Origin of the sequence: Parenemella sanctibonifatiensis (genome assembly GCF_002250565.1) — a bacterium.
GTDB lineage: Bacteria > Actinomycetota > Actinomycetes > Propionibacteriales > Propionibacteriaceae > Parenemella > Parenemella sanctibonifatiensis.
Genome location: NZ_NMVJ01000001.1, coordinates 570,362 through 626,373 on the forward strand (window position 1 = coordinate 570,362; position 56,012 = coordinate 626,373).

At 69.4% G+C, this 56,012-nt stretch carries 52 protein-coding genes, 1 tRNA gene, 2 pseudogenes and 1 riboswitch (2 of these 56 running past the window's edge); of the genes and pseudogenes, 22 read left to right on the forward strand and 33 right to left on the reverse strand.

Annotation, left to right across the window (positions count from 1 at the left end; translation table 11 throughout):
• A protein-coding gene (locus CGZ91_RS02690) for a type 1 glutamine amidotransferase domain-containing protein (RefSeq protein WP_094452387.1) crosses the window boundary here: on the reverse strand, positions 1-349 show its 5' portion. The gene continues 323 nt to the left of window position 1, outside the view; the window shows 349 of its 672 coding nt (coding positions 1-349); its start codon is at positions 347-349; its stop codon lies beyond the left edge, outside the window.
• Positions 350-493: 144 nt separating this feature from the next.
• Between CGZ91_RS02690 and CGZ91_RS02695 the strand changes: the two genes are divergently transcribed.
• From CGZ91_RS02695 to CGZ91_RS02725, 7 genes are all read left to right on the forward strand, one after another.
• Positions 494-1,477: a hypothetical protein gene (locus CGZ91_RS02695; protein WP_094452388.1), complete on the forward strand. Its 984-nt coding sequence runs from the start codon at positions 494-496 to the stop codon at positions 1,475-1,477.
• 12 nt (positions 1,478-1,489) lie between these two features.
• The gene (locus CGZ91_RS02700) at positions 1,490-2,041 is read left to right on the forward strand and encodes a putative immunity protein (protein ID WP_094452389.1); all 552 of its coding nucleotides are present in this window, start codon (positions 1,490-1,492) and stop codon (positions 2,039-2,041) included.
• A 55-nt stretch (positions 2,042-2,096) separates the two neighbouring features.
• A riboswitch (TPP riboswitch) is annotated at positions 2,097-2,208 on the forward strand.
• Positions 2,202-2,834, forward strand: a complete 633-nt coding sequence (locus CGZ91_RS02705) for a YkoF family thiamine/hydroxymethylpyrimidine-binding protein (RefSeq protein WP_094452390.1) — start codon at positions 2,202-2,204, stop codon at positions 2,832-2,834. Its footprint overlaps the riboswitch before it by 7 nt.
• Positions 2,831-3,433 carry an ECF transporter S component gene (locus CGZ91_RS02710; RefSeq protein WP_094452391.1) on the forward strand — a complete coding sequence of 201 codons (603 nt, stop codon included), beginning with the start codon at positions 2,831-2,833 and terminating at the stop codon, positions 3,431-3,433. Before CGZ91_RS02705 ends, CGZ91_RS02710 begins: the two co-directional genes overlap by 4 nt.
• Positions 3,430-5,106, forward strand: coding sequence for an ABC transporter ATP-binding protein (locus CGZ91_RS02715; protein WP_094452392.1), 1,677 nt, complete (start codon positions 3,430-3,432; stop codon positions 5,104-5,106). Before CGZ91_RS02710 ends, CGZ91_RS02715 begins: the two co-directional genes overlap by 4 nt.
• Positions 5,103-5,903 carry an energy-coupling factor transporter transmembrane component T family protein gene (locus CGZ91_RS02720; protein WP_094452393.1) on the forward strand — a complete coding sequence of 267 codons (801 nt, stop codon included), beginning with the start codon at positions 5,103-5,105 and terminating at the stop codon, positions 5,901-5,903. The genes CGZ91_RS02715 and CGZ91_RS02720 overlap by 4 nt, the downstream gene beginning before the upstream one ends.
• Positions 5,903-7,231: an NtaA/DmoA family FMN-dependent monooxygenase gene (locus CGZ91_RS02725; protein WP_094452394.1), complete on the forward strand. Its 1,329-nt coding sequence runs from the start codon at positions 5,903-5,905 to the stop codon at positions 7,229-7,231. The genes CGZ91_RS02720 and CGZ91_RS02725 overlap by 1 nt, the downstream gene beginning before the upstream one ends.
• A gap of 191 nt (positions 7,232-7,422) precedes the next feature.
• On the opposite strand, the gene CGZ91_RS02730 is transcribed toward CGZ91_RS02725, so the two are convergent.
• Both CGZ91_RS02730 and CGZ91_RS02735 read right to left on the reverse strand, forming a co-directional pair.
• A complete protein-coding gene (locus CGZ91_RS02730; protein ID WP_229116374.1) occupies positions 7,423-7,671 on the reverse strand; it encodes a glutaredoxin family protein in 249 nt (82 codons plus the stop codon).
• Between the two features lie 28 nt (positions 7,672-7,699).
• Positions 7,700-8,659 (reverse strand): aldo/keto reductase, encoded by a 960-nt coding sequence (locus CGZ91_RS02735; protein WP_094452395.1) that lies wholly within the window; start codon positions 8,657-8,659, stop codon positions 7,700-7,702.
• A gap of 185 nt (positions 8,660-8,844) precedes the next feature.
• Between CGZ91_RS02735 and CGZ91_RS02740 the strand changes: the two genes are divergently transcribed.
• Entirely contained in the window at positions 8,845-9,288 is a 444-nt protein-coding gene (locus tag CGZ91_RS02740; RefSeq protein WP_094452396.1) for a hypothetical protein, read from the forward strand.
• Between the two features lie 24 nt (positions 9,289-9,312).
• Here the strand turns inward: CGZ91_RS02740 and CGZ91_RS02745 are convergent, their stop codons facing one another.
• From CGZ91_RS02745 to CGZ91_RS02775, 7 genes are all read right to left on the reverse strand, one after another.
• Positions 9,313-10,560, reverse strand: coding sequence for an arginine deiminase (locus tag CGZ91_RS02745; protein WP_407670829.1), 1,248 nt, complete (start codon positions 10,558-10,560; stop codon positions 9,313-9,315).
• A gap of 25 nt (positions 10,561-10,585) precedes the next feature.
• Positions 10,586-11,530, reverse strand: coding sequence for a carbohydrate ABC transporter permease (locus CGZ91_RS02750; protein ID WP_094452398.1), 945 nt, complete (start codon positions 11,528-11,530; stop codon positions 10,586-10,588).
• A complete protein-coding gene (locus CGZ91_RS02755) occupies positions 11,527-12,504 on the reverse strand; it encodes a carbohydrate ABC transporter permease (RefSeq protein WP_229116375.1) in 978 nt (325 codons plus the stop codon). The genes CGZ91_RS02750 and CGZ91_RS02755 overlap by 4 nt, the downstream gene beginning before the upstream one ends.
• Positions 12,494-13,786: an ABC transporter substrate-binding protein gene (locus CGZ91_RS02760; protein ID WP_179229186.1), complete on the reverse strand. Its 1,293-nt coding sequence runs from the start codon at positions 13,784-13,786 to the stop codon at positions 12,494-12,496. Before CGZ91_RS02760 ends, CGZ91_RS02755 begins: the two co-directional genes overlap by 11 nt.
• Positions 13,787-13,996: 210 nt before the next feature.
• Positions 13,997-14,806 (reverse strand): hypothetical protein, encoded by an 810-nt coding sequence (locus tag CGZ91_RS02765; RefSeq protein ID WP_094452400.1) that lies wholly within the window; start codon positions 14,804-14,806, stop codon positions 13,997-13,999.
• An 85-nt stretch (positions 14,807-14,891) separates the two neighbouring features.
• A complete protein-coding gene (locus CGZ91_RS02770; RefSeq protein WP_094452401.1) occupies positions 14,892-15,623 on the reverse strand; it encodes a GNAT family N-acetyltransferase in 732 nt (243 codons plus the stop codon).
• 12 nt (positions 15,624-15,635) lie between these two features.
• Positions 15,636-16,961, reverse strand: coding sequence for a molybdopterin molybdotransferase MoeA (locus CGZ91_RS02775; protein WP_094452402.1), 1,326 nt, complete (start codon positions 16,959-16,961; stop codon positions 15,636-15,638).
• A gap of 182 nt (positions 16,962-17,143) precedes the next feature.
• Between CGZ91_RS02775 and CGZ91_RS02780 the strand changes: the two genes are divergently transcribed.
• Both CGZ91_RS02780 and CGZ91_RS02785 read left to right on the forward strand, forming a co-directional pair.
• Complete coding sequence (locus CGZ91_RS02780) at positions 17,144-17,797, forward strand: 5-formyltetrahydrofolate cyclo-ligase (protein ID WP_094452403.1); 654 nt, start codon at positions 17,144-17,146, stop codon at positions 17,795-17,797.
• Positions 17,794-19,284: a glycosyltransferase family 39 protein gene (locus CGZ91_RS02785; protein WP_094452404.1), complete on the forward strand. Its 1,491-nt coding sequence runs from the start codon at positions 17,794-17,796 to the stop codon at positions 19,282-19,284. The genes CGZ91_RS02780 and CGZ91_RS02785 overlap by 4 nt, the downstream gene beginning before the upstream one ends.
• A gap of 39 nt (positions 19,285-19,323) precedes the next feature.
• Here CGZ91_RS02785 and CGZ91_RS02790 read toward each other — a convergent pair whose 3' ends face one another.
• Entirely contained in the window at positions 19,324-21,039 is a 1,716-nt protein-coding gene (locus CGZ91_RS02790; RefSeq protein ID WP_179229187.1) for a PQQ-binding-like beta-propeller repeat protein, read from the reverse strand.
• Positions 21,040-21,239: 200 nt separating this feature from the next.
• On the opposite strand from CGZ91_RS02790, the pseudogene CGZ91_RS14895 reads away from it, so the two are divergent.
• Positions 21,240-21,332, forward strand: a pseudogene (locus CGZ91_RS14895) (FmdB family zinc ribbon protein); the annotation flags it as partial.
• 62 nt (positions 21,333-21,394) lie between these two features.
• Here CGZ91_RS14895 and CGZ91_RS14900 read toward each other — a convergent pair.
• Complete coding sequence (locus CGZ91_RS14900) at positions 21,395-21,667, reverse strand: hypothetical protein (RefSeq protein WP_229116433.1); 273 nt, start codon at positions 21,665-21,667, stop codon at positions 21,395-21,397.
• Positions 21,668-21,710: 43 nt separating this feature from the next.
• Here CGZ91_RS14900 and CGZ91_RS02800 point away from each other — a divergent pair, with 43 nt between their 5' ends.
• Both CGZ91_RS02800 and mscL read left to right on the forward strand, forming a co-directional pair.
• On the forward strand, positions 21,711-22,421 hold the full coding sequence (locus CGZ91_RS02800) for an SAF domain-containing protein (protein ID WP_094452407.1): 711 nt from the start codon (positions 21,711-21,713) through the stop codon (positions 22,419-22,421).
• 106 nt (positions 22,422-22,527) lie between these two features.
• Entirely contained in the window at positions 22,528-22,956 is a 429-nt protein-coding gene (gene mscL / locus CGZ91_RS02805; protein WP_094452408.1) for a large conductance mechanosensitive channel protein MscL, read from the forward strand.
• 38 nt (positions 22,957-22,994) lie between these two features.
• Here the strand turns inward: mscL and CGZ91_RS02810 are convergent, their stop codons facing one another.
• From CGZ91_RS02810 to CGZ91_RS14905, 4 genes and pseudogenes are all read right to left on the reverse strand, one after another.
• Positions 22,995-23,336 carry a hypothetical protein gene (locus CGZ91_RS02810; RefSeq protein WP_094452409.1) on the reverse strand — a complete coding sequence of 114 codons (342 nt, stop codon included), beginning with the start codon at positions 23,334-23,336 and terminating at the stop codon, positions 22,995-22,997.
• Positions 23,333-24,766, reverse strand: a complete 1,434-nt coding sequence (locus tag CGZ91_RS02815) for a UTP--glucose-1-phosphate uridylyltransferase (protein ID WP_094452410.1) — start codon at positions 24,764-24,766, stop codon at positions 23,333-23,335. Before CGZ91_RS02815 ends, CGZ91_RS02810 begins: the two co-directional genes overlap by 4 nt.
• A 239-nt stretch (positions 24,767-25,005) precedes the next feature.
• Positions 25,006-26,016 (reverse strand): adenosine deaminase, encoded by a 1,011-nt coding sequence (locus CGZ91_RS02820; protein ID WP_407670830.1) that lies wholly within the window; start codon positions 26,014-26,016, stop codon positions 25,006-25,008.
• Positions 26,017-26,088: 72 nt separating this feature from the next.
• Positions 26,089-26,448 (reverse strand): annotated as a pseudogene (locus tag CGZ91_RS14905) (cytidine deaminase); the annotation flags it as partial.
• Between the two features lie 141 nt (positions 26,449-26,589).
• On the opposite strand from CGZ91_RS14905, the gene CGZ91_RS02825 reads away from it, so the two are divergent.
• On the forward strand, positions 26,590-27,546 hold the full coding sequence (locus CGZ91_RS02825; protein WP_094452412.1) for a peptidoglycan-binding domain-containing protein: 957 nt from the start codon (positions 26,590-26,592) through the stop codon (positions 27,544-27,546).
• 170 nt (positions 27,547-27,716) lie between these two features.
• Here the strand turns inward: CGZ91_RS02825 and CGZ91_RS02830 are convergent, their stop codons facing one another.
• From CGZ91_RS02830 to CGZ91_RS02870, 9 genes are all read right to left on the reverse strand, one after another.
• Positions 27,717-28,892, reverse strand: a complete 1,176-nt coding sequence (locus CGZ91_RS02830) for an acyl-CoA dehydrogenase family protein (protein ID WP_094452413.1) — start codon at positions 28,890-28,892, stop codon at positions 27,717-27,719.
• 235 nt (positions 28,893-29,127) lie between these two features.
• Positions 29,128-29,200: transfer RNA gene (locus CGZ91_RS02835), tRNA-Arg, on the reverse strand.
• A gap of 68 nt (positions 29,201-29,268) precedes the next feature.
• Positions 29,269-29,655, reverse strand: coding sequence for a thioredoxin (gene trxA / locus CGZ91_RS02840; RefSeq protein ID WP_094450136.1), 387 nt, complete (start codon positions 29,653-29,655; stop codon positions 29,269-29,271).
• Between the two features lie 165 nt (positions 29,656-29,820).
• Positions 29,821-30,606, reverse strand: a complete 786-nt coding sequence (locus tag CGZ91_RS02845; protein WP_094452414.1) for a class I SAM-dependent methyltransferase — start codon at positions 30,604-30,606, stop codon at positions 29,821-29,823.
• Positions 30,603-31,634, reverse strand: coding sequence for a hypothetical protein (locus CGZ91_RS02850; RefSeq protein ID WP_094452415.1), 1,032 nt, complete (start codon positions 31,632-31,634; stop codon positions 30,603-30,605). The genes CGZ91_RS02845 and CGZ91_RS02850 overlap by 4 nt, the downstream gene beginning before the upstream one ends.
• Complete coding sequence (locus tag CGZ91_RS02855) at positions 31,631-32,317, reverse strand: metal-dependent transcriptional regulator (RefSeq protein WP_094450133.1); 687 nt, start codon at positions 32,315-32,317, stop codon at positions 31,631-31,633. Before CGZ91_RS02855 ends, CGZ91_RS02850 begins: the two co-directional genes overlap by 4 nt.
• A 78-nt stretch (positions 32,318-32,395) precedes the next feature.
• On the reverse strand, positions 32,396-33,502 hold the full coding sequence (locus tag CGZ91_RS02860; protein ID WP_094452416.1) for an N-acetylglucosamine-6-phosphate deacetylase: 1,107 nt from the start codon (positions 33,500-33,502) through the stop codon (positions 32,396-32,398).
• Entirely contained in the window at positions 33,499-34,455 is a 957-nt protein-coding gene (locus tag CGZ91_RS02865) for an ROK family protein (RefSeq protein WP_094452417.1), read from the reverse strand. The genes CGZ91_RS02860 and CGZ91_RS02865 overlap by 4 nt, the downstream gene beginning before the upstream one ends.
• On the reverse strand, positions 34,455-35,351 hold the full coding sequence (locus CGZ91_RS02870) for an SIS domain-containing protein (protein ID WP_094450169.1): 897 nt from the start codon (positions 35,349-35,351) through the stop codon (positions 34,455-34,457). The genes CGZ91_RS02865 and CGZ91_RS02870 overlap by 1 nt, the downstream gene beginning before the upstream one ends.
• A 188-nt stretch (positions 35,352-35,539) precedes the next feature.
• On the opposite strand from CGZ91_RS02870, the gene serC reads away from it, so the two are divergent.
• Positions 35,540-36,640, forward strand: coding sequence for a phosphoserine transaminase (gene serC / locus CGZ91_RS02875; RefSeq protein ID WP_179229188.1), 1,101 nt, complete (start codon positions 35,540-35,542; stop codon positions 36,638-36,640).
• On the opposite strand, the gene CGZ91_RS02880 is transcribed toward serC, so the two are convergent.
• A complete protein-coding gene (locus CGZ91_RS02880; protein WP_144276755.1) occupies positions 36,551-38,233 on the reverse strand; it encodes a hypothetical protein in 1,683 nt (560 codons plus the stop codon). The genes serC and CGZ91_RS02880 overlap by 90 nt on opposite strands.
• 210 nt (positions 38,234-38,443) lie before the next feature.
• Here CGZ91_RS02880 and CGZ91_RS02885 point away from each other — a divergent pair, with 210 nt between their 5' ends.
• Positions 38,444-39,067, forward strand: coding sequence for a DUF7691 family protein (locus CGZ91_RS02885; protein ID WP_094452420.1), 624 nt, complete (start codon positions 38,444-38,446; stop codon positions 39,065-39,067).
• Positions 39,068-39,141: 74 nt separating this feature from the next.
• Here the strand turns inward: CGZ91_RS02885 and CGZ91_RS02890 are convergent, their stop codons facing one another.
• The 6 genes from CGZ91_RS02890 to nagB all read right to left on the reverse strand — a co-directional run bounded on the left by CGZ91_RS02890 (position 39,142) and on the right by nagB (position 46,994).
• Positions 39,142-42,543, reverse strand: coding sequence for a pyruvate carboxylase (locus CGZ91_RS02890; RefSeq protein WP_094452969.1), 3,402 nt, complete (start codon positions 42,541-42,543; stop codon positions 39,142-39,144).
• Between the two features lie 129 nt (positions 42,544-42,672).
• Entirely contained in the window at positions 42,673-44,145 is a 1,473-nt protein-coding gene (locus CGZ91_RS02895; RefSeq protein ID WP_094452421.1) for an NCS2 family permease, read from the reverse strand.
• Positions 44,146-44,388: 243 nt separating this feature from the next.
• Positions 44,389-44,712: a DUF2530 domain-containing protein gene (locus CGZ91_RS02900; protein WP_144276756.1), complete on the reverse strand. Its 324-nt coding sequence runs from the start codon at positions 44,710-44,712 to the stop codon at positions 44,389-44,391.
• 211 nt (positions 44,713-44,923) lie between these two features.
• Positions 44,924-45,694, reverse strand: a complete 771-nt coding sequence (locus CGZ91_RS02905) for a DUF3027 domain-containing protein (protein WP_094452423.1) — start codon at positions 45,692-45,694, stop codon at positions 44,924-44,926.
• Positions 45,694-46,077, reverse strand: coding sequence for a cold-shock protein (locus CGZ91_RS02910; RefSeq protein ID WP_094450123.1), 384 nt, complete (start codon positions 46,075-46,077; stop codon positions 45,694-45,696). The genes CGZ91_RS02905 and CGZ91_RS02910 overlap by 1 nt, the downstream gene beginning before the upstream one ends.
• A gap of 131 nt (positions 46,078-46,208) precedes the next feature.
• Positions 46,209-46,994, reverse strand: coding sequence for a glucosamine-6-phosphate deaminase (nagB, locus tag CGZ91_RS02915; RefSeq protein WP_094452424.1), 786 nt, complete (start codon positions 46,992-46,994; stop codon positions 46,209-46,211).
• Positions 46,995-47,343: 349 nt separating this feature from the next.
• On the opposite strand from nagB, the gene CGZ91_RS02920 reads away from it, so the two are divergent.
• Together CGZ91_RS02920 and CGZ91_RS02925 are read left to right on the forward strand one after the other, a co-directional pair.
• Positions 47,344-48,804, forward strand: a complete 1,461-nt coding sequence (locus tag CGZ91_RS02920; RefSeq protein WP_229116376.1) for a DEAD/DEAH box helicase — start codon at positions 47,344-47,346, stop codon at positions 48,802-48,804.
• A 558-nt stretch (positions 48,805-49,362) separates the two neighbouring features.
• Positions 49,363-49,653: a hypothetical protein gene (locus CGZ91_RS02925; RefSeq protein WP_144276757.1), complete on the forward strand. Its 291-nt coding sequence runs from the start codon at positions 49,363-49,365 to the stop codon at positions 49,651-49,653.
• Between the two features lie 3 nt (positions 49,654-49,656).
• On the opposite strand, the gene CGZ91_RS02930 is transcribed toward CGZ91_RS02925, so the two are convergent.
• The gene (locus CGZ91_RS02930; protein WP_229116377.1) at positions 49,657-50,457 is read right to left on the reverse strand and encodes an ATP-dependent sacrificial sulfur transferase LarE; all 801 of its coding nucleotides are present in this window, start codon (positions 50,455-50,457) and stop codon (positions 49,657-49,659) included.
• Between the two features lie 86 nt (positions 50,458-50,543).
• On the opposite strand from CGZ91_RS02930, the gene CGZ91_RS02935 reads away from it, so the two are divergent.
• The 4 genes in view from CGZ91_RS02935 to CGZ91_RS02950 are tightly spaced (at most 41 nt apart) and all read left to right on the forward strand, a layout consistent with a single transcriptional unit that may run on beyond the window.
• Entirely contained in the window at positions 50,544-51,413 is an 870-nt protein-coding gene (locus CGZ91_RS02935; RefSeq protein ID WP_094452426.1) for a hypothetical protein, read from the forward strand.
• A 16-nt stretch (positions 51,414-51,429) separates the two neighbouring features.
• Positions 51,430-53,610 (forward strand): helicase-associated domain-containing protein, encoded by a 2,181-nt coding sequence (locus CGZ91_RS02940; protein ID WP_094452427.1) that lies wholly within the window; start codon positions 51,430-51,432, stop codon positions 53,608-53,610.
• A gap of 41 nt (positions 53,611-53,651) precedes the next feature.
• Complete coding sequence (locus CGZ91_RS14190; RefSeq protein ID WP_179229189.1) at positions 53,652-54,560, forward strand: hypothetical protein; 909 nt, start codon at positions 53,652-53,654, stop codon at positions 54,558-54,560.
• Positions 54,557-56,012, forward strand: partial view of a DNA repair helicase XPB gene (locus CGZ91_RS02950; RefSeq protein ID WP_094452429.1) — the 5' portion only. The gene runs 194 nt beyond the window's last position; the window shows 1,456 of its 1,650 coding nt (coding positions 1-1,456); the start codon lies at positions 54,557-54,559; its stop codon lies off the right edge, out of view. The genes CGZ91_RS14190 and CGZ91_RS02950 overlap by 4 nt, the downstream gene beginning before the upstream one ends.

Sequence of the window (56,012 nt, forward strand, 5' to 3'; positions counted from 1 at the left end):
CCCGCGCCACATCGGGCGACTCAGGGAAGTCCCACATGGCCCCGTGCCCGCCCACGAAGTACACCGCGTCATAGCCGGCCGGATCGACCTCGGCCACGCTCCGGGTGTCCGCCAACTGCTGCGCCACCCGCTCATCAGCCAGGAACGCCTGCTGGGCCGGATCATCCTCGTCGCGACCATCCTCAGGCGGCACTCCGCCGGCCACCGACGCGATGTCGACGATCCAGCCGGCCTCGGTGAACACCTGCCACGGCTCGGCCGCCTCGCCGACGTAGTAACCCGTGCCACGCACCCCACCCAGGTCGTCATGGCTGGTCAGGACAAGAAGTACACGTGCTGCATCACTCATCGGATCCACTTCCTTCTCGAGACGTACCGGACAATCACCACCTTAGGAACTCGGCCCGAACGCCGGCAGGGTGGGGCCACCGTTACGCCGCCACGGCACGGAAACCAGAGGCGCGAACCAGCCCCCATCTGACAGGGTCGAGTCATGCGCACCCCCGCAGACACCCCTGCCGCTGCCCCGACGTCGACGCTGCGGCTCATCATCGGCTACCTCGCGATCGTGGCCGTCCTGCCCTATCTGATCCTCAAACTGATGTGGATCTCCGGCTCCACGGTCGGCATCCTCGAACCCTCCCCACTCGACCCGGCCGTGGTCCGCAACGGCAACATCGTCACCGCGGTCATGGAACTCATCGCGATCGCGGTCATCCTCGCCTTCACCCACCGCTGGGGCCTGCGACTGCCCGCCTGGCTGGTGCTGGTCCCCGCCTACGTCGGCATCGGGCTGCTGGCACCGTTCCTCATCACCGGCCCCGCCGTCGCCGGGTCGGTAGCCGCCGGTGATGCTGCCGGCGACGGTTCGCTCGCCCCGTGGGTCGGCCCGCTGGTCTATCTCGGCTTCTGCGCCCAGGCGATCGGCATCGCTGCCTCCTTCGCCCTGTACGTACGCCACCGCTGGGGCCATGTGCTTGCCGCCCGCACCACAGACCGGCCCGCCGGACCCACCCAACCAGTGCTGGTCTTCATGGGATGGGGCCTCGCCGCGCTGCTGGCCCTGGTCGTCTTGACCCGGACGATGTGGGGGTTCGGCGCCACCTGGGGACTGTCCGCGCAACAGATCACCGATCGCGGTCTGGCCGAACACCTCAACGACATCGCCGCCGCCCTGTTTGCCGCAGCTGCCGTGGTCGGACTCCTGATGCTGACGCTCCAGCGACCGCGGACCTGGCGCGCCGGCGTACCGATCGTGCTCGCCTGGGTCGGCAGCGGCGCCACCCTCACCAGCGCCCTGTACGCGATGACGCTGCTCTTCATCGGGCTCGCCGGCGCCAACGCCGAGGCACCACAGCCGGGGATCACGCCCGTCGCGGACCTCGTCCAGGTCGTCGCCGGAACCGCGACGTCCGTAGTGGGGGCGGTCGTGCTGGCCGAGCTCGACGCCGCCACCTCCCCGCGTCGTCTCCCATGAGAGGCTCAGCCCATGCCCTCACCCCAGACCCTCAGTGACACCGACCGGCGCCTTGTCGCGTTATGGGCTGCGGACTGCGTCGACCGGGTGCTGCCGCTGCTCGAGGCCGAGGCTCCCGACGATGACAGGGCGCGCGACGGGGTCGCCAGGACCCGGGCGTACGGTCGCGGCGACCTCGATGCCGCCGGCGAGATCAAGCGTCGCTTCGAGGCCGGACGAGCCGCCAAGTCGGCAACATCCCCCGCCGCGGTGGCGACCGCCCGCGCCGCCGGCCAGGCCTCCGGCATCGCCCACATGGGCGCCCACGCCCTTGGCGCCGCGGCGTACGCGGCGAAGGCCGCCTCGCTTGCCGCCCCCGATCCCGAAGCGGCCAGGCAGTCCGAGGTCCGCTGGCAACTGGACCACATGAGCGCCGAGGTCCGGGCCGCGCTGGCCACCCTGCCGCCGCTCGGGCAGGACTCGTCCGGCCCGCTCGGCACGGGCCTGCTGACCTCGGGCGTGCTCGCCACCACCATCGACGAGATCCAAGCCGCGCTCGCCCAAGACGCCCCACCCGACGCGTGACCCCACCCAGTCGTGGACGCGTTTGAACGCCCCGCGACCGCTCGGCTACAGTGTGGCCCACGCACGCGGGAGCTCGGAAACGGCCGGGCTGAGAGGAAGCGAACCGCGCTTCGACCGCCAAACCTGAACTGGGTAATGCCAGCGCAGGGAGGGGTACTTCATGAACGCACAATCCAGCGTCGACTATGGCGTCGGGGCACGCTTCAGCGTGGCCGTGATGGCCGATGACTACGCCGACATCATCCTGACCGCGCTTGCCGAGGCCGACTCGAGCGGCCTCGAGGTCACCACCGACGACGTCAGCACCCATGTGAGCGGCACCGAGGACCGCATCCTCGCCTACATCGGCGCCGTGATCGCCGGCTGCGCCCGCTCCGGGCATCACGTCAGCGTCCACCTGCTGCTGTCCCGCGGCTGCCCCGGCGAGCTGGCATGCGAGCTGCCGCCCGACACGCTCGCCCAGGGCGCCGAACCACCGCAGCTCCCGGTTGCCGGCATCACCGCCGCCGCCCACTGGTCGCTGTATCCGTTGCAGGACGGCGCCGAGGGCGACCACATGCGCCACATCTACGCCGCCATCGAGCATGCCCGCGAGCTCGGTGTCGAGGTGCGCGCCGAGCACTACGCCACCCGTCTGGACGGCGACCTCAACGCGGTCCTGCAAACCCTGGCGGCCGCCTGGCTGATGGTGGGCCGCGAGGTGCAGCACGTGGTCAGCCACGCGACGCTGTCGCTCAACAGCCCGACCGCCAAGCCCGGCAACAACGCCAACAACCAGCCCAGCGCCCGATGAGCGCCGCCAACTCCGACGCCACCACCGGGCGTACGCCATCGGGCCGGTGGCAGCTGAAGGACATCGTCCTGGTGGTCGTCCTCGGCGTGGTCTTCGGCGTCCTGTACTGGGCGCTCGTGCAGGCCTGGGGCGCCTCCCGGCTGCTGTTCGGCGACCTCTCCGAACACGTCCTGGCCGGCGGCTGGCTCATCGTCGCCCCCATCGCGATCGCCATCATCCGGCGCCCCTTCGCCGGCATCGCCGCCGAACTGATCGCCGCCGTGATCGAATTCATCTTCCTCGGCTCACCGGTCGGCCCGATGCTCGCCATCGCCGCGCTCATCCAGGGGGCCGGCAGCGAACTGCCGTTTGCCCTGACCCGCTATCGCAACTATTCGTGGGGGATCTTCGCGGTGTCCGGCCTGCTGGGCGCAGGCTTGGTCTTCTTCTGGTCGGCCTATCGCGGCGGCTGGTATGGCACCGATCTGTTCTGGATCCGCTTCGTGATCCAGGCCATCAGCGGCGTGATCCTGGGCGGTCTGCTGGCCAAGGTGACCGTCGGCGGCATCCACCGCACCGGCGTCGTCGACAACTACGCCATCGGACGCGAGACCCGGTGACCCTGGTCGACCTGCGCGACGTCACCGTCACCGCGGCGCGGCGCGACACCCCGGTGCTCAGCGACATCGGACTGCAGCTGGCGCCCGGAGAACAGCTCCTCGTCCTGGGCCCGTCGGGGTCGGGCAAGTCCTCCCTGCTGCGCACCATCACCGGCGTCATCCCGCATTCGGTCAACGCCCACCTGGCCGGGCAGGTGCTGGTCGCCGGCACCGAGACCGCCGACACCAGCGTGGTGGAACGCTCCCGCATCGTCGGGGTGCTCGGTCAGGACCCGGCCGCCACCGTCTGCCTGGCCACCGTCGAGGACGAAGTCGCACTCCCCCTGGAAAACCTCGCCGTCAACCGCGCCGACATCTCCGCCCGGATCGACGCCGCCCTCGCGACCGTCGGTGCGGCGCAGCTGCGCCATCGGGGCACCGGCGAGCTGTCCGGCGGCGAGACCCAGCGGGTCGCGCTGGCCGCCACGCTCGCCATGCGGCCGCAGGTGCTCCTGCTGGACGAGCCCACCTCGATGCTCGACCCCATCGGCATCGCCTCGGTTAGGCAGGCCGTGACCGCGGCCACCACAGCGGACCGGCCCGCGGTGGTGCTGGTCGAACACCGGCTCGACGAATACGCCGGCGCCGCGGGGACCGACGCCCTTCCCGGCCGCTCGGTCGCGCTCGGCGCCGACGGCCGCATCATCGCCGACGGCCCCACCAGCGAGGTCCTGACCACCCACGCGCGCACCCTCCACGATGCCGGCTGCTGGCTGCCGCTGACCGCCGAGCTGTACGCCGTCAGCGGGCACCCCGGAGGGCTCGCCAACCCCGCGGTCACCGACTGGCTGCGCCGGTGCGGCTCGGACAGCACCGAGGAACCGCCCGCGTCGGCGAACAGCGCCGACTCGGTGCTGACCGCCACCGAGGTGACCGTGGGACGGGGCGACCGCGACCTGCTCACCGGGGTCGATCTGCAGCTGCGCCGCGGCGAAGTGGTGGCACTGCTGGGTCCCAACGGCGTCGGCAAGACCAGCCTGCTGCTCACTCTGGCCGGCCTGCTGCCGCCCGGCCGCGGCACCGTGACCGGCCCGCGCCCGGCGATGGTGTTCCAGAATCCCGAGTGGCAGTTCCTGGCCCATCGGGTCCGCGACGAGATCGCCGTCGGACTGAGCGGGCCCGACGTCGCCGACCGGGTGGACCGGCAGCTCCGCGACCACCGCCTGACTCACGTCGCCGAACAGAGCCCCTTCCGCTGCTCCGGCGGCGAACAGCGCCGACTCAGCCTGGCCGCGATGCTGGCCCACGTCGACCGTCCGGTGCTGTTGGCCGACGAACCGACCTTTGGTCTGGACCGGCGCGACGCGATGGCCGCCGCGCGTACGCTGCGCTCCGCCGCCGATGCCGGTCGCGCGGTGCTGTGCTCCACCCACGACCTCCGCTTCGCCGCGACCGTGGCGGACCGGGTGATCGTGCTGGGCGACCGAGACGGCACGACCTGCGGCATGACGGCCGACGGCCCGACGCTGCCGGTGCTGGCCAACCCGGCCGCCCGCGAGGCTGGTGGCCTGGTGCTGCCCGAGCTGCTGCGCTTCCTCATCACCGAGCTGGGCACCGACGCCCGGTCGGTGTCGGTGCTGCGCCGGCTGGCCGGCTGGGAAAGCCCGCACACCCTGGTCGGGGAGGTCCGATGAGCGCGCTGCTGGTCCGCGCCGACACCGCCTCCCCGCTGGCGCGCCGCAACCCCACGGTGAAGCTGGCCCTGCTGTTCGTCGTGTCACTGGCCCTGTTGTTCCTACTGGACCCGGTCTCCACCTGGACGCTCTATGCCCTGGGCCTGGTGGGTGCGCTGGTGGGCACCCGCATCCGTCCCCGGTCGCTGCTGATCGCGCACCTGCCCTTCCTCGCGTTCGGCTTCGGGGTGTTCTGGGTCAACGTGCTCACCCGTCCCGGCGAGGTCCTGTGGCAGTACGGGTTCCTCCGCGTCACCGCCGAAGGGATCAGCGTCGGCGCTGCGCTGGCGGCCCGCGCCCTCACCATCGGGGTGTTGTCGATCGCGATGATCCACAGCACCGATGCCGTACGCCTGATGGCCAGCCTGCACCAACACGCGCGGCTGCCGGCGCGGGTGAGCTATGCCGTCATGTCGGGATATCGGCTGCTGGAGCTGCTCGGACGAGAGTGGGTGACCATTCGACAGGCCCAGGATGTCCGCGCACCGCTGGACGCGAAGGGCCGACCGCGCCGCGGGCTGCGTACCTTCACCTCGGCCGGTTTCACGCTGCTCATCACCGCACTGCGGCGCGGCGAACGGGTCGCCGAATCCCTCGAATCACGCGGACTGGGGCTGCAGCCGCGTACGATCTGGCGGCCGGTGCCGATCGGCTCCGGCGATGCCTGGCTGGTGATCGGCGTGCTCGCCGTCATGGGCACGGTGATCGCGTTGGCGGGCTGGGCCGGAGTCCTGCAAGGACCAGGAGCCCTGTTCTGATGCCGAAACCGATGATTCTGGTGTCCCTGACGACCATCCCGGTGAGCCAGTACACGCCGGGTTGGCGCGACCCGGGCGCCCGGTCGGACTTCCTGCGGGCCGACTTCTGGCGTGATCTGGGCCAGCTGCTCGAGACCGGCGGCTTCGACATGCTGTTCCTGGCCGATCAGCTCTCCATCGCCGAGGACGCCACCGGCGAACCGGCCGCCAACCTCCGCGCCGGCGGCAAACTCACCACCGCGCTGGACCCGATGGTGACCTTGGGCCTCATCGCCGGAGCGACCAGCCGGATCGGGCTGGGCGCCACCATGTCGACCACCTTCCATCCCCCGTACGCCATCGCCCGCGCCATGGCGAGCCTGGACCAACTCAGCGGCGGACGAGCCGCGTGGAACATCGTGACCTCGACGATGGATTCAGATGCGCGCAACTTTGGCCGGCCGCGGCTGCCGGAACGGGACGCGCGCTATGACACCGCCGAGCAGGTCACCCGCGCCGTGGTCGACCTGTGGCAGAGCTGGGAACCCGATGCACTGCTGCTCGATCCCGCCGGCGACTTCGCCGACCCGGCCAAGGTCCATCGCACCGGCAATCCGCTGTCCGCCGGCCCGCTCACCGTGCCGCGCAGCCCCCAGGACCGCCCAATCCTGATGCAGGCCGGAGCCTCCGAACGCGGCCGTGACTTCGCCGCCCGCTGGGCCGAACTGGTCTTCGGCACCGGCAACACCCCACAGGCGATGCACGCCCAACGGGCCGACCTGCGTCGCCGCGCCGCCGCCGCGGGCCGGGACCCCGACACCATCCGCTATCTGGCCCCGGTCCAACCGATCGTGTCCGCCACCCAGCAGGCCGCCAACACCGAACGCGACCGGCTCGAGTCCGCGATCGACCTCGACGGCGCGGTGGAAGCGCTGGGCCGACTGTTCCGGGTGTCCGGACAAGCCGACCCCGACCGGCCGGGCACCGAACTGCTGCTGGCTCATCGCGGCAACACCGGCACCCTCGGCTTCGAGGACTCGCTGTTCGAGGTGGCCGAGAGCGAGGGGCTGACCGTGGGGCAGCTCGCCCGCCGGTACGCCATGTGTCAGCTCAATCCGCAACCGGTCGGCGACGCCGCGACGGTGGCGTCCTATCTGGAGACGCTGATCGACACCGACGCCGCCGACGGGTTCATCGTGATGTCACCGGTCACGCCGCGGTCGATGGTCGACCTCGTCACCCACCTGTCCCCGGAGCTGCGCCGGCGCGGCCGCCTCACCGACGACGGCACGCCGCGTACCTTGCGGGAGCGGCTCTTCGGGGAGCCGCAGCCAACCTCAACGCGTTGAGGAAACCGGCCCCTATCACCGATCTGGGGCTCAGGACCTCAACATGTTGAGGAAACATGCCCGAAATCACCGATCCAGGGCCCAGACCTCAACTTGTTGAGGAAACGTACGCCGGTGACCCGAGCCCCCCGCGTGCGCCGCGGCGTTCCCGCGGGAACGCCCCGAGGCTCAGACCAGGCAAGCGCCTCAGATCAGGCCGAGCTCGCGCAGCTTCTTCTCGGTGTCGGGGTTGCTCGGCTCGACGGCGTGGCTGCCGTCGGGCCAGACCACCACCGGGATGTGGTGCGCCCGGAGATGCCGCGGGCCTCCTCGGCCAGTTCGGGGTTGGCCTCAACGTCCAGATACTCGTAGGCCACGCCAAGCCCGTCCAGCTGTGCCTTGGTACGCCGGCAGTCGCCGCACCAGTCGGCGCCGTACATCCGGATCTGCTGCTCACTCATCGCCTGTCTCCTTTGTCGTCGGCTGGATTCAGTTGGTCGGAGTCCACTCCGACACCGCATTGAGCTGTGCGATCTCATCATCGCTGAGCTCCAGCTTCGCCGACGCCAGCAGGTCAGCGACCTGTTCCTGCTTGCTCGCGCTCGCGATCGGGCCCAGCACCGTCGGCTGCTGCCGCAGCCACGCCAGCGCGGTCGAGGCGATCGAAGCACCGTGGTCGTTGCCGATCGACTCCAGCGCGTCGATGATCGCCAGGCCCTGCTCGGTGGCGTACTTCGCGGCCCCGCCGGCCCGCTTGGAGCCGCCGCCGGTGTCCTCGGTGGAGCGATACTTGCCAGTCAGAAAGCCCGCCGCCAGCCCGAAATAGGGCAACAGGCTCAGCCCCTGCTCGGCCGCCACCGGGATCAGCTGCTCCTCGACCTCGTTGCGGTGCACCAGGTTGTAGTGAGGCTGCAACGCCACCGGCTTCGCAGCACCGGTCTCCTCGGCGATCCGCAGCCACTCCAGGGTCCGCTCGGGGGTGAAGTTCGACAGGCCAATGGTGCGGACCTTGCCCTCCTTCACCAGCGCGTCGAAGGTCGAGACGACCTCGGCGAGCTCCACCTCGGGGTCGTCCTTATGGGCGTAGTAGAGGTCGATGGTGTCGAGCTGCAGCCGCTGCAGCGACGCCTCGGCCGCGCGTCGTACGTTGTCGGGCGCCAGCCCGGAAAAATCGGGATGCTGGGCAACCTTCGTGGCGACGTGGACACCCTCGGGGCGGCGGTCGGCCAGCCACTCACCGATGATGGTTTCGCTCTCGCCACCGACATTGCCCGGCGCCCACGCGCTGTAGGAATCGGCGGTGTCGATCAGGTTGCCGCCCCCAGCGGCGTACGCATCGAGCACCCGGAAGGACGTGTCGCGGTCGGCGCTGAAGCCGAAGACGTTGCCGCCCAGGACGAGCGGAAAAATGCTGAGGTCGCTGTTGCCGAGCTGAAGATTCGCCGTCATGCCGTGATCGCTCCTGTTGATCCAAATGCGGGGTTGGTCTGAGTGCTGGTGAGTCGAGGTTGGTCATTCGTACGCCCGCGGCGCGGGCACCCATCAAGGCCAACTCCGCGACCGGTGCAGCTATTCCGAGGCCAGCGGCAGGTCTGCTCGGCAGGTACGCGACGACGGTGTCGGAGCGACCTGTCATGCTGATTCCCAGCAAGATCCAGCTCGACCCCGACACCCATCGGCCCAACCCCACCGAGAGGACCGCCATGCTCTTCACCCGCATCGCCCACATCGACGCGTTCGACGACCCGAAGCAGTATGAGAAGACCGACGAGGCCGGCATCTTCAAGAACGTCTCCGACGGCTACTTCATGGTCGCCCTCGAATATCGCAACGAGACCGACGAGGACACGCAGTATCCGCTGGAGGACGTCCTCGACACCTATCTGGCCCACATCGAGGTCTTCGAAGCCGCCACCCCCGAGGACCCCAAGGGACAGGTCGACGTCTTCGCCGCCAGCAAGATCGAACGGGCACAGTCCCTGGTCGCACTGGTCGGCAAGCGGGTCTACAACAAGACCGACGAGAACGGTGGGGTCAGCCTCGAAATCGACGACTCGGTCGGCGACGCCAAGCTCTGAGTCAGGCCCAGCTCTGACTCAAGCTCAGTCCAGCGGGTCGCGGGCGATCGGGCACGTCATGCAGTGTCCGCCGCCCCGGCCCCGGCCCAGCTCGGCACCGGCGATGGTGATGACCTCGACGCCGGCCTCGCGCAGCGCCGCATTGGTCAGCGTGTTGCGGTCATAGGTGATCACCACGCCCGGCTCCAGCGCGACGGCGTTGTTGCCCGAGTCCCACTGCTGCCGTTCCGAGGCGTACAGGTCACCGGCGGTCTCGACCACCCGCAACTGTGGCAGGCCCATCGCCTCGGCGACCACGTCGATGAAGCGGCGATCAGTGTGGTCAATCACCTCGAAGCCGGGTGCGCGGTCGCTGGGCCGCAACACGTAGGGCTGGATGCCGTCCACGATCGCCGGGTGCACCGTCACCAGGTCCCGGTCGGCGAAGGTGAACACGGTGTCCAGGTGCATCGCCGCCCGCAGCTTCGGCATCCCTGCCACCACGACCTGGTCGGCGGCGTCCTGGTCGAAGAGGCTGCGCGCCAACAGCCCGATGCCCTGCCGGGAGGTACGTTCGCTCATCCCGACCAGCACCACCCCGCCGCCGACCGGCATCACGTCACCACCCTCGACCGAGGCCTGCCCCCAGTCCTGATCCGGGTCACCCCACCAGACCCTCGCCCGGCTCAGCTCGGGATGAAAGCGATAGATCGCCGCCATCAGCATGGTCTCGTCCTTGCGGGCCGGCCAGAACAGCGGATTCAGCGTCACGCCACCGCCGACCCAGCAGGTGGTGTCGCGGGTGTAGAGAGTGTTCGGCAGCGGCGGCAACAGATAGTCCCGCGCTTCGGCGCGCCCACTGACCAGTTGGGTGTAGCCACTGCGGAAATCGGCCGGCAGGTCACCGATCGCCAACCCGCCGATGAGGATCTCGGCGAGCTCGACCGGCTGCAGCGACTCCAGGTACGCCCGGGTCCCCTCGACGGCGCCGAGGCCGACGCGGGTCGGGCGTACGGTCCGATCCAACAGCCAGGCCCGGGCCTGCGGCAGCGCCATCGTCTCGGCGAGCAGGTCGTGCAGCTCGATCACCTCGACACCGCGCTCAACCATCCGAGCCACGAAGTCGCCGTGGTCGCGCTGCGCTGCCTCGACCCACATCACGTCGTCGAAGAGCAGCCCGTCGGCGGTGCTCGGGGTCAATCGTTGGTGGGCCAACCCAGGCCGGCACACCAACACTCGTCGCAGCGTGCCGACCTCGGAATGTACGCCCAACCCGGGCTCGGCCTGAGACATCGTCATCACCTGACGGTATCGCGGGCTACTTCATGCCGGTGTTGGAGATGCCGGTCACGATCTGGCGCTGCAGGAAGAGGAAGATGATGATGACCGGAATCATCGACACCACCGACATCGCCAGGATGTAGTTGAACGGGACCGCTTCGCGGCTGTTGAACTGCGCCAACGCGACTGGCAGCGTATAGAGACGCTCCTGCTGGGAGATCACCAGCGGCCACAGGAAGTCGTTCCAGCGCCACATCACCGAGAAGATCGTCACCACCGCGATGGCCGGCCCGCACAACGGGATCACCACGCGCAGGAAGATCCCGAACTCCGAGGCACCATCCATCCGGGCTGCCTCGATCAGCTCATCGGGGATGCCCAACATGTACTGCCGCAACAGGAACACCCCCGTCGGCGTCGCCGCCGGCGGGATGATCAGACCCAACAACGTGTTGACCAGGCCGAGCTGGGCTGCGACCTGATAGACCGAGATCAGGATCACCTGCAGCGGCACCATGATCGTGGCCAGCACCAGCAGGAAGAGCACATCCCGGCCGCGGAAGTTGTACTTCGCCAGGCCGTAGGCACACATCGTGTTGACCACGACCGTCAGCAGGGTCGCTGCGATCGTGACGATGGTGGAGTTCATCAGGTAGATCGGGAAGTCGAACTGCTGGAACGCCCCGATGTAGTTGTCGAGGGTGAAGTTGTCCGGCAGCACGTTCGGAGGCCGCCGCCCCAACTCGCCCTGGGTCTTGAAGCTCGCCAACACCGTCAACGTCAGCGGCACCAACACCACCAGCGCCACCACCGTCAACAGGATGTAGCGGGTGATGGTCCAGCCGGCCGGGGAGCCGCTGACCGAGGTCCACGACTTGCGCTGGTGGGACTTGATGTCCTTGCTGGTACGCCGGGCCTCCTGCTTGCTGGCAGCCACATCGGTGGTGGTGCCCACATCGGTCCCCTGATCGTTGCTGCTCATGCGGCATCATTCCTTCGGCCGACCAGGAAGTTGATCAGCGTGAAGATGAACACGGCCACGAAGAGGATCACGCCACCCGCCGACGCCAAGCCGTAGCTGGCAGGGGTGTCGAAGCCCGCCTCGTAGATGTACTGGACGATCAGCGTGGTCGCCCCCAGCGGACCGCCGCCGGTCAGGTTCCAGATGTAGTCGAAGGCCTGGAAACCCGAGATCGTCGACAGGATCGTCACCACCAGCGTGGTGGGTCGCAGCAGCGGCCAGGTGATCTTGAAGAACCGTTGTACGCCGGTCGCCCCGTCCACCTTGGCGGCCTCGTAGACCGTCGGGTCGATGCCCTGCAGACCAGCCAACATGATCAGCGTGTAGAAGCCGGTGTGGATCCACAGGCCGACGAAGATGATGACGCCCATCGCCAGGTCACCCTCGATCAGCCAGCCCGGCTGCGGCAGTCCCAGCGCCGCCAGCGCCGTGTTGAGCATGCCGTTGCCCCGGTCCAGGATCCAGCGCCACAACAGGCCGACGACGACCGCGGACAACAGGCTGGGCAAGAAGACGATCGCCCGGAAGAAGCCGCGCCCCTTGAAGTTGTCGTTCAACAACACCGCGCCGATGGTCGACCCGATCGTGGTCAACCCGACGAAGCAGACCGTGAAAATGACGGTCTGCAGCGCGACGGCGTGAAACTCCTGGCTGGTGAGGATCCGGGAGAAGTTGTCCATGCCGACCCAGCTGAATTCGCGGCCGTTGCGCGATTCGTAGAGCGACATGTTGAACATCTGGATCGCCGGATAGATCGTGAACAGCCCAAAGATCGCCATGTTGGGCAGCACGAACAGCCACGGCGCGATCGACATCGAGGTGATCTGCAGCCGGCGCCGACGGCGTACGGGAGGCGCGGCCGCGTCGACGGTGTCGTCGCCGTCGACGCGCCGCTGCTCCTGCTCGTCGGTGGGCTGCGGCGCCTCAGCTGACATCCGCCAGGGCGGCCTCGGCCGCCTCCGTCAGCGCCGTCGCGGCAGCCGCCGGCTCGACATTGCCGGCCAGCAGCTCGCCCGCCTGCGCCACGAAGTCCTTGGCGATCTGGCTGAAGGCCGGGGAGTACGCGGTGCCGAAGGCGTCCGGCGGGGTCGCCGACACGTCCTCGAGGAAGGTCGACATGTCCTCTGCGCGGTTGGTGTAGTCGACGCCGGACTCGACCAAGTCCACCCGGGTGGGCAAGAAGTTGGCTCCCTGCGCCATCGCGGTCTGGGACTCCGCAGAATTCATGAAGGCGATGAACTCCGCCGCCAGCTCCTGGCGCGGCGACGCCTTGAACGCCGCCATGAACTTGCCGCCAGGGAAGCCGCCGGCGCGCGCCTGCGACGGGTTGGGCACCACGGCCCACTCGAAGTCGGCGTTCTCGGCGAAGGCGGCGACCTGCCAGTTGCCGGAGATGTAGATCGGCGTCTGGCCGGCCAGGAAGACCTCGTTGGCGGCGCTGTAGCGCGAACCTGCCTGCAACACCAGGTCCTTGGGCATCAGGCCGTCGTTGTTGTACTTCGTGAAGTCGGTCAGCATCTGCGCGGCCATGCCCTCATCGAGGGCCACCGCGGTGCCGTCCTCGTTGTAGAAGTTGGTGCCGTACTGGCTCAGCATCGTGGAGAAGCGGTGCCCGGAGACGTCGATCGCGATGCCGTACTCGGTGCCGGCCGCACCCTTGATCTCCTCGGCGGCGGCCACCATCTCCGCCCAGGTCCACGCGGTCGGCACCTCGATGCCGGCCTGCTCGAACAGCGCCAGATTGATCAGCGGACCATTCATGGTGAGGTCGCTGGGGACCGCCAACCGCTCCCCCGACGCCGGCAGCGCGGCCAGCTCGATCTCCGGCAGGAAAGCCCCGTCGAGGGCCTCCTGCTGGAACTGGTTGAGGTCCAGCAGGTCGGACTGGAAGGCGGTCAGCGACGCCAGCCGGGCCACGTCGGGCGGGTTGCCGCCGGACAGCCGGGCCTGCAGCGACTGCTCCAAGTTGGCAAACGGGACGATCTCCAGCGCGACCGTCGCGTCATGCTCCTGCTCGAACTTCGTGATCAGGTCCTCGGTGGCCTTCTGGTCCGGGCCATCGGTGAAGTACATGTAGGTGAGGTTGCGGTCCTCGGTCTGTTCGGTGTCCCCGCCACCGGCGGCTCCGCCGGGCGCACACGCACTCAGTCCGAAGGCCGAGGCCCCCACGCCGAGCGCGCCCAATCCGAATGTGCGACGTGAAAGTCGACCCGTCATTTCCGATCCTTCCTCCCTGAAGTGATGCGCACCGCGCATGCGTCGTCGGGGTCAGCGTAGGCCGATGACCGGTCCGTCGTCAGGAGGAATGGGCAGAACATTTTCCCGCCCCACCAAGGCAGTCCTGCACCAACGTGAAGTCCGCGTGGGCGAATGCGCTGGGAATCGGATTTCTCATACGCCGCCCACGGCGGGTAAGAGGCGTACGTATCAACCAGCCCGACGAACCTGACCGGTTTCGGCCGGGTCAGCGATCGTCCGGTCGGGAGTGTCGGCGGCCTGCCGCTGGACCTGCTCGGCGCCCTGGCGCTCAGTCTCGGCAGCTTCGCTGGGCCGCGCGTCAGCGGTCGGCGGGAGCTCCGGCTTGGTGGAATGCGGGCCGGCCAGGTCGATGGTGCGGACCGTACGCGGGGCCTGCGCCTCGGAGACGTAGGTCGGGGCCGTCACCGGGATCGGGTCCCACAGCGAGCCGGTCTTGCCCTCGATGGCGCCGGTGAACTCGGTCGTCATCGACGACGCCTGCACCTGCTCGGGATCCAGCGCCACCAAGATGGTGTCCTCCGCCGATGCCTCATCCAGGGAAGCCAGTCGGCGATCCAACCGGCGGTGCATCGCGCGTACGAACAGCGGCGACAGCCCCAGGAACAGCACCAACCCGCCACCGGGGATCGCCACCGACCACCACGGGATCTGGCCCAGCGCAGCCGCGACCACGGTGCCGACCAGCAGCGACAGGATCGCCAGCAAGGAGAGCCGGCGACGCTTGGCAGCCCGGCGGGCCAGACGAGCGACCGCGGCCTTCTCGGCGCGACGAATCAGCGGGGTGACGACGTCGACATCATCATCGTCGTCGTCGGCGTGCTCCTCGTCGCGGCGGACCACCTTGACCCGGTCGGAGAAGCGAGCAGAGAAATCGGGGACGTCAATCTCGGGATCATTGCGTTGGTTGAGGTACATCGGAACCAGGTACACCAACCACGCGACCGCGATCACACCAAAGATCAGTCCCGTGATTTCCATGACCGAAACGGTAGAACCGTTCTGCCCGCAATGGCCGCAGGCTGAGCGCGTGTCGCCCCGCAACCGACCAATTCGTCTCGGAAAGTCAGTCCTGCGGGCATGAATCCGGGTCCTCGGCGATGTCCTCGGTGATGGCCTCGTGTTGCCGCTGCGGCACCCGCGCCAGGATGCCTTCGGGCACCTCTTCGGGGGTGACCACGAAGACCTCGTGGTCGCGCCAGTCACCATCAATGTGGAGATAACGGGGCCGGCTGCCCTCATGTCGAAATCCCAGCTTCTCGACCACCCGCAGGCTCCGGGCATTTTCGGGACGGATGGCGATCTCGATCCGATGAAGGCCCATCACACGGAAGCAGTAGTCGGTCGCCAACGCGACCGCGGTCGGCACGATGCCGTGCCCGGCCCACCGCTGGTCGACCCAGTAGCCGATCTGCCCCCACCGGGCCGCACCCAGCGCAATCCCCGACACGGTCAACTGGCCGGCCGTGACGGGTCGGCGCCGCTCCCCCTCGACCCAGACCGGGTCGTAGTCGATCAGCCACGGCAACATCGACCCCTCCCGGGCTCGGCGCCGCAGCTCCCAGATCATCTCCGAATAGGTACGCGGCGGACCCTCACCGCCGGGTGGGGTGGTCGGATCCCACGGCCCCAACCAGCCCTGGTTGCGGGACCGCAGCTCCCGCCACAGCCCCGCATCGCGCATCCGCATCGGCCGCAACCCGATCGCCTGCCATTCGAGCGTGACCGGCCAACGGTGGGTGTCGCGATAGCGCGGCCCCGGCACGGATGCCAGCCGTGGTGGCGGTTCAGTGGTCATGCCCGGCGCCGGTCAGCGGTCATCCTTCTGCAGCGGCCAAGCCAGGACCAGGTCACCCTTCTCCAGCACCTCGGTGTCGGGGTCGAGCAGCAACAGCGCGTTGCCCTCGGCGAGGTCGCCAAGCTGGTGCGAGTCGGGGCTTCCGATCGGTTCGATGGCCGGGCCCTCGCTGGTGTCGGTGATCCGGGCGCGCAGCACCTCGGCGACCCCGGGCTCGGAGGTGACCTGGGTGGCCAACGTGCAGTCGAGCACCGAGCGGTCCAGCGGCTCGAGACCCATCTGCTTGCGGAGCAGCGGGCGTACGAAGACCTCGAAGGACACGAACGCGCCGACCGGGTCGCCGGGCAGCAGCACGATCGGCACCTCCTCGTCACCGATCAGGCCGAAGCCCTGCTTGTGGCCGGGCTGCAGCGCGACCTCGGAGACGTCGGTGGGGCCGAGCTCCGGCACCACCTGACCGACGATGGTCTGGTCGTCGTCACGGCCACCGGTGCAGATCAGCAGGTCCGCGCGTACCAGCTGGTCCGAGATGGTCTGCTTCACCTCTTCGGGATCATCGGACACGATCCCGACCCGGAACACCTGGGCGCCCTGGGCGCGAGCGGCGGCCGCGAGCATGTGGGAGTTGGAGTCGTAGACCTCCCCCTCCCGCAGGCCGGTGCCGGGCGGCACCAGATCGGTGCCGGTGGCGAGCACCACCACTCGGGGCCGGGGCCGGGCCAGCACCTTGTCGAAGCCGGTCGCGGCCAGCAGGCCGGTGTTGCGGGCACCCAGCAGGTCACCGTCGCGGATCAGTTCGTCACCGATCGACACGTCACTGCCGCGGGCGCGGATGTTGTCGCCGGCGCGGACGTGGCCGAAGACGCTCAGCTCCTGCTCGCCCCGGTCGGTCAGCCCCAACCGGACCACGGCATCGGCGTCGCCGGGAATCGGCGCGCCGACGGTGACCCGCACGGCAGACCGGGCAGGCAGTTCCTCACCGAACCCCTCGGCACCGTCACTGGCGTCCAGCGAACCGATCGCGGTCAACTTGAGGGGATTGTCCTCGGCGGCACCGGCGACGTCGGCCGCACGGACCGCGTAGCCAGCGATCGCGGCCTGGTCGTGGGCCGGCAGCGCAATGTCCGACAGCAGGTCCTCACAGACCGGCAGCCCCCAGGCGTCCAGCAGTTCCATGCCGAACGGAGGCAGCGGCTCCACCATCGACAACAACCAGTCGCGGTGGTCGGCGACCGACCGACGGCCCAGCTCGTCGGGATCCGGAGCGGGCGGGAGCGTGGGCTCCGGCTCCGGCTCGGGAGCTTCGACGACCTGCTTCTTCCTGCGGAACAAACCCATGGCGGCAGCCTACGAGACGAATCCGCCGACGGCGGGCAGCGGCACGGGCGTGGTTGCGGTGGGATCGGGCCAGCGAGGGGTACGACTCGGCACCCGGCGCGACTGCTGGCGTCGCTGCCGGCCCATCTCGGCACCGCCGTGGAAGACTGGACCCGCCCGCCGACCAGACCTGCGCAGGAGCGATGACCAACCACGAATCTCCCGTTACGCCCGGCCCCGGCCCCGCCGCGAAGTCCGAACTGCGCACGGTGCTGCGCGCGCGGCGCCGCGGGCTGGACCGCGCCGTGGTGGACGACCGACGTACCGCGGCGCTGCTGCGCGTCCTCGCCGAGCCACCGGCGGTCGTCGCCGCGTACTGGTCCCGGCCCGACGAGCCCGACACCCACGCCCTCATCGACGCGCTGGTGGCGCGGGGCGTACGCGTGCTGCTCCCTTGCGGCACGGACCCGGACTGGGCCGAACACCAGCCCGGCCAACTGCGACCGGGCACGTACGGCGTCGCCGAACCCACCGGTACGCCGCTCGGCGCGGCCGCGCTGGCCGAGGCCGGGCTGATCCTGTGTCCGGCACTGGCAGTCGACCGGTCCGGTCGCCGGCTCGGCAAGGGTGGCGGCTGGTATGACCGAGCCCTGTTGCACGCCGCCGCCGACGCCGAGCTCTGGGCGCTGGTCGATGTGGCCGAGGTGCTGGACCAGGTGCCGACCGAACCGCACGACCGGCCCGTGACCGGCTGGGTGACCGAGGCCGGGCTCGCACGGGCCGGCGCACCGGTGGGTCTGGGCGCCCGGCACGACCTGCCCGCGCCCGCGGCACCCGACCAGGCGGCCGCCCGATGATCGCCCCGGCCGCCACCGCAACCCCCATCAGGTGGCATCGGATCACTGGCGCCCCCGCCGCCGCGCCCGTGGCCGTCGCCGTGCTGGCGTTGCTCATCGGCGGGCTCGGCTTCTGGCTGCCCGGCGCGTGGTCCGACGAGGGCGCCACGATGGTCGCCACCGACCGTTCGCTGGGACAACTGATCAAGATGGTGGGCCGGATCGACGCCGTCCACGCGGCCTATTACGGCGGCGCGTGGCTGTGGGGCCTGCTCTTCGGGCACAGCGTCGTCGCGCTGCGGGCGATCTCGGTCGTCGCGATCGCCGGCCTGGCCGCCGTGATGACGATCTGGGGTCGCCGCACCATCGACGTACGCTTCGGCGTACAGGTCGGCGTCATCACCGCGCTGCTGCCGGAGATGACCTGGGCCGCGACCGAGGCCCGCTCCGCGGCGGTGTCGACACTGGCGTACGCCATCACCGTCTGGCTGCTGTCGATCGCGCTGGAACGGCGCCGCTGGGGCTGGTGGCTCGGGTACGGGCTGGCGCTAACCGTGACCGTCTGGCTGTTTCTGTTTGCGGCGCTGGGGACGCTCGGGCTCGGCGCGATGATGCTGCTGTCCCGCCCGGATCGGCGCAGTTGGCGGGCCTGGCTGATCGCGACCGCGGTGGCCGGAGCGACCGCGCTGCCGCTCGCCCGACAGATGCTGCGGCAGTCCAAGCAGGTCAACTGGATCGAGGGCACCGACCTCACCACGGTGGTGCGGATCCTCACCACCCAGACCTGGGACAACTCCCTCACCCCACCGGGCTGGATCTGGCCGGCGGTGCTGGGGTGGCTGCTGTGTGCGGCCGCGACGGTGCTGGTGGTCCGCCGCGGCACCGCGGACCTGCGTCGCGTGCTGCTGGCCGGTTGGGCCTGGTGGGGACTGCCAACCGTTGCGCTGGCGATCGCCGGGCTGCTGCGCCCGACCTACGTCGAGCGGTACGTCGCCTTCGCCGCGCCCGGACTGGCCGTGGTGCTGGCGGCCGGCGTCTGGCAGCTGCTGGCAGAGGCCAAGCCGGGCTGGTCGGCACGCGTACGCGGGCTGGTCGCGACGGCGCTGATCCTGCTGGCGGTGGCGCCGGGGTGGTACCAGGCACGGTTGCCGGAGGCGAAGTCGACGTGGATCCGGGTCGCCGAACACGTCGATGCGGTGACGGCCCCGGGCGACTCAATCGTCTACATCCCCCACCATCGCAACGTCGCGCGCAGCCTGCCGGCGTACTTCGACGACCTCGTCGACATCAACCTCGGCGAGCCCTACGGCACCACCAGCCAACTCTGGGACATCTCGGTGCCGGTGGCCGACGTACCGGAACGCTGGCAGGACCTGGACCACCTGTGGGTCCTGTCCAAGGGCGAACGTTTCGACCATCCCGACATGCAAACCCTGCTCGGCGCCGGGTTCGAGGTGGTCAGCGAGTGGTCCTACGACGGCTCCTACGTGTACGAACTGCGGCGCTGAAGGTTCGGTCGCGTCAGAAAACCCGCTCAGCCGGTTCGGTTACTGCACGTCGCGCCAGTCCACGCTCATCAGGCGCTGACCGTTGACGAAGTAGACCCGGTGGTCATCGCCGAGCACCATCAGGACGCCCTTGATGTTGCTGACCCGGGTCAGGTCGTGCCGCCCGATCGGGGGCACGCTGATCAGGGTGCTGCCGACCGCGCCGTAGAGCCGGTTGGTGCTCCGGTCGAACTCCAACCAGGCCCCGGTCCAGGTGCCGCCGGCGAACTCGTCCCAGTCGAAGGGCTCGATCTCGTACTCGACCAGCTCGCTGCCGTCGGTGGTGCTGAGCGAATGCAGCGTGCCCTTGGTGCCGGCCCAGACCTGCCTCCCCGGCGTCACCTCCAGCGCCGTGACCATCCGCTGTCCCTCAACCTCGACGTTCCACACCAGCTCGCGGGTCGCCATGTCGAAGGCGAACACCCGCGCATTCTGCTGGGTCGGGAAGGCGCCGTTGCCGCCGTAGACCGAGGTGCCGCCGTAGAGAATGCCGTTCTCGTACGCCAGCGCCGTGATCGAATGGTCCTCGATGATGTTGCGATAGACGTCGTTCTGCTTGGTGACCGGGTCGTGGATCGCGAGGGCACCGATCAGGCTGCCGTACTCGGGGACGGTGCCGACCGCGACCAGCCCACCGGCATCGGTGAGCGCGAAGGGCCGGTCCTGACCGTACGGATCGAGGTCGAGCGCACGCACCGGATTGCCGTCACCGAGCGGCTTGGAGGTGTCGATCGCCTCCAGCTTCGCACCCGGATAGCGGCCGGCGTACAGGGTGTCGCCGACGGTAGCGAAGCCCTCGGCCTGCCCGAGCGCGGCCTCGAAGGCCCACTCATCGGAGGTCGTGTCGTAGGTCGCGAAGCCGCCGGAGAAGTAGCCGCCGAAGTGGAGGCGACCATCCGGTCCGACCACCGAGGAGCGCGGGTTGGTCGGCGTACCGGGCAGGTCGAGGACGAGCTCCTCGAGGTCGCCGGTGCTGATGTCGTAGCGGTGCAGGACGTTGCCGTAGATGCTGACGACATACTCGGAGTCACCCTCGGTGACCACGCCGATGCCCTTCGTGCCGACGGCGAGGTCGGTCGAGGTGATCTCCCGGTCCGGGGAGATGCTGTGCAGCGCGCCGCCGGCCGTGAACCAGGTGGTGCCCGAGGCATCACGACCGACCCGCTGCGGGTTCATGTTGGGAATGAAGTCGGTCACCCACTCACCGGTGACGGTGTCGTAGATCGCGCCGCCGTTGCCGCTGGCGCACTGGAAATGAACGAACAGGTCGGTGCCCGAGGTCGCCATCTCATAGGTGAAGGTGCAGTCCGTACGCCCCTCCGGCAGCGGGATCTCGGTCTTCTCGCCGGTGACGATGTCGACGCCCCAGGCACCGCTGGCGCCGGGCAGCGAGTGGCTGGCGAGCACCTCGCCGGTGAACGGGTTGATCTCGGCCAGGTAGGCCGGCTTGCCGGAGATGACTGCCCAGGTACGCGGCGTACCGTCGGGCATCATTCCGGTCGCGGCACCGGCAACGGTGGTGGCCGTCAGCGGAATGTCGCCATGATCGGTGACCTCCAACTCGACCTCCTTGGTGGCGGCGCTGGCGGGGATCGTGGTGGGCAGAGCCAACATCAGGCCGAGCCCGAGCACGGCGAGCAGGCGCGTGAGTCGCTGGAGATGCGCTCGGTGAAGATGCGCTCGCTGGAGAGCTGTCGGTGACAAGACCGGGGACATCGATGACTCCCAAAGGGGTGGACCGGCTCGGCTCGGGGGTGAGCCGGGGGCGACCGGCGGCCGCAGCACTGCAGCCAGTCGCCATCGTTGTTGCCGCTGCGACGGCGTCAAGGGCCCATCCACATCGTCACACACCGGCCACATCGGGGTAGGATGCCCCGGGTCCGCCACAGGGGCGGAGTCCGCAGGAAGAGGAGCCAATGCCCACCTATCAGTACCGTTGCACCGAGTGCGGCCACCAGTTGGAGGCGGTCCAGAAGTTCACCGACCCGTCGCTGACCGAATGCCCCGACTGCGGCGGCCAGCTCCGCAAGGTGTTCAGCGCGGTGGGCGTGGTCTTCAAGGGCTCGGGCTTCTACAAGACCGACAGCCGCGGCTCCAACACCATCGATGCCACCCCGAGCGATTCGGGTAGCAGCGACAGCAAGTCGGAGTCTGCCAAGTCCGAGTCCACGAAGTCGGGGAGCTCCACCTCCGACAGCAGCTCCTCGACGAAGTCCGAGAGCAAGCCCGCGGCGACCACGAGCTCGTCGTCGAGTTCCGCGTCGGCCAGTTCCTCGAGCAGCTCGTCATCCACAGGTTCGGCCAGTTCCTCGAAGTGATCCCGATTGCCTGTGGACAACTCCACGGTTGCTACAGACAACGAGGCGGTCAGTGATCACAGTTGAGTGATGACCTCACTCACCCGATCCTCCCACCCGTCCTCATCCCATTCGCCCGGCCCGGGTCACTCGTCCGGGCCGACCGGCCGGGGACCCGTTGGCGGGCCCGGCCGGCTGTGGCGTACGGTTACCCGCTGGTGGGCCTGGCATCGCCGCCTCGCCTCGGCCCTGCTGGCCGGCTTGGCCGTCTTGGTGTCGCTGACCATCCTCACCCCGGCCCCTGATGCCACCGCGCCGGCCGTTCGGGTACGCGCGGACGTGCCCGCCACCCGCGCCCTCACTGCCGCCGACCTCGAAGTCGTTGAGCTGCCGGCGTACACGCTGCCCCGGGAGCACCTCACAGACCCCAACGACGCCATCGGCCTGCTGCCCACCAGTCCGCTGATCGCCGGTCAGATCCTCACCCCGGCCAGCGTGCTCGCACCGCGCGCCGGCGAGGCCGGCGACGAGCGGGTGGTCACGGTGCCGCTGTCAGACCCGTCGGTGCTGGCAGTGCTGCGGGTCGGTGACCGGTTGGACCTGCTCTGGGTCGACTCCAGCACCGGTGAGGCAACCACGATCGCCCAGGGCGCCCGGGTGGTCGCGCTGCCCCAGAGCGACGCCGGCCCACTCGGCGGTGTGTCGACCTCTGGCACCGTGCTGGTGGCGGTCTCCCCCGCTGATGCGGTCGCCCTGGCGCGAGCCTCGGTCAATGGCCGGATCGTCCCGGTGTGGCACTGAGCGCAGGACACGCGGGGACGCCGGTCTCGTCCCAGTAGGTAACGCCGGGGTAACGTACCGGTCGGGATCGCCTGCCACCGTGGCTGAACAGACCTAGGAGAGAAACATGAAGGGCTTCAAAGAATTCATCATGCGGGGCAACCTCATTGAGCTTGCCGTCGCATTCATCATGGGCACCGCTTTCGCCGCGGTGGTCACGACGTTCACCCAGATCATCCTTGACCTGATCGGCAAGCTCGGCAACATCGATGCCTTCAGCACCACCGCGGTCGCTGGCATCAACATCGGTGCGTTCATCACCGCCGTGCTGACCTTCCTCATTACCTCGTTCGTGCTCTATTTCGCGATCGTCAAGCCCTACAACGCCTTCAAGGAGCGCAAGGCCGCCAAGGAAGGCACAACCGAGGACGATCTTGAGAAGTCCACCGAGGACCTGCTCGTCGAGATCCGCGACCTGCTCGCCGGCCCGGCCGCCGCTGCCAGCGTCGAGGCTGCTCCCGCCCCGCAGCAAAACCCGCAGAACCCCGCCAACTGAATACCCTTCCTGGGGCACCCCCTCAGGACATCAGCCGCTCACCCATGATGGGGCGGCCGATCCCGTAACAACCGTTCCTCGTCCGGCCCGGGCTGGCTGCCTCCACGCAGCCGGACCGGGCCGTTCAGGTTCCAGGCGTTGCGGACCGCGAGCACCATGGCGTACGCCTGCGCCGGGTCCTCCGATGCGGGCAACACGTCCGGCCATCGCGCGGCCTGCTGCCGGCGTACGCCCAGGCGCTCCCGATCCCATCCGACCGCCAGCAACACGGCCGCCAGATCGGTACCGGCCGCATCGTCCGGTGGATCCTCGCCAGTGAGACTGCGGAACGCGGCCGTGAGCGCGGAGACCTGGGGCGCCGCAGGCTCTGCCCCTGTCACTCCAGCCCGTCCGCGCTGATGCGGGCCCCGTCCGGCACCGATCCGCCGCCGCTGAGTCGGGCTTGGCCGGTTGCGGTCGCGGAGCCGGCAAAGCGCCAGTCCCCCTCGATGGTCAGGGACTCGGCATCGCGCAGCGACAGCGGCTGCGGGATGCGTTCCTCGAAGCCGCCGAGCTTCTTGTAGTGGTCGGTGTCCAGATCCACCAGCGGCGCCTGCTCCACCGCCAGCCGCAGCCGGGACGCGTCGTCCAGCTCGTAGGCGTCCGAGCGGATCAGCAGCAGATCGTTGGTGGTCTTGACGGGCAGGAATCGGGCACGGTCGACCACGATCGCGGTGGCGCCCTCGAAGACCTCGATCGCCGCGCCCATCGCCGTTTCGATCTGATAGACCTCCGGCGAGTCGGCATCGGTCGGGTCGACGGTCTTGGTGTTGCGGATCAGCGGCAGACCCAGCACCGAGTCGCGCTCCACCAACGTGTCCTTCACCACCTGCAGGTCGAACCACAGGTTGTTGGTGTGGAAGTAGGGGTGGCGATGCTCGTCGGTGAAGTGGTGCATCTCGTCGGTGGGCGTCTGCGCGGTGTCGCGCAGGATCAGCCGGCCATCCGAGGTACGCACCGCGAGGTGACCGCCCTTGCGGTCCGCAGCCGTACGCCGGCACAGCTCGGCGGCGTACGGGGCGCCCGAGGCCGCGAACCAGCCGGCCAACTCGGCGTCCGGGGCGGCGCCGAGGTTGTCACCGTTGGAGACCGAGGCATAGCGGTAGCCCTGGTCGAGTAGCTGGTCGAGGATCCCGGAGGCCTGCAGCGCGGTGTAGATGTCGCCGTGGCCCGGCGGGCACCATTCCAGGCTCGGATCGGCCGGCCATTCGACCGGGGTGAGGTCATCGGTGCGCAGCTTGGGCTCCTGATTTTGCAGGAAGTCCAGCGGCAGCCCCTCGACCGCGATGTCGGGATGCGCCTGCAGCGCGTCCAGGGTGTCCTGCTGGGTCCGGAACGAATTCATCAACAGCAACGGCAGCCGTACGCCGTGCTCCTGGCGTGCCGCCAGCACCTGCTCACAGATCAGGTCAAGGAAGGTCTTGCCGTCGGTGACCGGCAGCAGCGACTTGGCCTTGTCCAGCCCCATCGACGTCCCGAGTCCGCCGTTGAGCTTGATGACGACGGTCTGGGCGAAGGCGTCCTGGGCGACCTTGGGGTCAATCTCCACGGCGTCGAGCCGGTCGACCTCGGTGAGCGGACTGATGGTGTCTTCGGGGATCAACCCGGTGGCGCCGTCCTTGAGTTCCCCGTAGTAGTGGGAGAAGACGTCGATTGCGGCGGCGTTCACGCCGGCCTGCTGCATCTTCGCGCGTGCAGCTGCCAAACCCTTGTCGGCTTCCAAACCCTTGTCGGCTTCCAAACCCTTGTCGGCTTCCAAACCCTTGTCCATGGGCGCCAGCCTAGCCAGCCCGGATCTGGGCAAAGTAATGGCCGTCGACGGATGGGTTTGCACCAGATCTACCCACCCCCAGGAGACTTCATCCGCCGACGGCTGATAACAACAATAGCCGGGCGGACCAAAGACGCGAAAGCCTGGGACGCTACGTTGTCCAACCGTTATCAAACGTTGCAGTCAGGCTCAGATACTTCTCAGCCAACAGTCCTTCCCGTGTCACCCGGCGCCCGCCATCAGGCCAGCCGCTCGGCCACCGCCACCTTGACCGATTCCGGCCCGAAACCCGCTGCCAGCGCGCGCTGCTGCAGTTCTTGCAGGTCTGCCAGCCCCAGCCCGAAGGTCTCCGCCACCAGGGTGAGCTCCCGGGTCATCGTGGTGCGACTCATCAACCGGTTGTCGCAGCTCACGGTGACCGGCAGCCCCGCCTGCCACAGCTGTCCGAACGGGTGCTCGGCCATCGTCTCGGCGATGCCGGTTTGCAGGTTCGAGGAGGGGCACACCTCCAACACGATGCCCTCGGCAGCGACTCGCGTCGCCACCTCCCCGGGACCTTCCGCCGCCAGATCGTCCACCAGGCGTACGCCATGACCGAGCCGACGCGCACCCCGTTCGAGCGCGTCCTCGATCGACTCCAGACCGGCCGCCTCGCCGGCATGGATCGTGACCGGGCAACCGTGACTGCGCAGCAGGTCGAAGGCGGCGGCGTGACCCGAGGGTGGGAAGCCCGCCTCGGGGCCGGCGAGGTCAAACCCCACGATGGTGTCGTCGACCCGGTCGACGACCAGCTGGGCGACCTCATCGCTGCGATGGTCCTGCCGCATCCCAGTCAACAGTTGGCCGGCGACCATCCCGGTCTCGGCGCTGCCGCGACGCAGCCCCTCCCCGACCGCGCGGACCGCGTCGACCAGAGTCAACCCGCCGGCTTCGTGCTGGGTGGGAGCCCAGCGCGCTTCGCCGTAGACGACGTTGTCGGCCGCCAGATCCAGCACCCACTCGTACGCCACTCGGGTCAGCGCCTCGGCGGTCTGCAGACAGGCAACGGTGTGGTCGAACGTCTCCAGATAGCGCGGCAGGCTGCCCGAGTCGGCCGCCGCGAAGAACCAGGTCGCCAGCTCAGCAGGGTCGGTTGTGGGCAGGTCATGGCCGGCCGCGGCAGCGAGTTCGATCATGGTCTGCGGACGCAGCCCGCCGTCCAAATGATCATGAAGGGCCACCTTGGGCATCGCCTGGATCGCGGCCCGCAGGTCCGCACCGACTGGCCCTGCCACGGCTTGCGAACTGGCCCGACGATCGGGCAGGAAGCCCTCACCGAAGGACCCCGGCAGCAGCGCAGTGATCATGATTGGCCCGTCGGCGGTGAGGAGCTGCCCATTCTCGGCGGCGTGCTCCACCAACACCTGACGACACCGGCCACACGGGGGAATCGGCTGGCCGTCTGGGCCGGCGACCGCGACGGCGACGAGCCGCTCACCGCCGGACAGCCGCAGGTTGCCGACCAGGATGCATTCGGCGCACAGGGTCAGGCCATAGGAGGCGTTCTCGACATTGCAGCCGGTCACCACTCGGCCTTGATCAGTCAGCGCGGCTGCGCCGACCTGCAGTTCGGAATAGCGGGCGTACGCGCGCCGCGCCGCCTGTCGGGCCTGCTCGATCAGGCTGGTCCAGTCAGGTTCCATGCGTACTGCTCCTCAATCTCCGTGCCATCTGCACTCTACTGATCATGACCGCCGGGGGGGGTGGACCCCTGGTTGCCTAGGCTGCTGCACGAGGCGGGCAGTTCTGCCCGTCCAGCTCAGCCAAACACCACCCCCGGAGGCATGATGCTCAAGCGAGTTTCCACTGCCGCCCTGACGCTGATCAGCGTCATGGCGCTCACCTTTGGCTTCGCGGCCACATCCGCGCAAGCCCTCAACGCCTGGCCCGTCGTCAAGAGCGGCGCCAAGGGCGTCCAGGTCACCACCATCCAGCACCTGCTCGGCCACGCCCGGCAGACCACCGACGTCGACGGCAGCTACGGCCCGAACACCAAGGCCAAGGTCATCGCCTTCCAGAAGGCCCGCGGCCTGTCCGCCGATGGCGTCGTCGGCGCGAAGACCTGGGGCAAGCTGACCCCGACCCTCAAGCGTGGCGCCGACAACAAGGCTGTCAAGGCGCTGCAGGTCCAGCTCAACCGCTACGGCCACAAGCTCGACGTCGACGGCAAGTTCGGCGCCGGCACCGAGAAGGCCGTGCGCAGCTTCCAGTCCGCCAAGAAGCTCGGCGTGGACGGCGTCGTCGGCCCGCAGACCTGGCAGGCCCTGATCGCCGGCGGCACCGGCGGCGGTGGCGGTGGCACCAGCCGCGCCGCGCTCGCCAAGGACATCCTCAACGATTCCGGCATCACGCTCTATCCGCTGTGTGGCCCGAGCTACGCACAGCCGCTGGCCAACATCCGCGACACCGCCAGCGGCAAGACCCCGCGTACCGGTGGCGGCGACGTCGGCACCCGTTACGTGACGCTGAACACCAGCATGCTCAAGTTCATGCGCGACTACGGCAAGGGCAACAGCTACCGGGTCACCACGATCCTTGGCTGCAACCACTCCACCAACTCGGCCCACTACCAGGGCCGCGCTGTGGACATCGACTTCGCCAACGGCCAGAAGATCAACACCACCTCGGCCGGTCGCGCGATGGCCAGCAAGGTCCGCGCCGCTTGCCGCGCCGCCGGCGCTCGCAGCACGCTCGGCCCCGGTGACGCCGGCCACAGCGGTCACGTGCACTGCGCGTGGTGATTCAGAACGCCTGATTCAGCGCTGCTGACCACCTACCCATCTCGGGCCCGTCTCCTCGGAGGCGGGCCCGAGGACTGTCTCGATGCCCATATTGGTCAACTCGATTGGCCGAAACGGCCCGATCCGGGCTCTGGAGCCGATCGAGTTGACCAATATGGGCGGACGGCCTCTCAGCCGAGCAGTTCCTCGATCACGAGGGCCGGCGGCAGTTCGCCACGAAGGTGCCCGCGGACGGCGCGGCGGCCCAGCATGGTTTCGTGGATCTCGGAGGTGCCATCGAAGATCTGGGTGATCTTGGAGTCCCGGTTGAGTCGGTTGACGCGGCTCCAGATGCCGATGCCCTGGGCGCCGAAGACTTGGACCGCCTCGTCGGTGTGACGACGCGACGCGTCAGCGGCGAACAGCTTCGCCATCGAGATCAGGTCCTGGTCGCCACCCCCGCCCTGGGCAAACGACTCGGCTGCGAGCCGGGTCAGTTCCCGCGCAGCGCGGTAGTCGGCCAGCATCTGCCCGATCTTGGCCTGGATGCTGGGCAGATCGCCGATGGTGCCACCGAAGGCGGGTCGGGTCGCGGCCCGGGAGATGGCCTCCTCGGCGGCACCGCGGATCAGGCCGACGGCGAAGGCGGCGGCGTCGATGCGGGCCAGGTTGAGGCCGTCCATCATGCCCGAGAACCCTTCGACATTGAGTCGGTTGACGCCGGGCACCCGGACGTTGTCGTACTTGATCCAGCCGTTGGCCATGCCGCGTACGCCCGACAGCTCCTCGCCGTGGCCGCGAGTGACTCCCTCGGAGGCCAGGTCAATGACCAAGGCCACCATCGTGGCGTCGCGCTCGTCGCTGTCGAGCTTGGCCAAGGTGATGGAGTAAGACCCGTTGGGGGCGTAGCCGACCCACAGCTTCTCGCCGGTGACGACATAGTCCTCGCCGTCCCGGCGGGCCACGGTCGACAGCGCGCGTACGTCGGTGCCGGCATGCGGCTCGGTGATGGCGAAGGCGCCGTAGGTCTCGCCGCGCAGGGTCGACCCGACCCAGCGATCCCGCACCTCGGCCTCGGCGTAGCGGGACAGCAGGTAGGGCATCAGCCGGCAGTTGGTGATCGCGATGCCACAGGCCATCGACGCGGCGGCCAGCGACTCGGACACCTCGACGATGCGGGGGGCACGGCTCAGTTCGAGTTCGGTGCCGTTCATCAGCACCGCGGGTACGCCAGCCCGGCCGGCGGCCGCGACCTGCTCGGCGGGGAATCGAGCTTCGCGGTCGATGTCGGTCGCGTGCGGGGTGATGTGTTCGGCGATGAACGCGCGCAGGCCCGCGCTGGTGAGTTCCGGGGCGTACGCCTCCATGATGGCCTCCTGGCTCGTGACGGTCCCTCAAGAGTAGCGATGCATACGTATTCATGCGAGTCGTTCCGTCAGGCTGCGAAAGTACAGCTTGCTGAGGTTGCGCAGCCCGAACCGGCGTTTCGGCCTGCACAGCTACAGCGTGCTGAGGTTTCGCCGGGGCCGCGCGGGCCGACCCCACTCCGGTGCTGGGATCAGCGCTGAGCCGTACGCCGGCAGCCCGGCCGCGGCCGGTGGGCGGCCCTAGCAGGAATCGAACCTGCGACACAAGGTTTAGGAAACCTCTGCTCTATCCCCTGAGCTATAGGGCCCGGACGTGCGTCGGGCCCGCCTCGGCAGGTCTCCCTGCCCGGCGGGCCCTCACAGCATAGGCGCAAATTCAGTTCGCCGTGGCCGACTCCTCAGCCTCCGGGTCGATGCCATTGGCAGCCAGAACTTCCTTCATGTCCAGGCCCTTGAGGCCCTCGATGAGCTTGCTCAGGCCCTGAGCCGAGCTGGCGCCGGCCTCCTTGTAGACCATGTAGCCATCCTTGAAACCCATGATGGTGGGGATCGCCTGGATGTCGAGCTGGGCGGCAAACTCCCGGTTGCTCTCGATGTCGAACTTGCCGAAGACGACATCGTCGTACTTCTCCGACACTTCTTCATAGACCGGGGCGAAGGACTTGCACGGTCCACACCACTCGGCCCAGCAGTCGACGATGACGAGGTTGTTGGCCTCGACGGTCTCGGTGAACTTCTCGGCCGTGACTTCGACGGTTGCCATGTGAGCTCCTCAGATTCTTCGATTGGTCACGCTTGACACTGCTGTCAACTGACACAGCTTTTTCAGTTGACACAGCTTCTTCAATTGACACTGCTTCAACCCCGCAGACGGGGAAGTTATTCCATCCCCAGCCAACCGGCCCCCGGGGTCATCGGGCAAGCCCAGTCAGGCCAACGCCACCACACGCCGCAGCGGCACCGGCACCCGTACGCCGGGCAGTCCCGAGGCGCGGGCCTCCTCGGCTCGACGTTCCAGCCAGTTCAGCGCCCGTCCAACGCGCCGGTCAGACGCCTTCGGCAGGTACATCCCCGACAACAACACTTCGGCGTCGGCGCGATCCTTCACGGTGAAGTGGTAGCGGTCGTGGTTGTTCTCCACCACCTGCAGCCCAGCCACTGTCAGCAGCTGCTTGACTCCGCCACGCTGCAGCGGGAAGGAGGGTCGGCCCAGCATCCGATTCAGGGTGGTCCGGACGCGCAGGTCACCGGGTGCCAGCGGCAGCATCGCGGGCGCGATCACCGCGACCAGACCACCGGGGCGTACCACCCGACCGAACTCACCGGCGGCGGTCGCCGGGTCGTCGAAGGCAGCCAGGCCCCAGGCACAGGTCAGCGCGTCGACGCTGTGGCTGGCGAACGGCAGGTTGGTGGCGTCGGCGCGCAACCAGACATGATCACCGCGAAGGTCGGCGGTCCGTTCCCGGGCTCGGTCCAGCTGGGCTTGGGAACGGTCCAGGCCGACCACGGTGCAGTCGGCATCATCCAGCGCCTCGGTCATCCGGCCGTCACCGCAGGCGACGTCCAGCACAATCGCATGCCGGCCGCCGGTGTAGGGCGTGACCGAGCGGGCCAGCCAAGTGTGCGGCGACAGATGTCCCGCCTCGAGCCGGGTCAGGAACTCTCCCACGGCTCCGGGGCGCTCGGCATGGAACCGTTCCCAGTAAGTGCTCATGCGGCCTCGAGGGCAGCCCTGATGTCGGCGCCGATGTCGCGGATCATGGTGCCCGGCCCGATGGTGCGTCCGGCCACGGCCGACACCAGTGCGGACATGCCCGGCAACGCCTCGGTGGCTTCGGGAGCGGCGGGCATGTGCTCGGCCAGCAGCGGATTGCTGCCGTCGCGCCACTGCTGGGACAGGCGCTGCCAGGTCGTCAGCCAGGCATCGGAGATCTCGGTGGTCGACGGTACGCCGAAGAAGTGCCCGACCGGCGCGTAGTGCCGCAGCGCGACCACGGCGGAGTCCTGATACATCTTCGCGAGCCGGACCCGCGCGTCCAGATCCCGGCGTACTTCCAGCTCCCCGTCGGTGATCCAGCTGCACGGGTGCGGGCAGGTCTCCCCGACGTCGGGCCGGTCGCCGGGCCCGGTGGTCTCATGGTTCATCGCGCAGATCGCGAACGCCTCACCGAGACGGGAGTGGAACCGGTCCAGATAGGCGGTGTACGCCACGATGTCGCCTGAGCAGGCGTGCATCGAGCGCTTGGCGGTGGCTCGCAGCGCCGAGGGGTGCGGGCAGGACCGGTCGTCTGTGCCCCACTTCTCGCCGACGCTGGTGTCCATCAGCTGCGGATCGCCGGCATGTCCGAGCCAGGACTCCATCGCCAACTGCACCAGGTATTCCCCGATCAAGTGGGCGGTGACGACCACCTGCAGCGGTTCGTGACGGGTGGCGCGCAGGTCGAGCACTTCCAGCATCAGCTCGTACAGCGGCACCAGGGTGCCCAGCGCGCCACGTTCGGGGTCCTGGGGGGTACGTGGGAAGCGGGCCTGCAACAGCCGGGCCGCCCAGACGCTCTCGTGTCCTTCGGCGATGTCGTCGAAGTCCTCGGCATCCAGGTCGAGCACCCGCTTGGCAGCAGTGGCCAGTTCAGCGGCGGTGTCATAGCCGGCCTGTTCGGCCAGCAGAGCTGCGACTGCGTCGTACCAATGTCCCCGCAGCAGCGTCTCGATGGTGGTCTTCTCGCCCGCAGGCAGGGTCATACCGCCACCACGAAGAGTTGGTTGGCGGCGTCTTCGGACAGCTCGGCCTCCGGGCCCTCGGCGGTACGCAGCACCACCCCGAGGCCGCCGCGCTTGGCGGTGATCGTCGCGCCCGGCATCAGCTTGGCCTGCCAGACGGTCTCCAGCAGATCAGGCTCGGCCTGCAGCCCTTCACCGATCCAGTCCAGCCGCACCTCGACCGGGTCGGCGCCGGTCACCAGCTGCGGCAGCGGCACCGCGGCACCGAGCTCTTTGGAACTGGCGCCCAGTGCTTCCAGGCCGGGGATCGGGTTGCCGTAGGGCGACTGCTTCGGGTCATCCAGCAGGCCGATCATCCGCTTCTCGACGTCGGTCGACATCACGTGCTCCCAGCGGCAGGCCTCATCGTGGGCCAGCACCCAGTCCAGTCCGATCACGTCGACCAGCAACCGTTCGGCGAGCCGGTGCTTGCGCATCACGCTGACGGCACGTTCCCGGCCAACCTCGGTGAAGGTCAGGTGCCGGTCGCCCTGGACCACCAGCAGGCCGTCCCGTTCCATGCGGGCCACGGTCTGGGACACCGTCGGGCCGGTCTGGTGGAGTCGCTCAGCGATCCGTGCCCGCAGCGGCACGATGCCAGCTTCCTCCAGCTCGAGAACCGTCTTGAGATACATCTCCGTGGTATCGATCAGATCGCCGCTCATCAGCCCCTGCCTTCCGCCGCTTCGCCTCTCGGGCAGCCTATTGCATCCGGCGTACGCCCGCCGGACCTGCCGACCCACTCAGCTGAGCGGGATCTCCTCGCCGTGCCGATGCACGGCCAGCAGTTGCCCTGTGGGGTCAACGCGGCACAGGTCGGCAAACTTCCCGACTGCCAGCTCCCCCACATCAGACAGTCCGTGGACCCGCGCCGGGTTGCTGGCCGCCATCCGGACCACCGTTTCCAGGGGCAGCACACTCGCCACGTTGGCGAAGGCCTGGGCCATGGTCAAGGTCGAGCCGGCGATGGAGCCGAAGCTGCCGTCGTCCTTGACGAGTCGCACCTTGCCGTCGGTGATGTTCGCGGGCAGCCCGCCCAGCTGGAAGGGGCCATCCGGCATGCCGGCGGCGCCGACCGCGTCGGTGATGAGGAGGATTCGGTCGCTGCCCGCAGCCCGCGCGGCCATGGTGACCACCTCGAGGTTGAGGTGGAAGCCGTCGCAGATCACTTCCAGACCGGCCACCCGCGGGTCGTTGAGCAGCAGCGGCACCGGCCCCGGCTCGCGGTGGTGAATGCTGCGCATCGCGTTGAACAGGTGGGTGACCACCTGCATCCCGGCGTCGATCCCGGCCCGGGTCTGATCAAGGTCGGCGTCGCTGTGACCGAATGCCACCTGGACGCCGGCCTCCCGGAAGGTACGCGTGGCCGCCGCGGCATTGGCCCGCACCGGGTCCATCGTCACCATCGTGATGCAGCCCTGACCGGCGGCCAAGATCTCGGCGACCACCTCGTCGGTCGGGTCGATCAGCAGCCCCGGGTCGTGGGCGCCGCAGCGCGCCTCGGAGAGGAACGGCCCCTCCAGGTGGATGCCAGCCAACTCGCCGGCCTGCACCAGCGGCACCAGGGAACGGATCTGGGTCAGCAGCCGATCCACCGAGGTCGTCACCAGACTGGCGAAGAGCGAGGTGGTGCCGCCGCGACGGTGGTAGGCAAGCCCGGGCTCCGGATCATCGCCGAAGTCGAAGCCCGCGCCGCCGTGGCAGTGGGTGTCGATGAAGCCCGGCACCAGCCAGCCGGGCTCCGGGTTGCTGGTCGGGCGGATCGCGGCTATCCGGTCGCCGTCGACCACGATCTCGGCGTCAGTCAGCACCCCCTCGGGAGTGACCACGTGCTCAGCCGACAGGATCATGATGTCTCCCCCTGCTGTGTCTTCCCCGGCGCGGACTGCTGGCCGGTGGCAGCGTCGATGGCATCCCAGCCCAGCAGCGCCGCGCCCACCTGCCCGGAACGGGAACCGAGCTCGGCGACCACCAGTTCGGGCATCCGATGGAAGCTGACCAGGGAGCTCAATTCCTCAGTGATCCGGGGCGCCAACAGGTCGAAGGCGCCGGACATGCCGCCGCCGATGACGACCTTGGCCGAGCCGAGCATGGCCTGGTTGTAGTAGAGCGCCTGGGCCAGGCCCAGGGCGGCTTCGTCGATGATCCGGGCCGCCAGCGCGTCCCCGCTCCGCGCAGCATCAGCGATCTGGGCGGTGGTCCAGTCCGGGTCACCACCAGCCTCGGTGTGGCGTCGGCGCACTGACGCTGCCGATGACCATGCCTCCAGGCATCCCACGGCGCCACAGGCGCAAGCCCGGTCGCCCGCCACCGGCACCGGCATGTGGCCGATCTCTCCGGCGTACCCATCGGCAACGATCATGGTCCCGTCGACCACGATGGCGCCGGCGATGCCGGTGCCCAACGGCATGAAGAGCATGGAGTCACAGCCGCGGCCCGCGCCGACCCGCCACTCGGCCCAGCCGGCCGCGCGGACGTCTTGGGTGACGATCCCGGGCAGGCCGGTCTGGTCCCGCAGCAGATCCTGCAGTGGTTCGTCACGCCAGCCGATGTTGGCGGCCATGTGGCAGAACCCGTTGGCGATGATCCCGGGCACGGCGACGCAGAATCCGGCGCCGGAATGGCGGTCGGCCCAGTCGCGGACCAGGTCGGCCAGCCACAGAGTGACGCCTCGGCCACCCAGGTCGACCGGGGTCGGCGGGGCGTCGCCTGCGACCGCCTCGCCGGCCCGGTTGACTGCTGCGACCTTGGTGAAGGTGCCGCCGACATCGACGGCGATGACGGTGGCCTGCTGCTCAGACATCAGCTCTGCTGGTCGTCGTCCAGGATGATGGAACGTGTCAGGTTACGAGGTTGGTCCGGGTTGAGGCCCAGCCGCATCGCCCGTGCCACCGCGAGCCGCTGCGCGACGACCAGCTCGGCCAGCGGGTCGCGATCGCTGCTGATGAAGGTGGCTCCGGTCGCCTCGACGTCGGCCTGCAGGCCGCTGGGCGGCGTACCGAACATCCACACCAGCCGACCAGGCTCGGCGATCGAGATCGGGCCGTGGCGATAGTCCATCGCCGGATAGGACTCGGCCCATGCCGAGGACGCCTCACGGAACTTGAGGGCCGCCTCGTTGGCCAGGCCGACCGACCAGTTCACGCCCAGGAAGCTGACCTGCTCGGCGGCAGCCATCGCATCGGTGAGCGGCTGCTGCAGGGCCGCTTCGGCCTCGGCGATCACCGGGGCGAGGTCCTGGCCGATGCCGGCCCGCTGGACCGCCAGACCGGTGGTCGCGAAGCGGGTCTGCACGACCGACTGCTCGTCGGCGAAGGAGAGGTCGACGACGTGGTCGGCCACGCCGTGAGCCGGGGTGTCCTGGGTGCCGAGGATGACGGTGGTGCGGGTCTTGCCCTGCAGCTTGGTCAACACCTCGATGACCTCGCTGGTGGTGCCGGAGCGGGTGATGGCGACGACCCGGTCATAGCTGCGGTTGTAGGGGAACTCGCTGGCGGTGAAGGCGTCGCCCTCACCCTTACCCAGCGATTCGCGCAGCACCGAGATGGCCTGGGCCATGAACCAGGAGGTGCCACAGCCGATGTACGCCACCCGCTCACCGTCGGCGGGCAGCGCATCGCCGAGCTGCGGTGCCAGCTCGGCAGCCCGCGTCCAGCACTGCGGCTGCGAAATGATCTCGTCTTCGACCAGGAAACTCATGTCGTCCTCCACCGGGTGACCTTGGCGTACAGCTCTGCTGAACACACCAGAAACAGGTTGCTCAGGCGATCGACGGCGGTCGACCGCAAGCCGAACCTATCAGTCAGCAACAGCCGGAGACAGACAGCCCGCTGGCCGACATCCGACCGGTCCCCTCGCCCACCCGATCCGGGTGGAAGACTGGTGCGGTGCTTGAGATTCCTGCCTCCCTGCTGCCCGCCGACGGCCGCTTCGGATGTGGTCCGGCGAAGGTGCGCCGGGCTGCCGTTCAGGCCGTTGCCCAGTCGCCCCTGATGGGAACCTCGCACCGGCAGGCGCCGGTGCGCGACCTGGTCGGGCGGATCCGCGACGAGATCGCCCAGCTCTATCAGCTGCCCGAGGGTTATGAGGTGCTGCTCGGCAACGGCGGCTCAACGCTGGTGTGGGATGCCGCGGTCGCGGGCCTGATCCGCAAGCGCAGCGGCCACGCGGTGTGCGGTGAGTTCTCCCAGAAATTCGCCTCCGCAGCAGCTGCCGCGCCCCACCTGGCCGAGCCGGTCGTCACGGCGTACGAACCGGGCACCGCCGGGCTGCCGGAGCCCTGCGAGGACGTCGATGTGTACGCCTGGGCGCACAACGAGACCTCGACCGGCGCGGCCACCCCGGTGCGCCGGATCGACGGCTTCGACGCGCTGGTCGTGGTGGACGGCACGTCGGCCGCCGGCGGCATGGAGTTGGACGCCAGCCAGGTCGACTTCTACTACTTCGCCCCCCAGAAAAACCTTGGCTCCGATGGTGGCCTGTGGCTGTCGCTGGCCTCGCCTGCTGCGGTGGAACGCATCGAGGAGCTGGCACCCCAGCGGTGGATCCCGGCGACGCTGAGCCTGCGTGAGGCGCTGACGAATTCGCGGCAGCAGCAGACCCTCAACACGCCGGCGTTGGCGACCTTGATCATGCTCGAGTCGCAGCTGGCCTGGCTGTTGGACACGGGCGGGCTGGCCGGGGCGGCGCAGCGCTGTCGGGACAACGCCTCGGTGATCTATGGCTGGGCCGACGAGCGGCCCGAGGCGACCTGTTTCGTCGCCGATCCGGAACACCGCTCGCCGGTGGTGGCCACCATTGATCTTGATGCATCGGTGGACGCCGCTCAGGTCGCCGCGACGCTGCGCAGCAACGGCATCGTGGACGTCGAGCCCTATCGCAAGCTGGGCCGCAACCAGCTACGCATCGCCCTGTTCACCACGATCGACACCGCCGACCTGCGGGCCCTCACCCGCTGCATCGACTTCGTCCTCGACGCCGGCGCCTGAGCCCTGCCGCGAGGAGTCGTTCCAGTCCACCCCCGCTACGCCGCCGGTCTCGTAGCCTTGGTCGGCTGCCGGGCCGCGGGAGCGTCGCGGCCGCACCGGCGGCGCGTCCGGGTCGTCGGCCCACGGGTTGATCATGCCCCGTTCGGCCGGGGTCAGGTCCGATTCGGCCCCGATGTCGGCCGGGCCGGACGGAGCCTCGGGACGCTTCCGCGACGGCAATCGGAGCCGCTTGGGTGCCGCCGCCGGTGCCGCGGCCGACTCGGTCGGCGGCTGGTCAACCGGGCTCGCTTGCGTCGGCTTCGCCTCGTCGGGAGTTGCCTCAGCCCGGGGTTCGGACGCTGGCGGGGGCACCTGGCGCTGAACCGATGGCTCCTCGGTGGCGGCCTCGTCGGTGGCGGCATCATCGACCCGTGCCGACGGCGACTGGCCGTCTGGCTCGTCGTCGACATCGGCAGCTCCTGCACCCGAACCCGAACCATCCGAACCCGAACCATCCGAACCCGAGCCACCCGCTCCCCAGGGCGGCAGGATCCGATCCAGCCACTCGGGGTTACCGTCCCGGCCGGTGAAGTAGACCACCGCCCCGCCGACCGCGGCGAGCAGCACCGCGGCCACGATCGCCACGATGGTGCCGCTGCGCTGCGGTGCCGGGATGTCCTCCAGTTGTTCTTCCTCGTCCACCGGAGCCTGCTCGCTGGGCTGCTGGCTGGGCGTCGGAGTCTCCCCGCCCGGGCTCGGCTGGCCCTCGGGCACCTCCTCAACCGCCGCCGGGATCGGCATCGACAGCACCTCGGACTGCTCACCCTCGCTGCCCAGCAGCAGGGTCTCGCCGTCCAGTGCCACCGTGATCGACTCACCCTGCGGCTGGATAGGCGCCGGCGCGGAGGCCACCACTTCGAAGTCCTGATCGGGGTCCACGACGAACACCCCGAAGTAGCTGCGCAGCACCATCCGGCCATCAGGCAGCACGGCACCATCGGTGATGTACGCCGGCGCGTCGGCGACCTTCTCCAGTTCGTTGCTGCCCTGCACACTCAGCTCGGGGCCGGCGGTGTAGATGCCGCCTTGGAGCTCCTTGGAGACGATGAAGATCTGTCCGTCGTCGTCCACCAGCATCGCCTCCGCGTCACGGGGGCCGTCGGCGTACGTGAAGTCATAGGAGCGGAACTGACTCTGCGCGCTCGGGGTCGGGTTGGCGAAGTGATAGACGACGATGCCCGGACGTACGGCGTTGTTGTCGCCAATGTCACCGATCCAGAGTCGGTCCACCGCGTAGGAGACCGCCTCCACGTCGAGGGTCTGTGCCGGGAAGGTCAGCACGCCCTGGGTCTCGCCGTTCTCGTCGAGGGCGTACGCAGCGCCTTGGCGCCCGGGCTCGCTGTCGTTGACGGTCCAGTAGCGATTGTTGCCCGGCTCGGTGGCCAACCCCGACGACTCGGTGATCCGCTCATCGGTGATGGTGAAGGCGACCTCCTGGGCGCTGGCCGGGAGCGTCACGGCGACCGCGCCGAGCACAGCGATCAGGCACGCGGCTGCCACCGCTGCCAGCCGGCGGCCCAGTTGCCGGCCGTGGGTCGGGTCGGGTCTGGTCACCAATGCCACCTGCACGTTGTCCGTTCCATCCTCAGTTCAATCCGAGCAACGTGCCGACCACCACGATGAGCAGCAGGGACGCCAGGACCAAACTCAGCAGGCGTCGACGGTCACGTACTTTCACCCCGCCAGACTAGTCGTTCCGCACCGTGTCGGCCGGTTTCCTCACCCGGGTGCGCCGCCGGGGGTGGCCAGATCTAGGCTGGTCGCATGGCTCAGGTGAAGCTGTACGCCGTCCCGCTCGGTGAGGTGCAGGGCCTGTTCGGTGCCCGGCCCGACGTCGCCGAACGCGTCCGTGCGATGACCGCAGACCTGATCGCAGCCAAGCCGAAACGCCGGGTGTTCTTTGCCGGCGATCAGACCCGTACGCCGGTGCCACCACAGGAGTTCGAACCCAGCCAACATGACGTGGAAGCGATTCTGGCCGGGCGCTATCCGGCGCCGGACCGGATCGTGCCGGCGTGGCTGTTGTTGGAGCAGGTGCTGGCCGGGATCTCCCGGGCCCGGCATGTCACGCCACTACCGGACACAGCGGATCCGGTGGGCAGTCTCGACTTCGCGCTGGCGGCAGCCGGCGTCGGGGCAGAACACGGGTTGCGGCACCTGCTCGACGCCTCGGCCGAGCTTCCCACCCATGCGCCGCGGCGAGTCCGGGTGGGCTGCGTGCCGGCCGATCACGCCCGCGCGATGGCAACCAGCTGGGCCAGCGCCTCACTCGCCGAAGGGCCGATCCGCCAAGCTGTCACCGCCCTGGCCGGCTGGCTCACCGCGGTGTTCGGGCCGGACGGTCGGGACAGCTCGGACGTGGACCTGCTCGCGATCCTGCATCCCTGACCGCCCGCCACCTGGGTGAACACCCCGATCGCCCGGAAGCGACCCGGGGGCACCGGATCAGGCCGGCGTACGCCTCACGCAGGCTTGACGACGACGACCAGGTCGCCACCGTCGAGCGGCTGGACGCCGTTGATCGCGACGCGTTCGATGGTGCCGGCCACCGGGCTGGTGATCGCAGCCTCCATCTTCATCGCCTCGATGGTCGCCACCGTCTCCCCCGCGGCGACCTCCTGGCCCTGCTCGACGGTCACCTTCACTGCGCCGGCAAACGGGGCGCCGACGTGGTCCGGGTTGGACGCGTCGGCCCGTTCGGTGGCCGACACCTCGGCCTTGATCGACTTGTCGCGCACCGAGACCGGCCGCAGCTGACCGTTGTGGACGGTCATCACGGTCCGCATGCCCTTCTCGTCGGGCTCGGCGATCGCCTCCAGCTCGAGCAACAGGTTGACGCCCTTGTCGAGCTTCACCCCGTACTCGTGGCCGTGCTCCATGCCGTAGAGGTATTCCGGGGTCGGGATGACGCTGAGGTCGCCGTAGGTCTCGTCGGCCTGCTCGTATTCCTTCGTCGGCCCGGGGAAGAGCAGTCGGTTGAGGGTGACCTGCCGTTCCCGGCCCGGCTTCTGCAACGCGACCGCGTCCTCCTCGCTCACCTCGGCATCCCGGATCGGGACCGTACGCCCGTCCAGCGCCTTGGTGCGGAAGGGCTCGGGGAAGCCGTTGGCGGGCTCGCCGAGCTCACCGGCCAAGAAGCCAATCACCGAGTCGGGGATGTCGAACTTCTTCGGATCGGCGGCGAACTCCTCGGGGTCAGCACCGACCGCGACAAGGTGCAGCGCGAGGTCGCCGACCACCTTCGACGACGGCGTCACCTTGGTCGGGCGGCCCAGGATCCGGTCCGCCGCGGCGTACATCTCCTCGATCTGCTCGAACCGCTCGGCCAGTCCCAACGCGGTCGCCTGCTGACGCAGGTTGGACAGCTGACCACCGGGGATCTCGTGGTCATAGACGCGCCCGGTCGGCGCCGTCAGACCGGACTCGAAAGGCTTGTAGACCTTGCGGACCGCTTCCCAGTAGGGCTCCAGGTCCATCACCTTGCGCAGGTCCAGCTTGGTGGCGCGTTCGGTGTTGGCCAGGGCCGCGACCAGCGCGGACTCCGGCACCTGTGAGGTGGTGCCGGCCATCGCCGCCGAGGCGACGTCGACCGCGTCGACACCGGCATTGACCGCGGCCAGCAGGGTGGCCAGCTGACCACCGGCGGTGTCGTGGGTGTGGAGGTGGACCGGCAGGTCGAAACGCTCCCGCAGCGCGGTGACCAGACTGGTCGCCGCCGGCGGGCGGAGCAGGCCCGCCATGTCCTTGATGGCCAGGATGTGGGCGCCGGCATCGACGATCTGCTCGGCCAGCTTCAGGTAGTAGTCCAGGGTGTAGATGTCCTCGGCCGGGTTGCTCAGATCACCCGAATAGCACAGCGCCACCTCGGCGACGGCCCCAGTTTCACGCACCGCATCGATCGCTGGGCGCATCTGCTCGACATCGTTGAGGGCGTCGAAGATCCGGAAGATGTCGATGCCGGTGCGGGCCGCCTCGTCCACGAAGGCCTGGGTGACCTCATTGGGATAGGGCGTGTAGCCGACCGTGTTGCGGCCACGCAGTAGCATCTGCAGGCACTGGTTGGGCAACTCCTCCCGCAGCGAGGCGAGCCGCTGCCAGGGATCCTCACCGAGGAAGCGCAGCGCCACGTCGTAGGTCGCGCCGCCCCAGCACTCGATCGAGAACAGGTCAGGCAGCAGGCGCGCGTACGCCGGCGCCACCCCCAACAGGTCGCGGGTCCGGACCCGGGTCGCCAGCAGCGACTGGTGGGCGTCCCGGAAGGTGGTGTCGGTGACCTCGGTGCGCGGTTCGGCGCGCAGCGCGGCCGCAAAGCCTTCGGCACCGAGCTCCAGCAGCCGCTGCCGGGAACCGGGCGCCGGGGTCTCCCGGGCATCGAAGACCGGCAACTTCTCGCGCGGATCCATCCGGGTCGGCGCCTCACCGTTGGGCTTGTTGACGGTGACGTCGGCCAGCCAGCGCAGCAGCCGGGTGCCGCGGTCGGCCGGCGGCTGGGCGGACAGCAGGTAGGGACGTTCGGCGATGAAGTTGGTCGACAGGTCCTCGGCGGAGAAGTCGGTGTCGTCCAACACGGCCTGCAGGAAGGGAATGTTGGTGGACACGCCACGGATCCGGAATTCGGCCAACCCGCGCCGGGCGCGGGTCTGGGCGATCTTCAGGTTGGCGCCGCGGGTGGTCAGCTTGACCAGCAGCGAATCGAAGTGGGCGCTGATCTCGGCGCCGGTGGCAGCGGTGCCGCCGTCCAGGCGTACGCCTGCACCCGCCGCGGAACGGTAGGCGGTGATGGTGCCGGTGTCAGGCCGGAAGTTGTTGGCCGGGTCCTCGGTGGTGATCCGGCACTGCATCGCCGCACCGGAGAAGCTGATCTGGTCCTGGGTCAGACCCAGCTCGGGCAGCGACGAACCTGAGGCGATCAGCATCTGCGACTGGACGATGTCCACATCGGTGATCTCTTCGGTCACCGTGTGCTCGACCTGGACGCGCGGGTTCATCTCGATGAAATGGTGTTCCCCGGCCCGCTCCCCCTCGGTCTCGACCAGGAACTCCACGGTGCCGGCGCAGGTGTAGTCGAGCTCGGTGGCGAACTTCACCGCATCCGAACACAACGCCCGGCGCAGTTCCTCGCTGATGTGCGGGGCCGGCGCCAGCTCGATGACCTTCTGGTGGCGGCGCTGGATGGAGCAGTCACGCTCGTAGAGATGGACCACATTGCCCTGGGTGTCAGCCAGGATCTGGACCTCGATGTGGCGGGGCCGCTGCACGGCCTGCTCGACGAAGACGGTCGAGTCACCGAAGGCGCCCTCGCCCTCGCGCATCGCGGCCTCGATCGACTCACGCAGGTCCTCAGGGCGGTCCACCCGGCGCATGCCGCGGCCGCCACCACCGGCGACGGCCTTGACGAAGACGGGGAAACCGATCTCCTCAGCGCCCTTGACCAGTTCGTCGAGGTCCTGGCTGGGCGGGGTCGACCGCAAGGTCGGGACGCCGGCCCGACGGGCGGCGGCGACGGCTTCGACCTTGTTGCCGGCCAGCGCCAAGATGTTGGCGGCCGGACCGATGAACGTCAGCCCGTTGTCGGCGCAAGCCTTGGCCAGCTTGGGATTCTCGGACAGGAAGCCATAGCCGGGATAGACCGCATCGGCGCCGGACTCGAGCGCCACCCGGATGATCTCGTCGATGTCGAGGTAGGCGCGTACGGGATGCCCCTCCTCGCCGATGAGATAGGCCTCGTCGGCCTTGATGCGGTGCTCGGCATTGCGGTCTTCGTACGTGAAGACGGCGACGGTGCGAGCACCGAGCTCGTACGCCGCCCGGAACGCGCGGACCGCAATCTCGCCGCGATTGGCCACCAGAACCTTCGAGAACATGGTGCCCACGTTATCGGTGTGGGCCGACAGGATTCATCCAGCGCCATCCGGTGAACTCCGCCGCCAACGCCGCGGGCCCCCGGCGTACGACAATCCGTCCGCCGAGGGCCCGCAGGTCAGGTCCTCAGATCACAGCAGGAATGCGGTGATGAGGCCCTGGGTGAAGTAGATGAGGAAGAGCACCGCGACCACCCACATCAGCGGATGGACCTCGCGGGCCTTGCCCCGGACCGTCTTGGTGAAGACGTAGGCCAGGAAGCCCGCGCCGATGCCGACGGTGATGGAGTAGGCGAACGGCATCAGGATGATGGTGAGGAAGGTCGGCAGACCCTCCTCAATGTCGTTCCAGTCGACGTCGACGACATTGGACATCATCAGGAAGCCGACGAAGACCAGCGCCGGGGACGCAGCCTCGGAGGGCACCATCCCGATCAGCGGCGCCAGGAAGATGCCGACCAGGAACGCCAGGCCGGTGACGATCGCCGACAGGCCGGTACGCGCGCCGGCGCCGACACCGGAGGCGGACTCGACGAAGGAGGTGTTGGAGGACACCGACCCCAGACCACCGGCGGCCGCAGCGACCGAGTCGACCAGCAGGATCTCCTTGACGTGCTCGGGGTTGCCGTCCTCGTCCAGCAGGTCGCCCGCGCCACCCACGGCGACGACGGTGCCCATGGTGTCGAAGAAGTCGGCCAGCAGCAGCGAGAAGACCAGCAGCAGCAGACCGATGAAGATGGTGATGTTGAACTCGCCGCCGGGGAAGAACCCGCCGATCATGTCGACCCGGCCCAGCAGCGTCAGGTCCGGGGCGCTGAAGCCGGCGAAGGTCGGGACGTTCAGCGACCAGCCGGTGGGGTTGTCCCCCGACATGGCACCGACCGGGCTGATGGCCTCGATGATGACGGCCAGCACGGTCGCGGCAAGGATCGCGATCAGCAGGGCACCCTTCACCTTGCGGGCGTGCAGGACCACCATCAGCAGCAGGCCGACGACGAAGACTGCCATCGGCCAGCCGATGATCGACCCGTCGATGCCGAAGCCGACCGGCGGCGTACCGGGGGCCTCGGGCTTGCGGACGATGCCGGCGTTGATGAGGCCGACGAAGGTGATGAACAAGCCGATACCGACGGTGATGCCGGTGCGCAGCGACTTGGGGACGGCCTTGAACACGGCAGTCCGGAAGCCGGTCAGCACCAGAATGGCGATGAGGATGCCCTCCCAGACCACCAGGCCCATCGCCTGGGGCCAGGTCATCATCGGGGCGATGACGTTGGCCAGCAGGGCGTTGAGGCCCAGGCCGGCGGCCAGGCCGAGCGGGAACCGGCCCCACGCGCCCATCAGGATGGTCATCACGCCGGCGACCAGCGCAGTCGCAGCCGCGACCATGCCGATGGTGATGCCGACATTGGCCTCGATGGTGGCGCCGCTGGCGTCCAGCATCGGCAGGCCGGAGACGAGGTTGCCCTCGGAGTCGGCGGTGGTGCCGATGATGAGGGGGTTCAGGGCCAGGATGTAGGCCATGGTGAAGAAGGTCACCAGTCCGCCTCGGACCTCCTGGCCGACGCTGCTGCCGCGTCGGGAGATGCCGAAGTACTTGTCCATTTTGGAGGGCGATTTCTCCGCCGTCGTCGTGCTCACCGGCGCATGATAGCCCGATCAGCCCCGGTTGTGGGGCGGCCGCAGGAAAGTCTCGGCGGGCCCGGGGGCAGCGAACTCGGTCGCGCTGGCTGAGCACCGGTCAAGCGGGCCAGCAAGGATTCAGCGGGCTGCGCCAGGCGGTGCCGCGGTCCGAGGACCGCCTGTTCCTACGAAGTTCGGGGCTGGCTGGCCCCTCGGACGCCGGATTCAGTCGGTCTGGCGGCGGCTGCGGCGCCAGGTCCACAGCGACCCAACCAGCCCGATCACCACGCCCAACAGGCAGATGTAGGTGTTGTCACGCTGGTCGAGCAGCCACATCACCAGCGCACCGACGGCGAAGCAGACCGTGCCGATGGCGAAGGCGAGCCGACCGTCGGTGTCGACCGGGTCCACCGGCGCCGGCCGCAGCACATCGTGCTCCTCGGTGACCACCTCGCTGCCAGCGACCTGTCCCTCGGCGCCTCGAGCACCAGGCGTACGCGGGGTTTCCTCGACAGGAGCCGCGTCACGGGTGGGGTCCGGTGAAGTCATGGAACCCACGGTAGCCGGGTCCGGCGTGGGGACGGGCCGCCTTTGCGCCAACAAGCTGGCGAAAAGCAGGTGGATCGAGCCGTCTGGCCTGCCTGGCGGCGTACGCCGGCAGCGATCATTTTGGTCGACTCGATCAGCAATTTGGCCCGGGAAGGCGCTTCCACGGCCGTTCGAGTCGACCGATCTGATCGCCGTACGCCATGGCCGGGGCTCAGTCAAAGAGTGTCGCGTCGATGGAGACGGTGTCCCAGATGGGCTCGCTGTGTTCGGCCTCGCGGTGCTCGGCGACCACGTCGGAGTGCCCACCACAGCCGTGGTCAACGGTGACGACCGAGCCGTCCTGCGGGGAATACCGGTTGGCGCAGACACCGGCAACCGCGCCCAGCGACCCGGACAGCCGGATGAAGTAGCCACAGGTCTCGCACGGCGCCGGGGCGTCGTCGGTCATCTCGTTGTTGGGGCCGCCGGGACCACGCCGCCACCGAACGATGGCTTCGTCACGCCCCTCAGGAGACAGCACCCGCTCCCGGCCCAGGCCCAGCTCCGCGACCACCGCGCGGATCTGGCTCGCTTCGGCGGGGTCTGCGTCAGCGGCGTCCTCTCCCCCGGTGTACCCCGGTTCCAGGCGCGGGTCGTTGTCCGGGGTGGGCTGCAGCACGCCGGGCTCGAGGTCGCCGTCGGCGAGGCGTTCGGTCCACGGCACCCAGTTGGGCGGCAGCAGCGCTTCCTCGCCGGGCAGCAACGCCACCTCGTTGACGGTGACAGTCTTGGCCCGGGAGGCGCGCACCACGGTGACGCTCCAGTGCCACCCGCGATATCCGGGGTGGTCACAGTCGAAGAGGTGGGTGACCACCCGATCGCCGTCGATCTGACAGCCGAGGTGCTCGCCGACCCCGAGCGGGCCGGCCTGCTCCACGGCGTACTCCCGGGCCAGGTCGACGGCGTCGACGCAGGCCTGATCAGGCTTGGGTGCGCGCGCCATCAGAGCTCGAGCTCGTCAGCCACGGCCCGCAGCACGCCCGCGATCTTCTTCGCGTTGCGGCTGTCAGGGTGGCGATCCCGGCGATAGCCGTTGCCGATTCCGTCCAACATCTTGATGAGATCCTCCACGATCAGCGCCATGGTCTCGGGCGACTTGCGCTGCGCCTTCGACAGTGACGGCGGTGCATCGAGCACGGTCACGCTGAGGGCCTGTTCGCCCTTGCGTCCTTCGATCACCCCGAATTCGACCTTCTGGCCGGCCTTCAGGGAGGTCACGCCGGCGGGCAGCGCATTGGCGCGGACGTAGACGTCGCCGCCACCGTCCTTGCTCAGGAAGCCGAATCCCTTCTCGGCGTCATAGAAACGAACCCGTCCAGTGGGCATGCTCTCCTCCTTCGCGCCCGCGGCCGACCACAGGGTGCGGTCGATGCGAGCTCATCCTAGTTCGTGATCGGGGGTTGTCCATGTGAGGTTCCCCGTAGCTGGCACCTGCATCGGCGCCTGCTGGTGGACTCTCAGCGGGCTCGCTGCCAGTCGGGTTTGTGGTCGTAGACGTAGCGGTAGTAGTCGCGCAGTTCGAGCTTGCTCGCGGCCGCCTCGTCGATGACGAGGTACGCAGCAGGATGCAGTTGCAGGATCGACCCGGGCCAGCGGGACGAAAGGGCGCCTTCGATGGTGGCGGCGACGGCGTCGGCCTTGCCTTCGCCCTGGGCGACCAGGACCACGGCGCGGGCGTCCATGATGGTGCCCAGGCCTTGGGTCAGGCAGTGGGTCGGGACCTCGTCGAGGGAGTCGAAGAAGCGCTGGTTGGCCTCGCGGGTGGCCGGCGCCAGGGTCTTGATCCGGGTCCGGGACCGCAGCGAGGAGCTGGGCTCGTTGAAGCCGATGTGGCCGTTGCTGCCGAGCCCGAGGATCTGGACGTCGACGCCGCCGGCGTCGCGGATCGCCTGCTCGTACGCCGCGCAGGCCGCCGGTACGTCCTCGGCCAGACCGTCGGGCACGTGCACCCGGTCCGGATCCAGGCCGAGCGGCCGGGTGACGGTGCGGTCGATGACGGCGTGGTAGCTCTCAGGGTGGTCGTAGGAGAGACCCACGTACTCGTCGAGAGCGAAGGCATGGGCCGCGCTCAGGTCGAGGCTGCCGGCGGCAACCCGGTCGGCGAGGTCGGCGTATAGGCCCAGCGGCGAGGATCCGGTGGCGACACCGATCACGGGTGCGGCGAGGCCGGCGCATTCGCGCGCCACGTTGGCGCCCGCGACCCGACCGACTTCGTCGGCGGTGGCGCAGATGACGACCTCCACTGAACTTCCTCCCGGTGACGTACGAAACGGGCCCGAGCGGCCCGCTCGTCCCATGCTAGCGCCGCCCGCGATGCGTCGGCAGCCGGCGGCGGGCCGGGTTCCCCCTCGCCGCAGTCGCCCGGTTCGTGCCGAGGGACGAGCCGCGGTAGACTCTTGATGCCGGTTCGTCCAGTTCTGCTGCGAGCCGGCCGGTCCATCGCCATTCCAGGCGGGGACGCAGGCCGTCCTTCGGCCCCGAGAAGACTTCTCCGGCTGACCCCAGCCGTCGCCGTCTGTCACCCATGAGCCGCGGCCCCCTGCCGCGCCGGGCAGAACAACGAACCCACTTTCCGATGTGGAGCACCACCGCTTGACCACGCACTCCCCTGCCGCCCTGCCGTCCTTCGTCGACCTCGGCGTACCGGCCCCTCTGGTTGAGGCCCTCGACCGCCGCGGCATCACCTCCCCCACCCCGATCCAGGCGGCCACGCTGCCCGACGCGCTCGCCGGACGCGACGTGCTGGGGCGCGGCCGCACCGGCTCCGGCAAGACCTTCGCCTTCCTGTTGCCGCTCATCGCACGTCTCACCCAGACGCCAACGAAACCGCGGGCACAGCGCCCCCGCGCGCTCATCCTGGCCCCGACCCGCGAACTCGTCACGCAGATTGACGAGTCGTTCCAGGCTCTGGCGAGCGGAACCGGACTCACCAGCCGCGTCGTGTTCGGCGGCGTCGGCCAGAATCCGCAGGTCTCCGCCCTGCGCCGGGGTGTCGACATCGTCATCGCCTGTCCCGGCCGGCTCGAGGACCTGATGCGACAGGGCCACGTACGCCTCGACGACATCGCGATCAGCATCCTCGACGAGGCCGACCACATGGCCGACCTCGGCTTTCTGCCCGGGGTCAAGCGGATCCTCGACCAGACGCCGAGCACCGGTCAGCGGCTGCTCTTCAGCGCGACCCTCGACGCGGGCGTCAACGTCCTCGTCAAGCGCTACCTGCACCGCCCGGTGACCCACGAGGCCGACTCAGCTCAGTCGCCGGTGACGGCCATGAAGCACCAGGTGCTGCGGGTCCGCCCCGACGACCATCTCGACGTGCTCGCCGATCTGGCTGCGGCGCCCGGGCGCACGATCGTCTTCGCGCGCACCAAGCACCGCGCCAAGACGCTGGCGCGCAAGCTCAACGCGCGGGGCATCCCCGCCGTCGAGCTGCACGGCAACCTGAGCCAGAACGCCCGGCAGCGCACGATGACCGCCTTCCACGACGGCACCGCGTCGACCCTGGTGGCTACCGACATCGCTGCGCGCGGCATCCACGTCGACGACGTCGCGCTGGTCATCCACGCCGACCCGCCGGTCGAGCACAAGGCCTACCTGCACCGCTCTGGGCGCACGGCACGGGCGGGCGCCGCCGGCACCGTCATCACCCTCATGACCCCCGACCAGAACGGCGACGTGCGCTCGCTGATGCGCAAGGCCGGCATCAAGGCCCCCTCCACGGACGTCCAGCCCGGCCACGCGGTCCTCACCGATCTGGCGCCGGGCGAGCGCACCTATCCGGGCGCCTGGAAGGCCCCGGCACCCGCCACCCCGCCGGCGCGCCCGGCCAAGGGCAGCAACAGGCCAGCGAAGGGCGGCAGGCCAGCGAAGGGCAGCCAGGGATCCTCGCAGCACCAGTCGCGGTCGAGCCAGTCCGGGCGCAACGGCGGCCGTTCGGGCGGATCGGGCGGATCGGGCCGTTCGGGCGGAACGAGTCGCCAGGGCCGCAACCGGGGTGGTGCCTCCGGCTCGCGCGGGCACTCGGCCTCGCGGTTCAGCGCCGGCCGCTGAGTCTCGCCGCCGGCCTCGCGGATCGACTGTTCGTACGCCGCGCAGGCCGCCGGGATGTCGTCCGCCAGCCCGTCAGGCACGTGCACGCGTTCCGCCGCCAGCCCAGCGGCCGAGTGACCGTCCGGTCGATGACGGCGTGGTAGACGATGCCGCCGCGCCCGAGCGCCCGGCTGGCGCGCACCAGTGATCCACCGACGCCCCGACCCTTGACAGGAAGCATCCCACAAAGCGATAGTTTGATGGTGATCCGAAAGCGTATCGCCGGCTACCCCACCAGCGGCGAGCAACATCCCGGGGGAGGCCAGCCAGCCGGACATCGGATCCAGTTCTTCGAGCATGGCTTTCTCTACTGGGATGGCTACACCGTAACCGGAGAGTGGACCGATCCGACATCCCGTCGCCGCACAACCGTCATGTACTCGGAGCACGCTCTCCGATGACACCGAATCCAGTTCCTCTGGAGCGGGCTAGATGCATTCTCACCCGTGCTTCCTGGGGCTCTCAGCCGTTGCGTTCAGTCTCCTGTTCTCTGGCGCCAGTGGCTGGTGGTATCCCAGCGTGCGGTGGTTCCTTGCGATCCACGCCGGCCTCATGGTCGCCTCCGCCGTCCTCGCCCTCCTCGCACTCCCCCGCAGCGCGGCGGCATTAGTTGTGGCTCTTGTCGTAATGGCGCTGGCGAAACCTGCAGTCCAGTACGCAGAGGACGTGGCCGACCGCTGGTGCCCGCCCAAGACCGAATGGAGCCCGGACGGCTGGGCGACCATCGACTACGTCAGCGGCACCGTGACCTGTCACGCGAACGGGACAACCGTGCCCATCGTCGTCATGCTCGACCGGGCCAACGAGTAGTCCTCAGTTCAGCACCGTGAGCTCGAGGTTCATCGAGCCGGACCGGAAGGCCCGGGAGCTGACCTCGACGAAGTCCTCGAGCCGGTCGATCGGGTCGGCCTCGTACGCCGCCAGCGCGCTCGGGTCCAGCTCGACCCGGGCGCGATCCTGGCCGAGGTCGCGGACCCGCAGGTCGATCACCGCGACGTTCTTGCTGGTGAGGTGTCGGCGTACGGCCGTCTCGGCCCGCTCCACCCGCGCCAGGGCCGCGGGCGTCACCTCGGTGCCGTACGCGATCCGCGAGCTCAGGCAGGCCGCGGCCGGCTTGTCCCAGGTCGGCAGCTCCCAGTCCCGGGAGGCCTGGCGCACCTGCGCCTTGGTCAGCCCGGCGTTCAGCAGCGGCGTGATCGCGCCGCGCTCACTGGCCGCGGCGATGCCGGGCCGAAACCCCGCCACCGCGTCGTCGGCGTTGGTGCCGGTCGCGACCGGCCAGCCACGCGCCTCCCCCACCGGCAGCAGCGTGTCGATCAGCTCGGCCTTGCAGTGATAGCAGCGGTCGCTGCCGTTGGCGCGGTAGCCCTCCCGGTCCAGCTCGTGGGTGGTGGGCGTCAACAGCTCGACGCCCAGCTGGCGTACGAAATCCCGCGCCGGACCGCGCTCGATCGCCGGCAGCGAGGGGCTGTACGCCGTCGCCGCCACCACCCGGTCCGGGCCCAGCGCCCGCACCGCCGCGGCCAACAGGAAGGCAGAATCGGCACCACCGGAATAGGCCACCACCAGCCCGGGAAGCTCGGCCAGGTCACGCATCAGGGTCGCCACACTCATGCGCCGATCCTAGGCCAGCACCCGCGCCGCCGCAGCCGCCGACGCCTCGGCGGGACCAGGCGCCGACATTGGCTAGTCTGGGGCGCATGGCCACATGGGAGGACGGCCCGGAGTACGCACCGCTGGAGGCTCCGGAGGGCTTCGACGCGGGCGACGCGCCGACCCACGCGACCTCGACATTGAACGGCAGCAGGGCGACCCGCACGCCGGCGCCCACCGCCCTCGCCACTCACCCCGCAGACGAGCCCGCCGCCTACGGCGTGGACCGCGGCTGGCCGGCCCTGGCCCAGCTCGACCCGGGCGCCCGTGACGATGCCCGCGACCCGCACGAGCCGTACGCCATCACCCAGACTGCGGTGACCACCGGCGGCAGCGCCTGGGGCTCTGCACACCGCGCCCCGCACCAGCCGATCATGGTCTCCAGTTCCCGCGGCCGCGAGCCCGACGTCGCCACCCTGCCGCCGCCAGCCGGAGCCCCGATCGATGCGGTTCCGTTCGGCGAGTCAGCCCCGGTCGGCGCGCCGCAGCGCACCCCCAGCGGCACCCCCGGCCAGACCACGGCGTGGGCGCCGGCCCCCTCCGGGCCCGCCATCCGGCCTCCCCAACCGCGCGCTGACCTGACTCTGGGCACCCTGTGGGATTCGCTGACGCCGCCCTTCATCATCGCCGTGCTGGTCGGCTGCGTCGCCTTCCCGGTGTCCCCACTCGCCCTGATCGCCGCCGCGTACACCGCCGGCCGGGCCCGGCGGATCGCCATCCCGCTGCGCCGCGCCGCGATCCTGGCCGTCGTCGGCTCCTTCCACCTGGGCTTGTTCGGGGCGGTCGGTGGCGGCCCCGGATTCTGGGGCGGTGCCTCGTTGGGTGGGCTGCTGCTGTCGTGGTGCCTGCTGGCGTACGCCCTGATCCGGACCGCGGTCGCGATCCGACGCAACGAACCGCTGACCCCGGCGTCATGACCAGCGAAACAGCTCGATGAGCACCACCCCTGCCCGTTCCCTGGCCGAGGACCTGCGCCGCTGGCCGACCGAACGGCTGGCCACCCTGCTGCAGCACCGCCGCGACCTCGCCACACCGGCCCCCCAGGACATCGTGGAACTGGCCACCCGCGCCACCACCGCGGCCTCGGTGACCGCAGCGCTGGCAGCACTGGATCGCTGGCAGCAGCAGGTCGCCGAGGCCATCGCCGCCCAACCCGACCACAGCACGAGTGAGCAGGTCGCCGAACTGATCGAGGGACCGGCCGAGGCCGTCGCCGACACCCTGCTGGCGCTCAACGATCGGGCGCTGATCTGGGGCAGCCCGCAGGGATGGCTGGTGCCCCACACGGTGCGGCGCGCGTTCGGCGCCCATCCGGGCGGGTTGGCCCCGGTCAGCCCCGACCCGCTGACCCCCGACGCCATCAGCCGAGCCCAACAGCAGGCCGCCGCGGCCCTGGCCAAGGCCACCGACACACCGCCGGACCAGGCCGCCGAGAAGGTCGAAGCGGTCCTGGCCCAGCTGACCTGGTCCCATCCCGTCGGCGGGCTGCGATCCGCGACCGACCCGCACCAGGAGTCGACCTCACCGGCGCGGGCGCTGCTCGCGGCTGGCCTGCTCCTGCCCACCGGCCCTGACACCGTCGCGCTGCGCCGAGAGGTCGCGCTGCTACGGCGTACGCCCCGTCGGCTACGCCAGGTCCCGGTGCCCGCCCAGCCGCCGGAGCTCACTCCCGAGGTGGATCGCGCCGACCGGGCCACCCAGGCCGGCGTCGGTTCGGCCATCGCGTTGGCGCAGTTGGTGGAACGTCTCCTCGAGGCGATCAGTGACATCCAGCCGGGCCTGGTCCGCACCGGCGGCATCGCCAAACGCGACCTGGACCTGCTGAACCGGCAGCTCGGCCTCTCCCGGGGCGGCCCGCCTGCGGTGTTGTTGGTGGAACTGGCCGACGCGGCCGGGCTGATCGCCGTCGACGGCGGCCGGGTGCTGCCGACCGCGGCCGCCGACCAGTGGCGCGGTCTGGGTCCGCTGGAACGTTGGCGTCGGCTGATCGCGGCCTGGTTGGACTCACCGCGTTGGTTGACCGGCGCCGAACGTCCGCTGGCCCCCGAAGCGGCGCACGGCTGGGCGCCAGACGTCCGCCGCGGCATCCTGACGTTGGCGACCCAGCTGCCCGAAGGCGCCAAGGTCGACCCGGAGCAGTGGGACGCCTGGCTGGCCTGGCACCACCCCACCTGGGACGGGTTGGCTGAGGAGTCCGGGACGTTGCTGCAGACCTGGTTGGCACAGGCCGATGTGCTCGGACTGGTGGCGCTGGGGCGGCGTACCGGGTTGGTCGACGTCACCGCCGATGGCGCAGAGGTGCCAGCCGCGATCGCTGACCTCTTCCCCGAGCCGGGCACCACCTTCTGGCTGCAGGCCGACCTGACCGCGGTCGCGCCCGCGCCATTGACGCCGGGCGTACGCCAACGGCTGCGGATGCTGACCCAGGTCGAGTCGACCGGTGCCGGCGAGGTGTTCCGGTTTGACCGCGGCAGCGTCGGCCGGGCGCTGCAGCAGGGCTGGGCCGCGCCCGACATCACCACCTGGCTGGGGCAGCACTCGACCACCGGGGTGCCGCAACCGCTGACCTACCTGATCGCCGAGACCGGCCGCCAGCACGGCAACCTACGGATGGGGACCACCGAGACCTATCTGCGTACCGACGACCCGGTCCGGGCCCGGCTGATCGCCGGCCTCGAGCTGCCGGGGCTGCGCCAGATCGCCGACACCGTCCTGGTCTCGGACATGCCCGCCGACGAGCTCGCCCGGGCGCTTGCCGAACACGGCCACCACGTCGCCGCCGAGGACAGCGCCGGCAGCCTGCTGCTGCCGTCCGAACCGCGGGCCCCCAGGCGTACGCCTGCCCGACCCGCCGCCCTGCCGGAGCCGAATTTCGCACAGCTCGCCGACCGGCTGTCCCACCACCAATCCGTTGCCGAATCGTTGCGCGAGTTGGAGAAGGCGGCGCTGCGACGGGCCCCGGTGCGCGTCACCTGGGTGGATCGGCAAGGACATCGCTCCACAGCAACCGCTTTCGTGCGGAGGGTCGTCGAGGGCCGGGCGGAGCTGACGATCGACGGCGCTCGCGTCGAGGTGCCCCTGGCCAGTGTGGTCAGCGCCGCTGTCGGCCCCTAATGTGAGTACGGTCATTGGCGCTCACACGTAGACTGTCGCGCGTGCAGGTGAAGCAACGCAGGATGCTGATCGCCGGCGCCGCCGTTTTGGCCGCGCTGGCCATTGCTGCGCCCGCACTGCTGAACCTCAGCTCGCAGCCCTCCGGCGACCCGCACCAGGCCCCCGCCGCACGGTCCAGTCAGGCGCCTGCGGACCAGCCCGCAGCACCGTCCACGTCGCCGGTGCCAAGTGGCTGGCAGACCAGTTCGCGTCAGGATCGCCCGCCGGCGCCGGTCTCCAACCTGCGACTGTCCTCGAACACCTGGCACAACTTCACCGTCGCCTGGGATGCCAGCCCGGATGCGTACGAGGGACTCAGCTATCGCATCCTGCTCAACGGTTCGGCTGTCGGCAGCACCGAGGGCCTGACCGCGACCATCAACTGGGTGCGCGGCACCGAACGGCACCTGGTCCAGGTTGAGGCCGTTGACGCGGCCGGCTTGGTCAGTGAGCTGCGCAGCGTCGTCGTGATCCCGCCGGCCGACCCCTCCGGTGGGGGCGCGGGTGGTCGGCATCGTCCCGATCGCGGCGTGGATGAGGCCGGTGGGGCCCCTACCCCGCAGATGCCGGCGCCGACCGATCAGGCACCCTCGGACCAGCCTCCGACGGAGGAGGTCCCGTCCGAGGACCCGCCGACCGAGCCTGAGCCCACACCGACGCAGGGGCCCACGACACCGGAGCCGACTCCCACGCCTATGCCTACGCCGACTCCCACACCGACGCCGACCCCCACACCGGAGCCCACGACACCGGAGCCGACGGCGCCGACCACCGACGGCTCGCCGGAGGCCCCCACGTCCACCCCGACCGAGGAGCCGACCGCGACGGTCACCGCCACCGCGCCCGACGGCGGCCCGGAGCTGCTTCCCACCGATCCGACCCCCGACGAGAGTGAGTCATCTGCCCCATGAGTGACCCCGGTCCTCTGGTTGTCCAGTCCGACCGATCGCTGCTCCTGGAGGTGAATCACCCCCTCGCGGCAGAATGCCGGATCGCGATTGCCCCCTTTGCCGAGTTGGAGCGTGCTCCCGAGCACATCCACACCTATCGACTGACCTCGCTGGGCCTGTGGAACGCCCGCGCGGCCGGCCACGACGCCGAACAGATCGTCGACGTCCTGCTGGAATACAGCCGCTATCCGGTGCCCTCGGCGCTGCTGATCGAGATCACCGACACGATGGGCCGCTACGGCCGACTCCAGCTGGAACAACACCCCGTGCACGGATTGGTGCTGGTCAGCCACGACGCCGCCGTGCTGACCGAGGTACGCCGCAGCCGCAAGGTCGCCGGGATGCTCGGCGAACCGATCGACGCCGAAACCGTGCCGGTGCACCCCAGCGAACGCGGCAACCTCAAACAGGCGCTGCTGCAGCTGGGCTGGCCCGCCGAGGACATGGCCGGCTACGTCGACGGCGAACGCCACGAGATCACCCTCAACCAGGACACCTGGCAGCTGCGGCCCTACCAGGAACTCGCCGCCGAATCGTTCTGGCACGGTGGTTCCGGAGTGGTCGTGCTGCCCTGCGGTGCCGGCAAGACCGTGGTCGGCGCGGCATCAATGGCGCTGGCCGGCTCGACCACGTTGATCCTGGTGACCAACACGGTGGCCGCACGCCAGTGGCGCGACGAGCTGATCCGGCGCACCAGCCTGACCGCCGACGAGATCGGCGAATACTCCGGCACCCGCAAGGAGGTACGCCCCGTCACCATCGCCACCTATCAGGTGATGACGGCCAAGCGGGGCGGCACCCACCGGCACCTGGAGCTCTTCGACGCCCGCGACTGGGGGCTGGTGATCTATGACGAGGTGCACCTGCTCCCGGCGCCGGTGTTCCGGCGTACGGCCCACCTGCAGGCGCGTCGCCGGCTCGGCCTCACCGCGACCCTGGTCCGCGAGGACGGCCGCGAGGGCGACGTCTTCTCCCTCATCGGCCCCAAGCGCTATGACGGAGCCTGGCGGGAACTGACCGAACAGGGCTGGATCGCGCCGGCCGAATGCACCGAGGTACGCGTGCAGCTGCCCGAGACGGATCGGATGACGTACGCCATGGCCGAGCCCGAGGTGCGTTTCCGGTTGGCTGCCGAGTCGCCCGCCAAGCTGCCGGTGGTCGACGAGTTGGTGGCCCGACACCGGGACCAGCCGCTGCTGGTGATCGGCCAGTACATCGACCAGCTGCACGAACTCTCCGAGCGCCTCGATGCACCGCTCATCACCGGCGAGACCAGTTCTCGACAGCGCGAGGAGCTCTACCAGCAGTTCCGCGACGGCACGATCACGCGACTGGTGGTCTCCAAGGTCGCCAACTTCTCGGTCGACCTGCCGTCGGCCGAGGTCGCCATCCAGGTGTCGGGCGCGTTCGGGT

Excerpts from the sequence above, each read along its gene's own strand:
- CGZ91_RS02730 (WP_229116374.1), bottom strand. The coding sequence starts at position 7,671 with ATGAGTGAGCAGCAGATCCGGATGTACGGCGCCGACTGGTGCGGCGAC.
- CGZ91_RS02765 (WP_094452400.1), bottom strand. The coding sequence starts at position 14,806 with ATGGAAATCACGGGACTGATCTTTGGTGTGATCGCGGTCGCGTGGTTG.
- CGZ91_RS02830 (WP_094452413.1), bottom strand. The coding sequence starts at position 28,892 with ATGGAGGCGTACGCCCCGGAACTCACCAGCGCGGGCCTGCGCGCGTTC.
- CGZ91_RS02710 (WP_094452391.1), top strand. The coding sequence starts at position 2,831 with ATGAGCGCCGCCAACTCCGACGCCACCACCGGGCGTACGCCATCGGGC.
- CGZ91_RS02705 (WP_094452390.1), top strand. The coding sequence starts at position 2,202 with ATGAACGCACAATCCAGCGTCGACTATGGCGTCGGGGCACGCTTCAGC.
- CGZ91_RS02790 (WP_179229187.1), bottom strand. The coding sequence starts at position 21,039 with ATGTCCCCGGTCTTGTCACCGACAGCTCTCCAGCGAGCGCATCTTCAC.
- CGZ91_RS02845 (WP_094452414.1), bottom strand. The coding sequence starts at position 30,606 with ATGAGCACTTACTGGGAACGGTTCCATGCCGAGCGCCCCGGAGCCGTG.
- CGZ91_RS02940 (WP_094452427.1), top strand. The coding sequence starts at position 51,430 with ATGAGCACCACCCCTGCCCGTTCCCTGGCCGAGGACCTGCGCCGCTGG.
- CGZ91_RS02740 (WP_094452396.1), top strand. The coding sequence starts at position 8,845 with ATGCTGATTCCCAGCAAGATCCAGCTCGACCCCGACACCCATCGGCCC.
- CGZ91_RS02785 (WP_094452404.1), top strand. The coding sequence starts at position 17,794 with ATGATCGCCCCGGCCGCCACCGCAACCCCCATCAGGTGGCATCGGATC.
- CGZ91_RS02800 (WP_094452407.1), top strand. The coding sequence starts at position 21,711 with ATGACCTCACTCACCCGATCCTCCCACCCGTCCTCATCCCATTCGCCC.
- CGZ91_RS02720 (WP_094452393.1), top strand. The coding sequence starts at position 5,103 with ATGAGCGCGCTGCTGGTCCGCGCCGACACCGCCTCCCCGCTGGCGCGC.
- CGZ91_RS02930 (WP_229116377.1), bottom strand. The coding sequence starts at position 50,457 with ATGAGTGTGGCGACCCTGATGCGTGACCTGGCCGAGCTTCCCGGGCTG.
- CGZ91_RS02695 (WP_094452388.1), top strand. The coding sequence starts at position 494 with ATGCGCACCCCCGCAGACACCCCTGCCGCTGCCCCGACGTCGACGCTG.
- CGZ91_RS02735 (WP_094452395.1), bottom strand. The coding sequence starts at position 8,659 with ATGACGGCGAATCTTCAGCTCGGCAACAGCGACCTCAGCATTTTTCCG.
- CGZ91_RS02780 (WP_094452403.1), top strand. The coding sequence starts at position 17,144 with ATGACCAACCACGAATCTCCCGTTACGCCCGGCCCCGGCCCCGCCGCG.
- CGZ91_RS02890 (WP_094452969.1), bottom strand. The coding sequence starts at position 42,543 with ATGTTCTCGAAGGTTCTGGTGGCCAATCGCGGCGAGATTGCGGTCCGC.
- trxA (WP_094450136.1), bottom strand. The coding sequence starts at position 29,655 with ATGGCAACCGTCGAAGTCACGGCCGAGAAGTTCACCGAGACCGTCGAG.
- CGZ91_RS02865 (WP_094452417.1), bottom strand. The coding sequence starts at position 34,455 with ATGTCTGAGCAGCAGGCCACCGTCATCGCCGTCGATGTCGGCGGCACC.
- CGZ91_RS02935 (WP_094452426.1), top strand. The coding sequence starts at position 50,544 with ATGGCCACATGGGAGGACGGCCCGGAGTACGCACCGCTGGAGGCTCCG.
- CGZ91_RS02900 (WP_144276756.1), bottom strand. The coding sequence starts at position 44,712 with ATGACTTCACCGGACCCCACCCGTGACGCGGCTCCTGTCGAGGAAACC.
- CGZ91_RS02850 (WP_094452415.1), bottom strand. The coding sequence starts at position 31,634 with ATGACCCTGCCTGCGGGCGAGAAGACCACCATCGAGACGCTGCTGCGG.
- CGZ91_RS02860 (WP_094452416.1), bottom strand. The coding sequence starts at position 33,502 with ATGATCCTGTCGGCTGAGCACGTGGTCACTCCCGAGGGGGTGCTGACT.
- CGZ91_RS02905 (WP_094452423.1), bottom strand. The coding sequence starts at position 45,694 with ATGGCGCGCGCACCCAAGCCTGATCAGGCCTGCGTCGACGCCGTCGAC.
- CGZ91_RS02815 (WP_094452410.1), bottom strand. The coding sequence starts at position 24,766 with ATGGACAAGGGTTTGGAAGCCGACAAGGGTTTGGAAGCCGACAAGGGT.
- CGZ91_RS02725 (WP_094452394.1), top strand. The coding sequence starts at position 5,903 with ATGCCGAAACCGATGATTCTGGTGTCCCTGACGACCATCCCGGTGAGC.
- CGZ91_RS02910 (WP_094450123.1), bottom strand. The coding sequence starts at position 46,077 with ATGCCCACTGGACGGGTTCGTTTCTATGACGCCGAGAAGGGATTCGGC.
- CGZ91_RS02700 (WP_094452389.1), top strand. The coding sequence starts at position 1,490 with ATGCCCTCACCCCAGACCCTCAGTGACACCGACCGGCGCCTTGTCGCG.
- CGZ91_RS02825 (WP_094452412.1), top strand. The coding sequence starts at position 26,590 with ATGATGCTCAAGCGAGTTTCCACTGCCGCCCTGACGCTGATCAGCGTC.
- CGZ91_RS02750 (WP_094452398.1), bottom strand. The coding sequence starts at position 11,530 with ATGAGCAGCAACGATCAGGGGACCGATGTGGGCACCACCACCGATGTG.
- CGZ91_RS02760 (WP_179229186.1), bottom strand. The coding sequence starts at position 13,786 with ATGACGGGTCGACTTTCACGTCGCACATTCGGATTGGGCGCGCTCGGC.
- CGZ91_RS02745 (WP_407670829.1), bottom strand. The coding sequence starts at position 10,560 with ATGTCTCAGGCCGAGCCCGGGTTGGGCGTACATTCCGAGGTCGGCACG.
- CGZ91_RS02755 (WP_229116375.1), bottom strand. The coding sequence starts at position 12,504 with ATGTCAGCTGAGGCGCCGCAGCCCACCGACGAGCAGGAGCAGCGGCGC.
- CGZ91_RS02855 (WP_094450133.1), bottom strand. The coding sequence starts at position 32,317 with ATGAGCGGCGATCTGATCGATACCACGGAGATGTATCTCAAGACGGTT.
- CGZ91_RS02895 (WP_094452421.1), bottom strand. The coding sequence starts at position 44,145 with ATGGACAAGTACTTCGGCATCTCCCGACGCGGCAGCAGCGTCGGCCAG.
- CGZ91_RS02870 (WP_094450169.1), bottom strand. The coding sequence starts at position 35,351 with ATGAGTTTCCTGGTCGAAGACGAGATCATTTCGCAGCCGCAGTGCTGG.
- CGZ91_RS02770 (WP_094452401.1), bottom strand. The coding sequence starts at position 15,623 with ATGACCACTGAACCGCCACCACGGCTGGCATCCGTGCCGGGGCCGCGC.
- mscL (WP_094452408.1), top strand. The coding sequence starts at position 22,528 with ATGAAGGGCTTCAAAGAATTCATCATGCGGGGCAACCTCATTGAGCTT.
- CGZ91_RS02775 (WP_094452402.1), bottom strand. The coding sequence starts at position 16,961 with ATGGGTTTGTTCCGCAGGAAGAAGCAGGTCGTCGAAGCTCCCGAGCCG.
- CGZ91_RS02885 (WP_094452420.1), top strand. The coding sequence starts at position 38,444 with ATGGCTCAGGTGAAGCTGTACGCCGTCCCGCTCGGTGAGGTGCAGGGC.